This window comes from Aeromonas sp. 600886, from assembly GCF_049174935.1.
In the GTDB taxonomy this organism is placed as follows: domain Bacteria; phylum Pseudomonadota; class Gammaproteobacteria; order Enterobacterales; family Aeromonadaceae; genus Aeromonas; species Aeromonas veronii_A.
On record NZ_JAAKUB010000017.1, the window covers coordinates 1 to 56,858 of the forward strand.

Below are 56,858 nucleotides of genomic sequence, written 5' to 3' on the forward strand. Positions count from 1 at the left end.
AGAAGGATTCGAACCTTCGAAGGCAGAGCCGTCAGATTTACAGTCTGATCCCTTTGGCCGCTCGGGAACCCCTCCACAAGTGCGAGGCGCATACTAACAGATCTTCCGGTTTTGTGAACCCCCAAGCAGGATTTTTCCATTAAAAGAATTGGATTTGTGGCCGATAACCAGTGAAATCGCCATTTTCGAGAGTTATCTCATGCTGCCCAGTTCAATCCGTAATCACCTGCTCGTCGATGAGGGCCAGTTGGGGCAGCGCCTCAACCGTGACCTGCAGCATGGGGATCGGGCGGATTTCCGGTTGCATCTGGCCCTGCTGACCGACGCGGTGGAGGAGCAGCCCTGGTTTGATGCCAAACCGGCGGCGACTTCCCAGAGCCGTGACTGGCGTATGCACTTTGACCTGAGACCGGCAGAGGTGCTGGTGGCTGAAGGAGCTGGGAGTGACTGCAGTGCCATCAATGAGCGGTTGCAAAAGGGGGGAAGCATGGTGGATGTGCGGCTCTGGCTGGCGCTGCAAACGCCGCCGCTGGCGGTCAAGCAATCCTTGCTGGATGAGGCTGTCTACGACAACCTGTCACCGCTGGCGCGGGAGCGGTTGCAAGGAAAGCTGGCCGATGTGCCGAGGCAGGAGGATCCGCTGGTATTGCTGCCGATCCTCGATCGTTTGCAAGAGGGGGTGGATACCCGGTTGCACTGGCTCAGTTGATGGCGCCTGTTCACTGGTGTAACGCGATGCTTGTCGGAAAATCACAGGCAACAAAAAGGCGGGTAACCCCGCCTTTATGCTCTTTGGAATTTTTAGCCTTGCGGCATGCTATCAAGCGTCAGCTTCATCCGGTTGCGGCTGTTCTTTGAGCGCGGCATTGGCGCGACGGGCAATCGGCTTTTCGGTGTGACGGTTGAGTTGGCGCTCCAGTTTTTGCCCCAGTTCGTTGATGGCGGCGTAGAGATCCTCATGCTCTGCCTGGGCAAACAGTTTGCCGTTGGGGATGCCAGCACTGGCTTCGACAGTGAACATCAGACGCTCTTTGGAAACAATCACATGGGGTGTGATGAGAGGCACCTGAAGACGTTCGAGCTTTTCAAAACGGGATTCGATGCGCTCGCGGATAGCCGGGGTGATGTCGATGATTTTGCTGGTAATTTCGATTTTCATATTGGCCCCCTTCGGGTCGTCTTGCTTGTGTCTTCACCTTCAGATTACTCATTGGTAAAGATTGAAATGTGATCCATGTCACATAACATTCCCTTGGCTATTCAGCAACTTATAAATTGTGATCTTTTCCGGTTTCGTGCCAAAAACAGCTTGAGCTCCATGAAACTGGCAGGCAGTATGACGGGAATAGGATCGTTTCTGTCCCTTCTTGGCAGCACTTCGTGTCGACCTCATGTCCGGTTTCCACTGCTTGATATCGCATGTTTGTACTCTTCCCTCGCAACCTCTGATCTCATGAGCGGATGCAGGGGGCGTTGCTATGCCTGATTGGACATCAAACGTGGTTGGTTGTTGTGTTGGAGTGGTAAATGAAGCAGCAGGCCACGCAAGTCATGTGGGTTTTCGATCGGCAACATGATCAGTGGAGTCTCTCTGATCAGGAGGCCTACCAGCAGTGGCAAGGGGAGGGCAATCATCCCTGGGCCGCTCGCCTGTTACCGGAAGATGAGGCAGGCTTTGCCGACTTTCTTGTCCGGCTTCATGAATCACATCTGCCTGAGCAGTTCATCGGTCATCTGAAAGATGATCAGGGGCAGCTCAACCATGTGCTCTGGAGCGGCCAGTTTGTGCCCACCCAGCAGATCTGCTGTGGCTGGCTGGCCCCTCTTGATACCGCCAACAGTGCGGTCTCCTCCCTCAATCTCTCTTTGCCGTTGCTGCAAACCACCCTGCTCACCCAGTTGGCGCAGGCGCTCTCTGCCCGCACCGGGCTCGATTTCTTCAATACCCTGGTCAGCCAGTTGGCCCATATCCTCAAGGTGGATGCGGTCTGGGTGGGTGAGTTGTGCGGTGCCGACCGGGTCAAAGTGCTGGCCGCCGACGGGCTGGCGCAGAAGGATTATCCGCTGGCGGGATCCCCCTGTCAGGAGCTCTACAAGCAAGGGGCCATCTGTTTCGAGGTGATCGACCAGTCGCAGGAGTATCAACCCTGGCTGGCGGCCGGGCAGACTTACTACGGTCAGCCGCTGTTTGATGCCAGAGGCCAACTTCTGGGCCATCTGGCGCTGCTCTATTCGGCTCCGGCAGATACCAGCAACCTCACCTCGGTACTCAATACCTTTTCGGTACGGATGGTGGCCGAGCTGGAGCGCCTGCAATCAGATGCCCAGATGCGCCTCTCTGCCGTTGCATTCGAGACCCACGAAGGGATCATCATCACGGATCCGGGGTTCAAGATCCTGCGGGTCAACAACGCCTTCAGCCAGATCACCGGCTTTGACAGCCAGTCGGTGCTGGGCCTGCATCTGGAAGAGGATCTCTGGCCAAATCTGGGTGGGCTCGGTTACGAGCTCAATACCCTCAGCCGCTGGCAGGGGGAGACCCAGCGTCGCCATGTCGATGGTCACACCTATCCCCAGTGGGAGATAGTGACGCCGGTGCAGGACGAGAAGGGGGTGATCAGCCACTTTGTCATCTGCTTCGAGGATATCTCCGAGCGCAAGGCGGCCGAGCGACGCATTCAGGATCTCGCCTATTACGACGAGCTGACCGGATTGCCCAATCGCCGTCAGCTCCACGAGACTCTGGTGCAGACCTTCAACGAGGCGACCCGCGATGGCTTGATTGGCGCCCTGCTCTTTATCGATCTCGATCACTTCAAGACCATCAACGACTCCCTCGGCCACGCCACCGGTGACTGGCTGCTCAAGGAGGTCGCCGCCCGTCTCAAACGGTTGGTGCGACAGGGGGATTGTCTGGCCCGCCTCGGTGGTGACGAGTTTGTTCTGTTGCTGCCATCGCTCTCGGCCAGCCCGCCCCAGGCTGAGATGCAGGCCGATATCATTGCCGAACGGCTTATCACCGAGATTGCCGCTCCTTATACCTATGTGGGGCAAGTGCTGCACATCGGCGCCAGCGTTGGTATTACCCTGTTTCCGGATCGGGAGCAGGGGGTCGATGATCTGCTCAAGCAGGCAGATACCGCCATGTATCAGGCCAAGTCCGCTGGCCGCAAGACCCGTCGCTTCTTCGATGCCTCGATGCAGCAGCAGGCGGATCGCCGTCTGCTCATTCACAACGAATTGCGTAACGCCCTCAGCCAGCAAGAGCTGACCCTCTACTATCAGCCCCAGCATATGGTCGATGGCGGCGATATCATCGGTGTCGAGGCGCTCATTCGCTGGCAGCCGGCCGGTCGCTCGCTGGTCTCACCGGCCGAGTTTATTCCCATCGCCGAGGAGACGGACCTGATTGTCGATATCGGCAACTGGGTGTTGCACGAGGCGTGCGCCCAGTATGTGCTGTGGGAGGAGAACGGCATCCACATTCCGCAGATCTCGGTCAACGTCAGTGCCAAGCAGTTCCATGCCACCGACTTTGTCGAGCGGATCCACGATGTGCTGGCGCAAACCGGCATGGATCCGGCCTGCCTCAATCTGGAGATCACCGAGTCCGTGGTGCTGGGTCATGCCGAGGACACCATCAGCAAGATGACCGAGCTCAAGGAGCTCGGCATCAGCTTTGCCATCGACGATTTTGGCGCCGGTTACTCCTCTCTGAGCTACCTCAAGCGGCTGCCTGCCGATGAGCTCAAGATCGACCGCTCCTTCATCCAGGACATCCCGAAAGATGGCGACAACATGGCCATCGTCGAGGCGGTGATCGCCATGGCGCGCCATATGGGCTTTAACGTCACGGCGGAAGGGGTGGAATCCCGTCAGCAACTGGAGTTTCTCAAGGCGCAGGGGTGCAGTTTTTATCAGGGCTATCTCGCCTCCAAGCCGCTGCCGGTGCCCTATCTGGAGAAATATGTACAGCGGCTGACCAGACCGGAGCAACTGCGTGAAATGCAGCTGAGCGAGGCAGAAAAATAGTCCCTGCTCCCCGCTGTAGCGCTGCCCGGCAACGGGTAGAATGAGAGGCAGTAGACCCACCGCCACCGGGCGGTGTATTGCCCTCAATGGAGATGTTCAGTGAAAGCTGTATGGGGAATTGTTTTGTCGGCGCTGTTTGTGCCGACCCTGATGGCGCAGACTGCCGACCAGACGCTCTACCGTCAGGCGTATGACGCCGTACGGGCCAATGATCAGGCCCGTTTCCAGCAAATTCGTGCCCGTTTGACCCATTACCCCCTGCTCCCTTACCTCGATTACTATCAGCTCGCCTTTCGTCCGGGGGCGGCGGATTACAACGATGTGACCCGCTTTATCCGCCAGCATGGAGATACCCCCCAGTCCAACAGGCTGGAGCGCAGTTATCTGACCTATCTGGCCCAGAGCCAGCAGTGGTCGCAGTTCCTGCGCTTCTATCCGGCCAAGCCGAGCTCCACCGATCTGCTCTGCATGCACTATCAGGCGCTCTATTACACCGGCAAGCCGAAAGAGGCGTTGCAGGGGGCGGGCAAGATCTGGATGAGCGGCCAATCGCGCCCCGATGCCTGCTCACCGCTGTTCCAGCTGTGGCAGGCATCCGGTCAGCGAACCCAGGAGAAGATCTGGCAGCGGATGACGCTGGCGTTCGAGGCGGAAAACCCCAATCTGATCCGCCACCTTGGCGCGACCCTGGGTAGCGGCTTGCAGAGCTATGGCGATCAGATGGTGACCCTGTTCGAGCAGCCAGCCAAGGCGATGAACCCGGCCTATTTCAGCAGCAATCCCTATTCCCGCAAGCTGCTCTCCCTCGGTTTGACCCGCTATGCTAATCAGGAGCCGGAGTCGGTGCTGCGCCAGCTTGCGCTGTTTCGCAGCCGTTTCGGCCTGACCCAGGCCGAGGTGAAACCGGTAGAGCGTGCCATTGCCCGCCGCCTGCTGCTGGATCGCTCCATTGCCCAGCGCAGCTGGGTCGACAGCACGGTGAAAAAGCTGGCGGATCCCGACATCACCGAGCTTCGGGCGCGACTGGCCATCTGGGAGCAGGATTGGCGTGGCCTCTCCGGCTGGGTGAAGATGATGCCGATGGCCCGTCAGAAAGAGGATCGCTGGCGCTACTGGATGGCGCGCTCCCTTGAGGTGCAGGGGCAGCAAAAACCGGCGCGGGATCTCTATCTGGAGACTGCCAACCTGCGCGGTTTCTACGGTTTCATGGCCGCCCAGCGCACCGGGGTGCCTTATCGCATCAAGAACCAGAGCGTCAAGCATGTACCGGACTGGCGCACGGCCAGTCAGCGCTGGCCCTTCCTGTTGCGGGTACGCGAGCTGCTGTCGATGAACGAGATTGCGGCGGCCCGCTCGGAGTGGATCCACAACATGGATCGCAATCCGGTGGCCCAGCGCATCGAGTTTGGTCATATCGCCCTCAATCAGGGCTGGCACGAGTTGGCCATTCTCGCCAGCATTCGCGCCGAAGCGTGGGATGCCCTGGACCTGCGCTTCCCGCTGCCGCTCAAGCGCACCTTCTCCCAGATGGCGCAAGAGCGCACCATGAACACCAGCCTGCTCTATGCCATCTCCCGTCAGGAGAGTGCCCTCTATCCGCTGGCCCAGTCGCCGGTGGGGGCGCGCGGTCTGATGCAGTTGATGCCTGCTACTGCCAAAGAGACTGCCGGCAAGCTGGGGGTGCCCTATCGCAACGAGCAGCAACTGTTTGATCCGACGATGAATATTCGTCTGGGGAGCGCCTATCTCAAGCGCTTGCTGGATGTCTATGACGGCAACCGGATCCTGGCGGCGGCCGCCTACAACGCCGGGCCGGGACGGGTAAAACGCTGGCGAGAGCAGAGTGACAACAAGCCGATGGACGTGTGGGTCGAGAGTATTCCCTACAAGGAGACCCGCAACTACGTGCAAAACGTGTTGTCGTTCGATCTCATTTATCAGCACAAGCTGCAGCAGCCGCTGCGCTTCATGTCAGAGCGGGAGCTCAATCACGCCTATTGAGTCGGGGGCCGCCAGCCGGCCCCTGTTTTCAAATTTCCCTGCTGCCGGGTATCATCGGGTAAGGTTTTGTTACCAAAGGAAACATGCCTGGTGACCTGGCTCCGGGAATTGCATCAGGCCGCAGGGTATACTCGGGCGTCGGCACCGACAGGTTCCCCCACAATAAAGGAATGGATAGTGGCAACGATTAAAGACGTTTCTCAGCTGGCAAATGTGTCTATCTCCACCGTGTCGCGTGTTATCAACAACACGGCACAGGTAGCACCGGAAAAGCGTGAGGCCGTACTGGCGGCCATGAAGGAACTGAATTTTCGACCCAACAGTTTTGCCCAGGCACTGGTCAGCAAGCGTTCCAACTGCATTGGCGTGCTGGTTGGCGACCTCTGCGGCGGCCCCTTCTTTGCCCAGATGATGCGTGGCATCGAAACCATGGTCGATCAGGCCAACAAGTTCACCATCGTCATGTCTGGCAACCACGATATCGCGCGCGAGCGTCACGCCATTCAGGCGCTGCTGCAGCGCCAGTGCGATGCGCTGATCCTCCACAGCAAGGCGCTCCCGGACGAGGAGCTGAGCGAGCTGGCGGCAGGCTCTACCCCCATCGTGTTTATCAACCGTCAGGTGCCGGGCTTTGAGGATCGCTGCGTCTGGCTCGATAACCAGGCGGGGATCACCACCGCGTGCCAGCACTTGCTGGATGCCGGTCATCGTAACATCGCCTTTATCACCTCCGATGATGAAGAGTTTGTCGATGGTCAGCAGCGGATGGCCGGTTACACCCAGACCCTGGCCAGAGCCGGGATCGCCTTTGATCCTGCTCTCGTCAGCCGCGCCTATGCCGACGAAAATGGCGGCTATGTGGCGATGAGCGAACTGCTGGCGCGCGGTGTCGAGTTCACCGCCGTGCTCGGTTTCAATGACGGCATGGTGGCCGGCGCCATCTCTTGCCTGCTGGAGCGGGGTTACAAGATCCCGCAGCAGGTCTCGGTGGTGGGGTTCGACGATATCCCCTACGCCCGCTACATCTATCCCAAGCTCACCACGGTGCGCTACCCCATCGAGGAGATGGGCAGCCGCGCTGCCGAGCTGGCGCTGCGTCTGCTCGATCACAAGCCGGTGGACGGCCTGGCGCTCAAATTTGAAGCCCAGCTGGTTGAGCGTGAGTCAGTCGCCTGACGAGCGTCAGATAGTGAACAACAGTGTGGCCCCATTGGGGCCACACTCTTTTCTGCGTTATCTGAATAATCCGCTATTTATCCCGCCAGGGCGACCCGCTGCTGACGGCGCGCCTCCACCCCTTCTGCCACCATATCGAGCAGTTGCCTTGTCTGTTCCCAGCCGATGCAGCTATCGGTGATCGACTGGCCGTAGCGCAGCGGTTTGCTGCCAATCTCCTGACGCCCTTCGCAAATAAAACTTTCCACCATGATGGCGGCGATGGCATGGCTACCAGCACCCAGCTGGTCGGCAATGTCACGGGCAACCAGCAGCTGGTGGGCATGTTGTTTCTGGCTGTTGCCGTGGCTGCAATCGATCATCAGCTGGGGTGAGAGATGCTGCTGGCGCAGCAAGTCGCCAGCCTCTGCCACATGACAGCTCTGATAGTTGGGCTGGCGGCCACCGCGCAGGATCAGGTGGCAGTCGGGGTTGCCATGGCTGCGCACCAGTGCCAGCTGGCCATCACCGGAAGGCTGGGTATAGAGGTGGGCCGCCCGGCTGGCGAGGATCGCCTCGACTGCGATCCGGATATTGCCATCGGTGCCGTTTTTAAAACCGATGGGGCAGGGAAGGGCCGAGGCCAGCTGGCGGTGGAGCTGGGATTCGGTGGTGCGGGCACCGATGGCGCCCCAGCTGATGAGATCCCCCAGATAGAGCATGCTGGTGAGATCGAGAAATTCGGTGGCACAGGCGAGCCCTTCCTGTCCAAGTGCCAACAGTAACTCCCGGGCCTGGGTTAGTCCCTTTTCCAGTTGATCGCTGCCATCGAGGTCGGGATCGAAGATAAATCCTTTCCAGCCGAGCGTCGTGCGCGGCTTTTCGAAATAGGTGCGCATCACCAGTTGCAGCTGCTCCCCGTATTGGCCCTGCAGTTCAGCGAGCCGGCCACCATAGTCGCGGGCGGCTGCCGGATCGTGAATGGAGCAGGGGCCGATCACCAGCAGCAGGCGATCATCCTCTCCCTGCAGAATATGGCAGGCTTGCTGGCGGCTGCGAGCGATCTGGCGAGCGAGCCGTGCCGGACAGGGTCTTGCCTTTAACATCTCGTCAGGGGTGGGCAGGGTGGCAAGGGGTGAAGCATTCAGAAGTGAGGTGAACATGAGCGATCCTGATGACAAATGGAAATCTGCATGCTCTTTGCTGTCCAGTGGGGATCTTCCCCTTATTCTCTTGGTTAACAGAGCGCGGGCATGGGCCCGCGCTCTGTTATATCGGCCTTGGCTACCTTAGAAGCGGGCTGAGCCGCTGACGTAGTAGCTGCGACCCGGTTCGACGTTCTGGAAGACGGTGTCTTTCTCTTGCAGGCGCACGTCGGTCAGGTTGTTGATCCCCAGTCGCAGGTCAAAGTTCTCGGTGACCTTGAAGCCGGTGCCGAGATCGAAGGTCTGATAGCTGGGCAGCTTGTGCAGTACGACAACCTTGTTGACGGTCTGCTCGGCAAACTGGGTGCCTGTGTAGGTGGTGCCGACAAAGGCATTTACCCGCTCGGTGGCCTGCCAGGTGATCTTGGCATTGGCCTTGTGCTCAGGCCGCTCGGGCAGTGCCTGACCCTGATCGCCTTCAGCCTTGAGGTAGGTGTAGTTGGCGCCGAGGTTGATATCGTCGGTCAGATCGAGCTTGCCGGTCAGTTCCAGCCCCTTGGTGGTGGCTTTCTCCAGGTTGTACCAGGTGCGGTCAGTGGAGTTCGGCAACTGCTTGAAGGTGAGCATGTCGTCGATGTCGGAGTAGAACAGGGTGGCGCTGGTCTCCCAGATCCCTTCTCCTGCGATGACTCCCAGCTCGTAGTTGGTGCTGGTTTCCGGCTTGACCTTGTCGCTGCCATAGATGCGGCAGCTGCCGCCGCAGCTCTCGATGCTGTAGCCGTTGGAGTACTGGTGTGGTGCCGGAGCCTTGAAGGCCTGGCTGACCCCGCCCTTGACGGTCACCACATCGTTCATCTCATAGACCAGATAGCCGCGCGGGGTGAAGTGGCTGCCGTAGATCTCGTGGTGATCGTAACGGCCGCCCAGCGTGAAGGTCAGGCTGTCGGTCAGGCCGATCTCGTCCTGAGCGAACAGCGCCTCCTGGGAGTGACTCTCCTTGCCGCCGATATCCTTGTAGCTCACCGCATCCACCAGCTCCCGATCCAGATATTCACCACCCAGGGTCAGGTAGTGGTTGGCCAGCGCCAGGTTGGTATAGCCCTTGAGGGTCAAGGTGTTCTCTTCCAGCTCCCGCTGCTGTGGGGCAGAGTAGCTGGTGTTGAAGTCGTCGATCTGGGAGGTCTCGTAGTTGGCCATGACGGTGGTGTCACCCCAGCTCCAGTTCCCCTTGTGGGTCAGACCAAACAGGTTGCGATCGTTTTGCTGCTGGCGGCTGTGCACCTTGTTGCCGGTTTTGCGGAAGATATCGAGAGGCCGCTCATCCTGGTTGTAGAGGTAATCCAGTTCGAAGCGCTGCTGCTCATCCACCAGCCAGCTGAGGGTAGAGGCGAAGTTGCGGGTCTGTTTGGCTTCGATAAGGGGGATGTCGTCAGCAGCTTCGGTGGGGGTCCAGGCTTGACGGTCATAAACCTCGCCGTTCATCTGGATCAGCAGGTTGTCGGTCAGCGGGCCGGTAAAGCCCAGGTTGGTTCTGTGCTGATCGCCGCCATCCTTGCCTTCGATGGCCTTGAAGTCGGCATCGGCCGCCCCTTGCCAGGTTTTGCCCGGCTGTTTGGTGATGATGTTGATGACACCACCGATGGCATCGGAGCCGTAAAGTGCCGACATGGGGCCACGGATCACCTCGACCCGCTGGATCATGCCAAGGGGCACGGGAGTGTTGTCGAAGTTGCCGCCGCGCCACAGGGCATTGGAGGAGGAGAGGCGTTTGCCATCCACCAGCACTAGGGTGTACTTGCCGGACATGCCGCGAATGCCGATATCGCTGCGGCCATTGGTGTCGGTCTCGGCCTGGATGCCTACTTCGTGGCGCAGCAGGTCGGCAAGGTCATTGACCGGTGCGGCCTTGATCTGCTCGGCACTGATAACCGAGATGGAGGCGGGGGCCGAGCGGGTATTGTGCGCCGTGGTGGTGACGGTGATCACCTCATCGGCTTGAGGGGTGTTGCTGGCGGCGATGGCTTGCTGGGTCAGCAGAGTGACGATGGTGGTGGCCAGCAGGCTGGGAGCAATAAAACGGGAGGTTGAGGATTTCATTATTTACATCTTCCATAATATTCAAATGATAAGCGTTATCATTATCAAGTTGAATTTGCTCCGATCGCAACTCTTTTTTATCGGCGAAGCTCAGTTTCGTTCGTCACCCTCTTTTGACTAAAAAGAAGTTAATGAAATTGATTCTCATTTGTATTGATCGCTTTGTCGCTCCTTGTTAGGATGCCGTTCACCCTGATATCTGGTGAGTCAAATGACTCACATTAAGTCGTATCAGGCAGTGATTCATTCCAAGGAGTAGCACCGTCATGTGTGACCATGCACTGGAAGGAGAGTGGCCCGCAGCAACTGCCGGGCTGGATAAAGTGTGCTGTTTTGCCAGCGGTGACAGGGTGCTGGTCGCTTCCGGTATCCACGACAGTTTTACCGGCATCCCACCGGAGAAGCTGCTCGCCCATCTGCGTCAGTTGCGCCAGCAGGGGATGGCCAATCCCATCGCCATCGGCGCCATCCCGTTTGATACCCAATCCCCCTGGCATCTGGTGATCCCGGCGCAATCACAGTGGGTCAAACGGGATGCGTTGTTACCCGCCCGCTGTTGCCAGCTCCATGGCGAGGTGAGCGAAGTGACCGGCTCTGCCCACTATCAGGGGGCGGTACGGGCAGCGTTGCAGCAGTTCAGCGAGGGGCAACTCGAGAAGGTGGTACTGTCGCGCGCCATTGATGTGAAGAGCGCAGAGCAGACCTCCCCCGCACACGCCTATGGCTCTCTGTTGGCCCAGAATCCGGGCGCCTATGTGTTCCAGATCCCGCTGCCGGAGGGGGAGACCCTGCTTGGCGCCAGCCCCGAGCTGCTGATATCGCGCAGCGAGATGGCGGTGGTGAGCAATCCGCTGGCGGGTTCCCGTCCGCGCCACGCTTTTCCTGATCAACCGGCGGCCAGTGCCGAACTGCTGGGTGCCCAGAAGGATCGCTATGAACATGCGCTGGTGGCCGATGCGGTCGCTGAGGCCCTCGCTCCCTTCTGCCGCGAGCTGGACGTCCCCATTGAGCCTCAGGTGATCGCCACTCCTACCATGTGGCACCTCTCGACCCGCATTGCTGGGCGGCTCCATGAACCCTCTCCCGTGCTGGCTCTGGCGCTGGCGCTGCACCCGACACCGGCGGTATGCGGCACGCCGCTCTCGGCAGCACGTCAGGCCATCGCCCGGCTCGAGGGGTACGATCGCCGCTTCTACTGTGGCGCCGTCGGTTGGATGGATGCCGATGGCAATGGTGAGTGGGTGGTCACCATCCGCTGTGGTGTGCTGGCTGGCCGGCAACTGCGGCTCTATGCCGGCGCCGGGGTGGTGGTGGGCTCTTCGCCGGAAGCGGAGTGGCAGGAGACCGCCGCCAAGCTTGGCACCATGCTGCGGGCGTTTGGCCTCGAGAGCCGGGAGCCGGAGGTAACCGCATGAAGCCGTTGGTGCCCTTTACCCCCTGGCCCGCCGAGCTGGCTGCCCACTACCGGGCACAAGGGTGGTGGCGCGGACAACCGCTCACCGCCCTGCTCGATGAATCTGCCGAACGGTATCCCGAGCGCACGGCCCTGATCTGCGGCGAGCGAACCCTCAGTTATGGCCAGTTAAAGCGTGAGGTTGATGCGCTGGCGGCGCGGCTGGCGGCGCGCGGGCTGGGCCACGGCGATACAGCGCTGGTGCAGTTGCCCAACTGCGCCGAGTTCTATATCTGCTGGTTTGCCCTGATCCGCTGCGGCGTAGTGGCGGTGCATGCCCTCTACAGCCATCAGCGGCGTGAGCTGGTGGCCTTTGCCCGCCAGATTGAGCCCGCCTTGCTGGTACTCAGCCCCTCCCATCCCGGCTTTGCCGGTGAAGCGGGGAGCCTCGCGGCCCTTGATGAGCTGGTATCTCCTTCCTGCCAGACACAGCTGTTCGAGCAGGCTGAAGGGGGTGATCTTCAGTCTGGATTTGCATGGCGTCGGCCTGAATTGATGGCTAGTACTGATGGTTCTGTGCAGGTGGCTGCTGCGCCAACACCTGCACCGACTCCGGCCGATCAGGTCGCCTTTTTCCAGCTCTCCGGCGGCAGCACCGGCACCCCCAAACTGATCCCCCGTACCCATGATGATTATGGCTACAGCGTGCGCCAGAGCGTGGCGGTGTGTGGTTGGGATGAGCGGGTGATCTATCTCTGCGCCCTGCCGGCGCCCCACAACTTTCCCCTGAGCTCCCCCGGCGCACTCGGAGTGTTTTATGCCGGTGGCTGCGTGGTGCTGGCAAAGGATCCCTCTGCTGCAACCTGTCTGCCGCTGGTGCAGCGCCATCAGGTCAACTGGGCGGCACTGGTGCCACCGGCTCTGGCGCTCTGGCTGGAGGCAGCCAGCCACTATCCGCAGACCTCCCTGGAGTGTGTGCAGGTGGGAGGGGCGCGCCTCAGCCCGGCTCATGCCGATACGGTGGCGAGCAGCCTTGGCTGCCGCTTGCAGCAGGTGTTCGGCATGGCCGAGGGGCTGGTCAACTACACCCGCATCGAGGATGACCAGTGGCACATCGTCAATACCCAGGGCCGTCCAATGAGCCCGGGTGACGAGGTGGAGGTGCGAGGCAGCGACGGGCGCCCCTTGCCCGATGGCGAGTGCGGCGAGCTCTGGACGCGTGGCCCCTACACCTTTCGCGGCTACTTCAAGGCTGATGCCCACAATCAGCGTGCCTTCGACCGGGACGGTTTCTACTGCACCGGCGATCTGGTCTGCCGCTTGCCCGGTGGCCATCTGATGGTGGTGGGACGCAACAAGGATCAGATCAACCGGGGCGGAGAGAAGATCGACGCCCTCGAGATTGAAGAGCTGTTGCTGACCCACCCGGAGGTGCGGCAGGCAGCGCTGGTCGCCATGCCTGATCCCATGCTCGGGGAGCGCAGCTGCGCCTTTTTGATGTGCCGCGAGCCCCTCAATTTGCCCCGCTTGCGCCGTTTCCTGCGCGAGCAGGGGGTGGCCGATTACAAACTGCCCGATCGCCTGGTGCTGGTGGAGCAACTGCCCCACACCCCGGTCGGCAAGATAGACAAACAGACGCTGCGCGAGCAGCTCGCCAAGGAGTGTGCATGACCATTCAATCCCTCGCCGCCTATCCGCTGCCTACCGCCGAGGAGCTGCCCACCGGGCGGGTGAACTGGCCCTTCGAACCGGGCCGCGCAGCCTTGCTGGTCCACGATATGCAGCACTATTTCGTCGACTTCTACGGGCCGGACAATCCGCTGATCAATCAGGTCATCGACCATATCGCCACCCTGATCCGTCAGGCGCGAGCTCTTGGCATGCCGGTGGTCTATACCGCCCAGCCCGCCGAGCAGAGTCAGGCCGATCGGGCGCTGCTCAACGACATGTGGGGGCCCGGGTTGACCCAGGCGCCGGAGCGCCAACCAATCGTTCCGGCGCTGGCACCCGAGCCGCAGGATACGGTGCTGACCAAGTGGCGCTACAGCGCTTTTTGCCGTTCACCGCTGGCCGAGCTGATGGCCGAATGGGGGCGGGATCAGCTGGTGATCTGCGGCATCTACGGCCATATCGGGGTGATGCAGACGGCGGTCGATGCCTTTATGCGCGATATTCGCCCCTTCCTGGTGGCTGATGCCATCGCCGACTTTTCCCGCGAAGATCATCTGCTGGCGCTCTCCTACGTCAGCCGCAATGCAGGTCGGGTGATTACCGTGGCCGAGGTGATGGCGGCCAGCAAACGCCCCCTGACTCGGGAGTCGCTGCGTGCTCAGGTGTTGGCGCGGCTACCCGCCGAGATGCAGCATGAGCAGCCCACCGAGGATGACAACCTGCTCGACTATGGTCTCGATTCGCTGGCTGTGATGGGGCTGGTGGAGGAGTGGCGCCAGCAGGGAGTGGTGGTGGAGCTGGCCGAGCTGGCCCGCACGCCGACCCTGGCCCATTGGTGGGCGCTCCTCTCCCGTCAGCTGAATGTCAGTCAGGACACGGCTTATCAGGTCAACGAAGAGCACGTCAGCGAACCGGAGTGCACCCCATGAGCGAGTGGCAAGGCAGAACCGTCTGGGTAACCGGTGCGGCACAGGGAATTGGCCATGCGGTGGCGCGCACCTTTGCCGAGGCAGGGGCCAGCGTGGTGGCGTTCGATTTGCAACTGGTCGAGGCGCTGCCCGGCAACGTGAAGGGAGTGGTGATCGATGTCAGCGACAGCGAGGCCGTGACCCGCTGCTGCGAACAGCTGCTGGACGAAGGGCTGGGGCCCGATGTGCTGGTCAATGTCGCTGGCGTACTGGCGACCGGCAGGATCGATGAGGTGGATGACGCTCTTTTGCAGCGCACCTTCGCCATCAACACTTTCGCCCCCTTCTACCTGATGCGGGCCCTGACCCCCTGGTTTCAGAGACGGCGCAGGGGCGCCATCGTCAATGTCTCCTCCAATGCCGGTCGGGTGCCACGAGTGGGGATGGGCATCTATGGCGCCTCCAAGGCGGCGCTGACCAGCCTCACCCAAACGGCGGGGTTGGAGCTTGCTCCCTACGGCGTGCGCTGCAATCTGGTGTCGCCGGGCTCGACCCGCACCCCCATGCTGTACGGCATGTGGCAGGAGGGGGAGGCGGCGCAGCAGGAAGGAGAGCTGCGTACCATCGCGGGCCTGCCCGGGCAGTTCAAGCTGGGGATCCCTCTTGGCAAGCTCGGGACACCCGACGAGGTGGCTGCCTGCGTGCTGTTTCTCGCCTCCGATGCCGCCAGCCATATCACCCTGCAGGATCTGGTGGTCGATGGCGGTGCCACCCTGGGGGTCTAGCCCGCGCGCTGCCGATCTGGCAGGCGTGACACTCTCTTTATGGAGGAGGCCAGGCCTCCTCGCTTTTCAGCCATGCGGGCAGGAGCAAGCCGCTGCCCGCTCGATGTTTGCGCAAGGACATTCCCATGGAACAGACAATGGCGATGCGCGCCACCCACCAGCGTGGTGAGCACCCGCGCTGGCCACTTACCATCGCTCAGGCGGGCATCTGGTTTGCCCAGCAAAAATACCCGCAGAGCCCTGCCTGCAATACCGGCGAGTACTGGCTGCTGGAGGGGGCGCTGGCTCCCCATCACTTCACCCGCGCGGTGCGCCAGACCATCGACGAGATCCCCGGTCTGCACTGCGCCTTTGTGGCCACCGCCGATGGCCCGCAAATGGTGGCCAACCCCGCCTGCTGGCAGCTTGCAGAGCGGGATCTGCGCAGCGAAGCCGACCCGCTCGCGGCCGCGCAGGCCGAGATGCGTGCGCAGCTGGCCGTTCCCTTCAATCTGGCCGGGGGGCCGCTGTTTGCCACTACCCTCTATCACCTTGGCGAGGGGCGGTGGGCCTGGTTTATCGCCGTGCACCATATCGCCATCGACGGCTTTGGCCTGAGTTTGCTCTGCCAGCGGGTGGTGAGCTGGTATGAGGCGCTTTGTGCGGGCGAACAGCCTGCCCCCTGCCGTTATGCGACTCAGCAGGAGTTGTTGGCCGAGGAGGCGGCCTATCAGGATTCGCCTCGCGCCGCGCGGGATCGCGATTTCTTCGTGCAGCAGCTGGCCGGGGTGGAGAACCCCGCGTCGCTCTCCCGCCGTCCGGCGCAAGGGCCAGGTCCCACTTATCGTTTCGAACAGCGGCTGGCAGGCCGCCAGTGGCAGGCATTGGTGGCACGGGCGAGTCGCTCGGCCTGTCACCCCTACAGCTTGCTGCTGGCGGCAGTGGCCAGCTATGTGCAGCGAATGAGCGGCGCTGGCGAGGTGGTGCTGGGTATTCCGCTGATGGGGCGGCTGGGCTCAGCGGCGGCCGATACTCCCTGCATGAAGGTCAATGTGGTGCCCCTGCGCATTGAGCTGAGCGGCACCAGCCGGGTAGGAGAGTTGCTGGCACAGGTCGAGCGGCAATTTGCCGCCCTGCGCCGCCATCAGGGCTGCCGTCAGGAGTGGTTGCAACAGCGTCAGCCGGGCCAGCCGCTGTTTGGCCCTCAGGTCAATCTGATGCCCTTTGCCCGAACCCTCAGCTTTGGTGAAGGACACAACCAGGTTCGTGGCGAGGTGCAGGTGCTGGCGGCGGGGCCGGTGGAGGAGTGCGCCTTCTACTTTGCCGAGGAGGCAGGCGCGATGACCCTGACCCTCGAAGCACATCAGGGGCGCTTCAGCCAACAGGAGAGTGAACGTCATCTGGCCCGGCTGCTGGCCTATCTGGCCGCCTGGAGTGAGGCGGATGACGAGGCCGAAGCGGTGCGTTTGCCGCTACTGCTGCCCTGTGAGCAGGCTGAGCTGGCGCGCTGGAACCAGACCGACTATCCGTTGCCGACTACCACCCTGAGTGCACTGCTGGCCGAGGGGCTAGCGGCGGCAGATCAGAGCGCCATCGCGCTGGAGTGTGGCGCCGAGCGCTGGAGTGTGGCCGAGCTGCGCCAGCGAACCCGCCAGTTGGCCAGCTATCTGGCGGGAAGGGGCGTGGGCCCCGGTTGTCGGGTGGCGGTAGTGATCCCGCGCTCTCCCGAGCTTATTCTCGCCCAGCAGGCCATCATGGCGGTGGGAGCGGTCTACGTGCCCGTTGATCCGGACTACCCGGCGGAGCGGATCGGCTACATTCTCGCCAGCAGCAATCCTGCGCTGGTGCTGACCAGCCATACGCTTCAGATGTCGCTCGATGTGGCCGTACCACTTGTCTGCCTCGATGCCCCCGGTGTGGCAGAGCAGCTGGCGGCAGTAGAGTTGGCAACGACAGCACCTTGTGATCTGCCAGCCCCCGGGCCAGAAGATGCGGCCTATATCATCTACACATCCGGTTCGACCGGTCGGCCCAAAGGGGTAGTGGTGAGCCATGGCGCCATCGTCAACCGGCTGCTCTGGATGCAGCACATGTATCCCATCGGTCCGGCGGATCGGGTGCTGCAAAAGACCCCGGCCGGTTTCGATGTCTCCATCTGGGAGTTTTTTTGGCCCTTTATGACAGGGGCGCGGCTGGTGCTCGCCAAACCGGGCGGCCACAAGGATCCCGCCTATCTTGCCGAGCTGATTGAGCAGGCCGGGATCACCACCTTGCACTTTGTCCCCTCCATGCTGCAGATCTTCGTCGCACAAGCCGAGCCTGCGCGTTGCCGCGCCCTGCGCCAGGTCTTCTGCTCCGGCGAGGCGCTGCCCGCCGATCTGGTGCAACGCTGGTATGGAACATTTTCAGCCCCCCTGCACAACCTCTATGGCCCGACCGAAGCGGCGGTGGATGTCACCTGGTATCCCTGCCGAGCAGACGAGGCTGTGACCAGCGTGCCCATCGGCTATCCGGTCTGGAATACCAGCATCCACATTCTCGACCCCTGGTTGCAGCCGGTGCCCCCCGGTGTGGCGGGGGAGCTCTGGATCGGCGGCGTGCAGGTGGCGGAGGGCTACTTTGGCCAGCCCGAGCTCACCTCCGAGCGCTTTATTGCCAACCCCTTCGGGGCGGGACGGCTCTATCGCAGCGGCGATCTGGCCGCCTGGCGCGAGGATGGCGCCATCGAGTATCTGGGGCGCCTCGATTTTCAGGTGAAGATCCGTGGTCAACGCATCGAACTGGAGGAGATAGAGCAGGTGCTGATGCGCCATCCCCGGGTGGCGCAAGCGGTGGTGCTGGCCCCCGAATTTGCCCCCGGCGATCGCCGTCTGGTGGCCTACGTGGTGGCCGCAGATAGCAGAGAGTTGACGTTGGCCGAGTTGGCACCCGCCCTTGGCGCCGCGCTGCCCGACTACATGGTGCCGGGACTGTTGGTTACTCTGGCCGAGCTGCCGCTCACCCCCAATGGCAAGCTGGATCGCAAGGGGCTGCCGCTGCCCGATATGGCGTCGGCGGTGGGTCAGTCACTACCGAAAACCCTGCTGGAGGAGCGGCTCTGTCGCCTCTTCGCCGAGGTACTTGCGCTGGCGCGGGTCGGCGCCGACGATAATTTCTTTGCCCTCGGAGGCCACTCGCTGCTGGCGGCGCAGCTGGTGGTGCGCATTGAAGAGTCGACCGGACAGGCGCTCACTCTGGCCAGCCTGTTCGAAGCGCCGAGCCCCGCCCAGCTGGCGCGCCGTCTTGGCGGCGAACGGGAGGCAATGCCCATGCTGTTGCCCCTGCGGGCGCCCGGTGCGCAGGCGGGTACATCAGGCCCCACCCTCTTTTGCGTCCACCCCGCAGGGGGGCTCGGCTGGTGTTATGCGCCGCTGGTGCCCCATCTGCCGGCCGACATGGCCGTCTATGCCCTGCAGGCGCGGGCGCTCTGCCAGCCGGATGCCCCGCTGCCTGCCAGCTTCGACGAGCTGGCTCTCGACTATGTGACCGAGCTGCGTCGTCAGCAGAGTGAGGGGCCCTACTGGCTGCTCGGCTGGTCCCTCGGGGGTATGCTGGTGCACCGGATGGCCGCCATGTTGCAAGAGCAGGGACAGGAGGTGGCCATGGTGCTGCTGCTCGACGCCTACCCCTGCCAGCAGTGGCAAACCCAGCCGTTGCCCGACGAGCAGCGGATGCTCGATGCGTTGCTGCGGATGGGGGGGATTGCGGTTGCGGACGATGCGCTCGATTCCCTCACCCGCGACGAGGTGGTGGCACGGCTGGGGGCAGAGGGGAGTGCGTTGGCCATGCTCGACGAGCAGGTGGTGAGCGCCATGATTGAGCTGGTGGGCCACAACAACCGGCTGATCCGCCAGCCGGTCGACTACTGCTACCACGGGGAGGTGATCTTTATCGAGGCGTCGGCCTCCCGCCAGCCCTGGCTGGATGGACGCGGTTGGGAGCCGCTGACAGAAGGCAAAATCCGCTATGAGCGCTTCCCCTGCCTGCATCAGGAGATGGTGCATCCCGACTGGCTGGCAAAGATCGGCGCTTTTATTTGTGAGCGGGCCGATGGGGTCGGGCAACAGCCGCACATCCGGCAGGAGGGGGGCGCATGACCCCGGTTGCCGCTATCCGGGAAGCCTTGCTGGCGGGCAAGCTGGTAGGGCTGGGAGAGCCGCACTGGCACCCGGATTTTATCCGGCGCCAGCACGCCTGGCTCTGCGATCCTGCGCTCTGGGGAGTCATGACCGATCTGGTACTGGAGTGCGGCAACCGCCGCTATCAGGGGTTGCTCGATGCCTGGCTGGCGGGTGAGGAGAGCTGGCAGGGGGAGCCGCTGACGCTGGCACGGCTCTATCCGGTCTGGCTCGACTCCTGTGCTTTTCCCGCCTGGATGGCCCCCGAGTTTCCGGCCCTATTCGCGGCCCTGCGCCAGAGCAATCTGGCGCGCCCCGAACATGTGCGGCTGCGGGTGCATCTCTGCGAGCCCTTATTCGAGTGGCAGGAGATGAGCTCGGAGCGCTGGCAGCAACACAACAGGGGGCGGGATCAGGCGCTGGCCGACTATCTTCTAACACTTCCCCCGCGCGGCGTGGTGGTGCTGGCAGGGGCGCGCCATCTGCTCAAAGCCGCAGGGGATCCTCATTTTGCGCAGCCGACGCTGGGCCAGTTGCTGGAGGTGGCTCGGCCGGGCTGGCTGCATGTTCTTCACCCCTGGCCAATGGCTGATGAGAAGGGAGATGAGGAAGAAGAGCGGGTGTGCGAGCTGGTCGGGATCGCGACTGCCGACCTCTATCCCCACTGGCCGGCGTATCCGCCGCTGGAAACTCTTATCGACAGGTTGGTGCGCGTGGCTGACCGGGGACGGGAGATGCGAATTTGCCCCACCTTGCTGGCCGAGCCCTGGCGTAGCCGCTTGTTGAGTCGCGCTCACTTGCTGCCAGTTGGCATGGCCCGCCAGCTGCAACAGTGGCTGGCGTAACTGCTGGTTGGCGTAACCGCTGGCTTGAGTAACAGAAGGGGGAGCAAGGCTCCCCTTTTCAATATTTGGCATCCTGCATTCAGCGCTGCAAAGTTGCACCATTTACGGCATACGTTGCCACTCATCGCCGAAAATTCAGCTCCTTCGCTACTTTAAAGAAGTTTCTACTGGTCTTACCTGAGTAAATCTCTTTGCTTTTTATTTAACAAGGTATTTACATCTAGGTGTCACCAGCATCGGTGACGTCTACAACGGCAAGGAGCCAGTTATGACCCATGTCGACATCCCTTTCCTTCGTTACCTCGATGCGGAAGGGTGCCCGGTCGCCACCTTACCGACCTGGCTGGACAAGGCGATACTGCACACTTTCTACCGCAATATGGTGATGGTGCGCAGCTATGACAAAAAAGCGATTGCGCTGCAACGAACCGGCAAACTCGGTACTTTTCCCTCCCATCTCGGCGCAGAAGCCGTGGGGATTGGCATCGGTCTGGCCATGCAGCCGCAGGATGTCTACGTCCCCTACTATCGGGACATGCCCACCCTCTATGTGCGGGGCGTGCCGATGGAGAAGAACCTGCAATATTGGGGTGGTGACGAGCGGGGCAGTTATTTTCTCAAACCTGATGGGAGTCCCTCTGAAGATCTCCCCATCTGCGTCCCCATCGCCACCCAGATCACCCATGCCTGCGGCATTGCGTCTGCCTTCAAACTGCGTAATCAACAGCGCGTCGCCGTGGTCACCATCGGCGATGGCGGTACCTCCAAGGGGGATTTTCTGGAGGGGCTGAACTGCGCAGGGGTATGGCACCTGCCGATGGTCATCATCGTCAACAACAACCAGTGGGCGATCTCGGTGCCACGCAAGCTGCAATCGAGCGCCCCAACGCTGGCCCAAAAGGGGATTGGTGCCGGGGTGCGCAGCCTGCAGGTGGATGGCAACGATGTGGTGGCGGTTTACGATGCTGCCCGCAGTGCCGTCGAACGGGCCCGCAGCGGCAAGGGGCCGACTTTGATCGAGGCGGTCAGTTATCGCCTCGGCGATCACACCACGGCCGACGATGCCACTCGCTATCGCGATGGGGCCGAGGTCGAGGCCGCCTGGGCCAAGGAGCCGGTCAAGCGGCTGCGCCAGTTTATGCATAGCAAAGGCTGGTGGGATGAAGAGCAGGAGCAGAGCCTGCTGGCGGAGGCTACCCGAGAGGTAGAGCAGGCGGTCGCCCGTTATGAGACGATGGCGCCCCAGCCGCCGGAGGCGATGCTCGATTATCACTATGCCAGCCTGCCCGCCGAACTCATGCCCCAGCGCGAGCGAGTGATTGCCAAGGGGATGAAGCAGGAGGTTGGCCATGAGTGAGATCAGTTTGCTGGAAGCGGTCAACATGGCCCTTCACTACGAGATGGAGCATGACCCGGATGTGGTGGTGCTCGGCGAGGATGTCGGGGTCAACGGCGGGGTGTTTCGCGCCACCGTGGGCCTGCGCGACAAGTTCGGTTTCAAGCGGGTGATCGACACGCCGCTGGCCGAGGGGCTGATCGCCGGGGTGGCGGTCGGCATGGCGACCCAGGGGCTCAAGCCGGTGGCTGAGTTCCAGTTTCAAGGCTTCATCTTCCCCGGGATGGAGCAGATCATCTGTCAGGCGGCGCGGATGCGAAACCGCACCCGTGGCCGCCTCTCCTGTCCCCTCGTCTATCGCTCCCCCTATGGCGCAGGCATCCATTCGCCGGAGCATCACAGCGAGAGTGTCGAGGCGCTGTTTGCCCATATCCCTGGGCTACGGGTAGTGATCCCCTCCAGCCCGAGACGCGCCTATGGCCTGCTGCTCTCGGCCATCCGAGATCCGGATCCCGTGATGTTTTTTGAACCGGACCGCATCTATCGCTCGATGAAATCCGAGGTGGTGGATGACGGTGTCGGCCTGCCGCTGGATGTCTGCTTCACCCTGCGCCCGGGCCGGGATATCACGGTAGTGGCCTGGGGGGCCTGCATTCAGGAGGTGATGCGGGCGGCGAACCTGCTGGCCGAGCAGGATATCCAGTGCGAGGTGCTGGATCTGGCCACCATCAAGCCGCTGGATATGGAGACCATCCTCACTTCGGTGCGCAAGACCGGCCGCTTGCTGGTGGTGCATGAAGCGTGTGGCAGCTTCGGAGTCGGGGCCGAAATTGTGGCGCGGGTGACCGAGCAGGCACTCCCCAGCCTCAAGGCGCCGCCCAAACGGCTGACCGGGGTGGATGCCGCCGTTCCCTACTATCGCAACGAAGCGTATTACCTCATCACCGAGCAGGATATCGCCGATGCCGCTCACCAGCTGATGGAGAACCAGTGGCTATGAAATTTTTCAAATTACCGGATCTGGGTGAAGGGTTGGCCGAAGCCGAGATCGTCGAATGGAAGGTGAGTGCCGGTGATACCGTTGCGGTCGATCAGGTGCTCTTGTCGGTGGAAACGGCCAAGGCGCTGGTGGATGTGCCTTCTCCGGTGGCCGGGGTGATTGCCCGTCTCTGCGGCGCCGAAGGGGATATCCTCCATATCGGTGCGCCGCTGGTGGAGTTCGAGGGTGGCGAAGATGATGGCACCGTGGTGGGCAAGGTGAGCGCCCATCAGCAACATATCGAGGATCACTTCGTGGTGGGGGCCATTGCCCCGGGGGGATCGCTGGTGCAAGCGATGCCTGCCGTGCGCCTGCTGGCGCAGAAGCTGGGTCTGGAAATCGACCGGATCAAGGGAAGTGGCAGCGGCTGCATGGTGACCGAGCTGGATGTGCAGCAGGCATTCGAGGTCCAGCAAAGCAGTGGCAACGAATTCCTCAAAGGGTCACGGCGGGCCATGGCCAAGGCGATGGAGCTCTCTCATCAGACTGTGGTGCCGGTCAGCATCACCGATGAGGTGGATTTGCGTCACTGGCGCCCTGATGAGGATGTGACGGTGCGCCTTATCAAGGCCATTGGCGTGGCGTGCCGCGCCGAGCCCTCGATGAATGCCTGGTTTGATGGCGACACCCTGTCACGGCGGCTGTTCAAAGAGGTCAATGTGGCCATCGCGGTGGATTCAAAGCATGGCCTTTATGTGCCGGTGATGGAGAATGTGGCCGAGCGGGAGGGGGCGGATATCCGGCTGGGCCTGGATCGGATGATCGCCGATGTGAAGGCGCGCGCCGTGCCGCGCGAGATGTTGCAGGGGGCGACCATTACGCTCACCAACTTCGGTGCCATCGCAGGCCGCTATGCTAGCCCCATCGTCACGCCGCCGCAGGTGGCCATCATAGGGGCTGGCAAACTGTTCGAAAAAGTGGTGTTCATCCATGGTGAAGCGCGTCCCGTCAGGGCATTGCCGCTGTCGATGACATTTGACCACAGAGCCTGTACTGGCGGGGAGGCGGCTCGTTTTCTCAGAGCGCTGGTCGAAGCGTTGGAAGCAGCCACCTTATAACGGTTTGTGCCCTGTCATTGGCAGGGCACAAATTTGTTTGCGTAATCTACAAAGCCACGTATAATCCAAACCAGCTTGAAAGGGCGATAGTTATGTCAATGAATACGATGTTTCACATCTTGTCCTGTTGTTCATAAGTTAATCCCGTTTTTTGAGCTTTACCCGCTGAAAAGCATAAGTAATTATTTTGAATACAGGTTTAAAAGATATGTCTAACATGATCACCGGTACCGTTAAGTTTTTCAACGAAACCAAAGGTTTTGGCTTCATCCAGCAAGAAAACGGCCCGGACGTTTTCGTTCACTTCAGCGCCATTCAAGGTAACGGTTTCCGTACCCTGGCTGAAGGTCAGCGCGTACAGTTCTCTGTGACCCAAGGTCAGAAAGGCCCGCAGGCTGAGAACGTAACCGCTCTGTAATTCTTACAGAATTTAAGAAAGCCGTGGTACCTCTGGTGCCACGGCTTTTTGTTTATCTGGCTTCTGCTACTGACTCTCATGTGCTGAATCATGCTGCTATCGCTCTTGCTTGCTGCCACCTTGACTCCGACTTCAGATACGCCGGTACCGGTTCAATCCGCGATGGAAGCGCAGGTGATCTGCCAGCAATTTGTCCAGATCCGGATGGGCACTGCACAGTAACCTGATGAGGTGAATGCGCGACTGGTCCCTGAAAGGGAGGGGGAGTGGCTGGTGGATGGTAAAGTAAAAGGACCCGAAGGTCCTTTGCTGTTTGCCTGTCATCTTCACCAAGGGGAGCGCTGGGAGCTACTCAACTTTTCACTTTGGGCACCACAGCCGGTCAAAGCGGTTTGAGTGCAACCAGCAGATGTTGCAGGTGTTCAACCATGGTCATGCCAAACGGGGTGAGATAGCCGCCATCTTCTGCGCTGATGAGCCCCTGTTGGTGCAGACGGGCTGCCGCCTGGCACAACTCTTCAGACATATCGCTGCGTAATTTAATCCCTAGGCTCATGTTGGCCGGATCAAAGCATGCCAGTATTTTCAAATCGTTCACGAATTCGTTAGAAACCTGGTCGATCCCAATCATGGATTTACTCCTTACGCTAAAGATGTATGCAAACTAGCATCCCCGGATCCACTTTAGTGGGCGCTGGCTCAAATTATTGATCTTTGGCTGGATGCTGCGTTTCAAATGCTGTTTTTTTCGGCGTAATCAGATGGTTGGCTGACAGCTTCGCCAAGGGCCGAGCCGGACCAAACGTGGTAGGATAGGGGAATTCTTTATATCGGACGGTCCATTGGCGGCTGTTCGCCCAGTCCAAGGTATTGCTCATGGTCAAGATCACGCTGGTATCCCTGCTGCATTCACACACCGCCACTTTCCCTGTTTACCCAGTCTCCTTGCTGACCTCCTTGTTGGAGGGCCATGAGGGAGAGGTGTGGCTACCTGCCCGCAAGGGGGGCGACATTACCCATCTTCGCAAACATGCTAAAGGGGCTCGCGCCCGCGAGCTGGCAAATCTCGATGCCGGTTGGTGCGATTTTATATCTGGTCAGGAAGGGGCGACTGCGGAGCTGGATGCGCTGGCCAACTACGACACCGAGATGATGGACAACTTGCAGATGTACTGGCATAGCGCGGGCAAGATCAACAGCCCGATCACAGATAATTTGTTCGAACTTCGTCGCGAAGTGGTGGATGAGGCCCATGGCGAAAAGCTTGCCGCTCTCTGGGAGCAACAACAACAGCAGCGATTTGAGCAGTTGATGAAAAGTGCGGCTGACGGTCGGGATCAACTCTGTTTCGTCGAAGTAGAGTCTGCCTACTGGCTGCGACAGAAGTTGAGCGAGCAACCTGATGTAGAGCTGATCACCCCGACCTTTTAATCAGGTCTGGAAGGTGGGTGAGACGTTTTATTCGCCGCCCTGCTCTATCCTTATGAGCGTTGCTGTTTCCCCGACGGGAGTCAGGAGGCGGCAAGCTGGACAAGCTGACCACAAGATGTGAACATGGCGCCCTTTATCGAGAGAGAGACTTGGCCAATGAGCTATGAACTGAGCGACACCGAGCGCAATGCCGCGCTGCAACTGAACGCTGACTACCGTTACGATCACTTCATCAGCAAGCTGGTCGAGCATGAAGAGCTGTTCGTCCTCACTGACGAGCATGGCGTCATGATGCTGACCACCGACGATGAAGATTGCATCCCGGTATGGCCGCACCCGGAGTACGCCAAGGCGTGGGCCGAAGGCGAGTGGGCCGATTGCAAACCACAGTCCATCACCCTCAAGGTGTGGCTGGAGCGGTGGATTGACGGCATGGAGCAGGACGAGCTGTGTGTTGCCGTGTTCCCGACCCCGGATCAGGAAGGCATCGTACTGGAGCCGGCTGACGTGGCTGACGCCATTGCCGAGAAGCAGGCCAAACGCGGCTGATCACCGAGCTATTCGCAACACCGGTTGCCAACAAAGACCCCGCTATCTGGCGGGGTCTTTGTTTTAGGTCTGTTTGCCAAACGAGTTGTGGCTATCAGGGCTGGCGATAGATGGTGTCGATGATGGGCTCGGCCGGGAAAGTCTTGCCACTCTTGATGGCTGCCCTGGTCTCGGATTTTAGCTCTTCATCGATCCACAGCAGACCGCCATAGCTGTAACCGCTGTTGTCGCCACCGAGTGGCCAATAGAGCTGCTCGCTCTTGGGCGTTGCTGGTACTTTTGGCAGTTTGACCCAGCGCCATGCCCCTTCCCGGATGTAGGGCACCTGATATGCAGGCACGAAGCTGGCCAGCTCATAGAGCCGCTGCTGGATCTGCCGTGACAGGGCCGCTTTTTTGGCAAAGTCGAACTCCTTGTCATACTGCTCCACCAAGGCTGTGATGGCGTCGTCATCGATGTTCATGATGTTGTTGGTCTGGGGCTTGTTGGCGTTGACCTTGTGGAAGAACTCCCAATAGGCGGGATAGCGGCTACCCGCCCAGGCCATCCAGGCGCTCTGGTGCTTTTTCTCCAGCATCGATTTGAAACCGGCCGATGCATCCATCAGGTTGAGCTCCAGATTAAGCCCCGCCTTTTTGGCCTCTTCCCGCAGCAGTGTGAGCCGCTGGGCGTGCTCTGCGGTGGTGTAGGTGATGGCGAGGGTCAGTGACTGCCCCTTGTCGTTTTGCAAAATCCCCTGCGGCCCCACTTTGTTAAAGCCTGCCTTGGCAAAGTATTCCCGTGCCAGTTGGGGATCGAACGGACGGGCCTTGATCTCGCTGTTGGTAAACTCCCCCTGACCTGAGCCATAGCTGTTGAGGCGTTGGTAATCCCCCCGCAGTAGGGTAGCGAGCATTCTGTCGAAATTGAGGGCATGCTGGATGCCGAGGCGAACATCGAGATTGCGCAGCAGCGGATCGGCGGTGTTGAGATAGAGCCCCATCGGCGGTTGCGGGGTCTGGTTGTAGAACCAGCGCCGCTCGATATACCCCTTCTCGAACTCGGCGGTGTTGGTCTTGTCGTGCCACCAGTTGGGGATCACCAGCGGGAAGCTGTCGAGATCGCCGCGCAGGAAGTGCTGCCAGGCGATGTTCAGAGCCCTGAGCACCTTGATCTCGATCCGCGCAGGATTGAAGCGATGCTGGAAGTAGCGCTCGTCATCCCCCCACCAGTTTTCAATCCGCTTGAAGGTGACCGATTTGCCCTTTTTCACCTGATCGATCTGATAGGGACCGGTGACCGGCAACACCTTCCAGTTGTACTCCTTGACCCAGTTGGCGGTGAGCTTGATGGCGTGGCTCGGCTCCGGGCTGATGGGCAGCGATTCGAGCAGATCCTGGCGGCTCTTTTCGGTGCCGCTGGTGATGGCCAGGGTGTGATCATCAAACTTGGTTATGTCTGCTATCTGGGTGCTGTAGTAGTTGTTGTACCAGGGGTCGTTGATCTCCTTGCTGCGCATCATCTTGAGGGTAAAGAGCCAGTCATCGGCGGTGACCGGTTGGCCATCTGACCAGCGTGCCTTGGGATTGATGCGAAAATAGAGGGTCTTGTTGTCGGCGCCGAAGGCCCACTCGTTTGCCAGCATCGGCATGGGGTTGCCGGTGACGGGATGAGTGCTCAGCAGTGGCAGGTTGGTTTCCCGCACGTAACCGGCAAAGCCGCCGTTGGAGTCGGGGCCATATTTGCGCAGGGTCAGGGGGAAGCTGGTCATAAAGGTGCGAAAGGTGCCGCCGCGCTTGGCGGCCGGATCGGCATAGAGAGGATCCTGGTTGTTGCTCTCCCACTTCAAGTCAGCGGGCAGCGTGGCACTCCAGCCAAACGGGCTCCAGCACAGGGTCAGGGTGATGGCGGTGGCGCGAATGATAGGGGAGAGTCGGCGCTCCCCGGCGATGATGGTCGATGGCATGTCCTTGCTCTCCTGAAGTCTGCTTCCTGCAGATCACACACTGGTGATGTCAGTCCCGATGGGGACTGGCTCATCATGGAAATTTTATCCTGTCAGGTCAATGAAATAGCGTAAATGGGCAGGCGCTCATCATGTCGCTCTCTGTAGTTTGAACCAGCGCAGTCGGCTACCCAGCAGATGGACCACAAAGCCGAGCAGCACCAGAGCTGAGCCCAGCCACTGCAAGGGTGTTGGATGTTCATCGAGCAGCAGCGCTGCCGTGACCATGCCGACACAGGGGATCAGCAGGGAGAGCGGTGCCACCTGCGCCACCGGATAGCGCATCAGCAGTCGTCCCCACAGGCCGTAACCCAGCCAGGTCGCGACATACGAGAGATAGAGCACGCACAGCAATCCCTGCCAGCTGAAGTCGCGCAGGCTGCTGGCCATCAGCTCCGGCCCTTCGAACAGCCAGGAGAGGGCGAAAAATGGCAGGATGGGCACCAGACCGCCCCAGGCGATCAGGCTCGGCAGCGTGGTCTGGTAGCGCAGACCAATCTGGCGATTGATGACGTTGCCAAGGCCCCAACAGGCGGCGGCACACAGCGTCAGGACAAACCCTAACAGGGTCAGGTTGCCTTCACCGTGAGTGGCGATGAGATAGAGGCCGAATCCCGCCAAGGGCAGCGCCACCCAGTGGTGGGATTGCCAGCGCTCCCCCAGCCAGATCATTGCAAAAAGCAGGGTGAATACCACCTGGGATTGCAGCACCAGCGAGGCCATACCTGCGGGCATGCCGAATTTCATGGCACTGAACAAAAATGCGAATTGACCGAGGCTGATGGCGCCGCCATAGGCCAGCAGCCAGCGCCAGGGCATGGCGGGTTTGGGTACCAGCAAGATGGCGGGGAAGACCACGCCGATAAAGCGCAGCGCACCCAGCAGCAGTGGGGGGCTCCCCTCCAGCCCCCACTTGATGGCCACGAAGTTAAGCCCCCAGCAGAGGATGACCAGAGCGGCCAAAAACTTGTCTTTGGTGTGCATGCGGTGTCCTTCGGTCTGTGGCCTCTGCCATGAGAGGCCAAAAGAGGACGAGCATACCCCCGCCAGGGTGGGCGCCGTCAAGCCGACCGGCGGGGGAGCAACCCGGCAACGGGGGCCAGGTGCGATTCAGGCAGAGACGCAGTGCACTGTGATGCCGCGTGCGGCCAGGGTGGCCCGCATGGGGGCGGGCAGGGCATCATCGGTAACCAGCACGTTGATCTGGCCCGGCGCGCCAAGCTGACTCGGGTGGATGGCGCCAAATTTGCTGCTGTCGGTGATCACCACATTGGTCATCCCCTTGGCCAGCACGCTGTTGACCACGTCGGCCCGCATCATGTCGCGGCCGGTGAAACCCATCTCGGGATGAAAGCCATCCACCCCGATAAAGGCCTTGGAGAAGTGCACCTGCTCGATGCAGAGGCGAGTGAGCGGCCCTACCACGCTCTCGCTCTGATGCTGGAACAGCCCGCCGAGCAGCACCACCTGAGCCGGGGTGTCTTTGAGCAGATGGGCGATATAGCTGCTGATGGTGATAATGGTGACCCGTTTGTGCAGGGCCAGATGGCGCGCCAGCATGGCGTTGGCGCTGCCCCCTTCGATAAAGACCGTTTCGCCATCTTTCACTAGCTGGGCGGCCCGCTCGGCGAGGCGCTCCTTGAGCAGGTAATTGATATTCATCCGGGCATCCGGGTCATCGGTCTCCAGCGCCATGGCCGAGCCGTGTACCCGTCTGAGCAGTCCCTGCTTCTCCAGCGCGGTGAGGTCGTTGCGCACCGTCACCTCAGACACGCCGGTGTGTCGGGAGAGTTCACTCACGCTCATCTTGCGAGCCTGATGGACCAGAGTGAGGATCAGTTGGTGGCGTGGATTCATGGTGCGCTCACATAGAAGGTGTTGGATAGCGGCAAGCCACCCATGGGGTGGCTTGCCAATCATATGACGTCACAGGCGCCATGGGGAGCGCCCCGTCAGAGACTGTGCTCGGTGCGGGCGATGATATCATCTTGCGCATCCGGGGATAAGGCGGTGAAGAAGGCCGAATAGCCCGCCACCCGTACCACCAGATCCCGGTATTGATCCGGATTGGCCTTGGCCGCCAGCAGGGTCTCGCGCGAGACGATGTTGTACTGCACGTGCCATCCCTTGTGCACCTCGAAGAAGGTGCGCAGCAGGCTCATCAGTTTGGCCTTGTCCCGCTCGTTCTCAAGGCTCGCAGGGCTCAGCTTCTGGTTGAGCAGCACCCCGCCGAGGATGGCCGCCGTGGGCAGCTTACCGATGGAGTTGAACACCGCCGTCGGGCCGAGACGATCAGAACCCGAGGAGGGGCTGGCCCCTTCCGCCAGCGGCGTGCGGGCATGGCGACCATCCGGGGTGGCCATGGTGGCGGCACCGAACGGCACGTTGGCGGAGATGGAGGAGGTGCCCGCATAGTAGGTACCGCCGATGGGGCCGCGGCCGAAGCGGGTGTTGTGCAGCCCCTTGAGCTCGTCGATGTAGCTCTGGTAAGCCTTTACCAGCAGCATGTCTACCTCATCCAGATCGTTGCCATATTTGGGGGCGGCATTGGTGAGGCGCTGGCGCAGCTGCTCCCCCGCCAGTCCTGAAAAATCTTGCTCGAGTGCTTCGGCCAGCTCTTGCTGATCCACTATCCCCTGTTCGAACACCAGTTTCTTTAGGGCAGCCAGGCTGTTACCAAGGTTGGCGATCCCCACCTGCAGACCTGAGACCCAGTCATAGACGGCGCCCCCCTCCTTGATGGTCTTGCCGCGTTCGATGCAGTCATCCACCAACGTGCTGCAGAGGATGTCATGGGCTTGAGCCTCCAGCACGCTGTCGACCACGCAGTCGATCTCGATGGATTTGCGGGTGAAGTAGCGCACCTGCTCATCCCAACGGGCCATCACCTCGTCAAAGTTGCCAAAGGTCCCTTCCCGCAGCGACTGGGATTGGGGCAGGAAGACCTTGCCGGTGGTGGCATCGCGGCCACCATCAAGGGAGGCCAGCAGGATGCGGGCGAAGTTGATAAAGCTCATGCCGGTGCAGCGGTAGCCCCACTTGCCGGGCACGGCGGTCTCGATGCAGCCGATGGCGGCGTAGTGGTGGGCATCCTCCACGCTCACCCCGAGCTTGATGAACTCGGGGATCACCACCTCGTCGTTGTTGAAGGCGGGCATGCCAAAGCCGCAGCGGATCACTTGAATGCAGGCGTCGAGGAAATCCTCGCTCATCCCGGCGTGGTAGCGCACCGAGAGGTTGGGCTGGGTGGAGCGCAGCTGGCCACAGGACTCCAGAATCGCGTAGGAGAGGCCATTGACCGCGTCATGGGCTGCACCATCCCGCCAGTTCTGGCCGCCGATGGTGACGTTCTGATAGAGCGGGCTGCCGGCGGATGCCTTGGAGTGGGTGCCGGAGCGGATCTTGTTCACCTCCAGCAACTTGAGCCAGCACCCTTGCAGCAGCTCGATGGCGCGCGTCCGAGGCAGGGATTCCGACAATTCCACCTCGCGGCGATACCAGGGGTAGAGGTACTGATCCATCCGGCCAAACGACACCGAGTGACCGTTGGATTCGATCTGCAGGATGAGCTGGATAAAGTAGCAGAGCTGCAGCGCCTGCCAGAAGGTCTCGGGGGGCTGGTGGGCGATGTGGGCGCAGTTGAGCGCGATGGTCTCAAGCTCGTTTCGGCGCTCGGGGCGAGATTCTTGTGCTGCCATATCATGGGCAAGTGCGGCGTAGCGCGAGATGTGAGCGCTGACCGCATCCAGAGTGATGGCGACGGCGTGCAGGAACTGCTCGCGCAGCAGATCGGCCCAATCCGCCAAATCCAGCCGACTGCGGCGCTCGGCCACCTTGGCCTTGAAGCCATCGAGCCCCAGCGTGAGCAGCTCCTCATAGTTGACCGCGAGGTGGGCATCCCCCGAGGTCATGTTGCCCTCGGCCTTGATGATGCCGCTCTCCAGCAGCGCTTTCTGCTCGTCGGTAAAGAGGCCGAAGCAGCGATCCTGCACCGTCTGGCCGCGCCAGAAGGGGGTGAGGGCGTGGATGATCGCCTTGTCGGTTTCGCTGACTGCAAAACCGGCGCCGGGGCGATCTGCCAGCTCGTCGACCTCCTTCTCAATCCAGCTCACCGTGTATTCGGGAAAGAGCGGCGCCGCCCGTACCTGACTGGCCTGATTGCCGACGATCAGCTCGTCGTGCTTGATCCAGATGGTGCGTTCCTTGAGGTGATGGGCCAGAGCCAGGGCGCGGCGCACCGGCAGCGGCCGGGCGAGATGAGTCTGATAGGCCTCGGTATAGTGGCGGGCCCGCTCGGTACAGACCGGTGGCTGAACGATGTGGATCAGGCTCTCTTTGTGGGCGCGGATCCGCGGGCTCAGGGTATTGAGGTCGAGCTGGGTCATGATCTTATCCTCTGGTCACAGGGGTCAGCCCCTGACGTTGGGCGTATGCGTGGGCAAAGTGGAGTAAATCGGGGTCGTCAAACGGTGTCTCAGGCGCCTGATAGGGCAGATCCAGCAGGGCATATTTGCCCATCCCCAGCGTGTGGTAGGGGAGGAAGTGGATCTCCTGCACCGTGCCGAGGCTGGCAGCAGTGTCGGTGATGGCTTCGATCGATGCGTGGTCGGCATTGAAGCCGGGAATGAGTGGCACCCGGATCTGCATCGGCACGCCGCGCTCGGCGAGGCGCTTGAGGTTCGCGATGGGCAACTCCACCTTGCCGCGGGTCCAGTGGAAGAAACGTTCTTTATCCACGTGTTTGAGGTCCGCCAGCAGCAGATCCAGTGAGGGAAGGCTTTGCTCAATCTGGTGCCAGGGCACATGCAGGCAGCTCTCGACCGCGGTGTGCAGCCCTTCGGCCTTGCAGCGGGCCAGCAGGTTGGCAGCAAATTCGGGCTGCATAAACGGTTCGCCACCTGAGAGGGTGACGCCACCGCCGCTGCGCTCGAAGAAGGGGCGATCCCGCAAGATGGTGTCCATCAGGGTATCCAGGGTTTCATCGCGGCCGCACACCTGCAGCGCTTCGCTTGGGCAGAGGCCGCGCAGCCGTTCCATATCATCGGCCTTGAGGGCAGAACGGCTGAGCTGGATGCCCTCGCTGTCACGCAAGATTGCCGGACAAGCCTGGCTGCAGAGCTGGCATCCCTCGATGCACTGGCGCCGGTCGAGTAGTATGTCCGGCTTGGGAGAGCGGCTTTCCGGGTTTTGACACCAGCGACAGGCCAGCGAGCACCCCTTGAGAAACACCAGGGTGCGAATGCCGGGGCCATCGTGAGTTGAATATCGTTGCAGGTCGAAAATCATACCGCCTCCTTTTGTATTTGCATTCTATTTACTTTCATTCGAAAGTTGATTTGATTTCGATCAAGCTGTTTGCAGATGTTTTCTCGCTAGAATGGCGATATATTGAACATCCCGTTAAGGAGTTAGAGATGGAGCTGTATCTCGATACCGCCGATGTGGCGGCAGTGCGTCGCTGGTCACGGATCCTGCCGTTGGCCGGTGTCACCACCAATCCTTCCATTACCGCCGCCGGGGGATTGCCGCTCTGTGAGCTGCTGCCCGCCTTGCGCGATGTGCTGGGGCCCAAGGCGCGCCTGTTTGCCCAGGTGATGGCCAAAACCGAAACCGAGATGGTGCGCGAGGCGTTCGCTCTGCGTGAGCTGGACCCGGATCTGGTGATCAAAATCCCGGTATGCGCAGAGGGGCTGGCGGCCATCAAGAGCCTGACCGCCAACGGTGTGCCGACTTTGGGCACCGCTGTCTATACCCCGCTGCAGGGTTGGCTGGCGGCGGTGGCGGGGGCAGAGTACGTGGCGCCCTACGTCAACCGGCTGGATGCCCAGGGGGGTGACGGCATCGCCACCGTGCAGGAGCTGCAACAGCTGCTTGCGCTGCACGCGCCGAACAGCAAGGTGCTGGCGGCATCGTTCCGTACCCCGCGCCAGGCGCTCGACTGCCTGCTGGTGGGTTGCCAGTCCATCACTCTGCCGCTCGATGTGGCGGAGCAGCTGATGAACGTGCCAGCGGTGGATGCGGCGCTGGTGAAGTTCGATCAGGATTGGCAGCGCGCTTTCGGTCGCTGATTGCCTGATTGCAGTGACAGATGGGGGAGGGTGAGGAGACGCAGGAGGGGATTGGGATTGACCGACTAGACTTGTAATAGGCAGTCAGATGCGCTGGCTGCCTTGCGATCTACCGGAGGTATCCCATGAGCGACCATCTGCTGCTCCCCCATGGTGAAGATCTGCGACGTGCGGTGCGCTGGCTCAGTGAGCACCACCAGTACGATATCGCCGCCATCGAAGAGGCCAGCCTGCGTTTCGATCTCTCGCCGTTGGATGAGGAGTTTCTGATCCGGCACTGGCTCGATAGCCAGCGCCAGTCGTGAGGACAGAGTTAGAAGAAGTTGGTGAGGTTGATGCCAAACTCTTTGGGGTCGACCGTGCACTCGATGCTCTCCTTCACACTCGATCTGGCCAGATCCAGCCACTGCACATCGAGGTAGTGGCGCTGGGAAGCGTGATAGATCACCTTGACCACCGGCTTGAGCGGCTGCTGCTCGTTGCGCTGCATCACGATGGCCAACCGCTGGTTTGAAAGCTGTACCAGCGTTCCCACCGGATAGACCCCCATGCACTTGATGAACTTGGTGACCAGTTCGGCATCGAAGTGCTGGTTGACTCCCTTTAGCAGAATGCGAAAGGCCTGGGTGGGTTGCATGCCAGCCTTGTAGACTCTGTCGGCAGTTACTGCGTCATAGACATCGACAACACCGCTCATGCGGGTATAGAGGGAGAGTTCATCCCCCTTCAGCCGCTGCGGGTAGCCAGTACCATCGAGCCGCTCGTGGTGGTTGGCGGCTACTTCCAGCATGGTTGGGGTGATGCCGGGGGTATTGCGGAGAATGTCGTAGCTATGCACCACATGCTGGCGCATGATGGCAAACTCCTCGTCGGTCAGCTTGCCCGGTTTGTTGAGCACCTCGTCCGGCGTCATGATCTTGCCCACGTCGTGCAACAGCCCTCCCAGAGTCAACTCCTTGAGCACGCTGCGCTCCAGCCCCAGATAACGGCCGAAGTTGGCCAGCAGGATGGCCACGTTCATGGAGTGCTCCATCAGATAGGCATCCTTGGCACGAATACGGGCCAGGCAGAGCATGGCATCGCCATGGGTGAACATGGTGTCCACCATCTCCTCGGCGACTTCGGCGAGCGGAGTGATGTCGATGGGCTCACCCGCTTTGAGGTGGCGAATGAACTTGCCTTGCAGCTCGCGCGCTTCCTGATAGAGGCGGCGGATTTTAAGCTCCCGTCCTTCGCCGTTGGCACTGGCCCGGCGCCCTACCTGGGCGCTGTTGGCATTGAGATCGGGGGAGGTAACGGCGTCACTCTCGGTACTGCCCAGCTTGCTGCGGGCCAGATCGATGCGTACCGTGAGCACCCCCTGACGCACCAGATTGGCAATTTGCGCCACGCTGGTCACCAAGCCCATCTGGGCGATCTCCATCCCACCTGTCTGGCTGGCGATAGCAATGACATACATGCCGGGTTTCAGCTGGTTGACGGGAATGACGGGATAGGATGCTTGAGACTTCATGAGGGCTTCCTGACTCTTATTATTATGAGTATCGTGCGGATGGATCACACCGGAGAAGTGTAACATCGGATGACCAGTTCGTCATAATTGGCAACCCCTTAACAGTGGCGTTGTCGCCCCCGCCCGATATAATGACGCCCCTTTACTTGTTGGACTCCGAGGTTGTGAATGCGGCTTGATAAATTTCTGTGCGATTGTTCCGATTTGACCCGCTCGCTGGCAGGCAAACTGATCCGTCAGGGCGAGGTCATGGTGGATGGTATTGTGGTCAAGCAGCCCGCCTTCCATATCAATGAGCAGAGCCAGATCGAGTTTGACGGCGTGCTGCTGACGCTGGAGCAGCGCAACCGCTATTTCATGCTGCACAAGCCGGAAGGGTATGTCTGCTCCAACGAGGATCCGGATCACCCGACCGTCTTCTTCCTGATGGATGAACCGGCGATGGGCAAGCTGCACGTAGTGGGTCGCCTCGACCTCGATACCACGGGTCTGGTGCTGGTGACCGATGACGGTCAATGGTCCCACCGCATCACCTCGCCGCGCCACGAGTGTGCCAAGACCTATCACGTCTGGCTGGCCGATCCGGTGAGCCCGGATGCAATCGAGCTGTTCGCCGAAGGGGTCTACCTGCGTAACGAGACCGATAAAACCCGTCCTGCCCAGCTGGAAATTCTCGGCGAGTGCGAGGCCCGCCTGACCATCCACGAAGGCAAGTACCATCAGGTCAAGCGGATGTTTGCCTCCATCGGCAACAAGGTCGTTGGCTTGCATCGCGAGCGGGTGGGCGGTTTGACGCTGGATGAAGATCTGGCACCCGGTGAATACCGCGAGCTGACCGCTGAGGAGATTGCCCTGTTCTGATCAGGGGGGGCCGGGTGTCAGTGAGTGCTGAAACCCAGCACCAGCGCGGTGCCCAGGGTGGCAATCAGTGCCCCCGCCCAGGCGGCAATGGATGGCCGCTCCCCCGAGTGCCACCACAACAGCGGCAGCAGCAGTACCGGTGTGGTAGAGGAGAGAATGGCCACCATGCCCACCTCGCCCTGCCGCAGCGCCATCAGGATCAGCGTCATCCCCAGCCCCATCGCCAGAAAACCGTTGGTGGCAATCATGGCGAGGATCTGGCGATTGACCGGTTTGAGCGGCATGGCCAGCGGCAAGCGCCCAAGCCGCAGGACGCAGTGGGCCAGCAGGGCACTGCCCATTCGGATACCCGATGCACTCACCGCATCCACCTCACCACTCATCATCACCGGCTTGGCGATGATGGCCCCCACGCTCTGACACAGTGCCGCCGTCAGGCCAAGGCCAATCCCCAGCGCCAGATTGCCACGGATCTGCTCCCACTCGTTGCTGCTACTGCGTCTGCCAAACAGGATCGCCAGCATCACGCCAGCAAAGACCAGCATGGCCCCCAGCAGTCGCCAGCCTGTCAGCTGTTCATTAAAGAGCCACAGCCCAAGCAGGGCGGAAAAGAGCGCATGGCAGGAAAAAAGCAGGGCACTGCGTCTTGGCCCCAACCGGTTCATGCAGGCAAACAGCGCCGTATCGCCCACGAAGATGCCGATCAGTCCCGAGATGGCGAGCAGGGGCAGGGCGCTTGCGGTGAGGGTTTGCCAGCCACCGGTGAGCAGACTCATGGTGCCGAGCATCAGGCTGACCAGAAACATGCGCCAGCGGCTGTAGGCAAATGCGCCGAGATGACGGGCCGGTTTGACCGAAATTAGCGCTGCAATTGCCCATAAACTGGCCGACGCGAGGGCCAGCCACTCATAACCCATAAAAACTCCTGAAAAAATTAACCCGAAAGACTCCATCTCCCGGGCAAGCCCGATACAATACGGGGCGTTTTCGGGGATAACAAGAGCGGCATCAGGCATTCATCAGGCGCGCCGTCGGCCTTCCCCTCCTGCAGTGGTTTTATTCGAGGTTTTGTCATGAGGTATGGTTTTTTCCCCAAGCTGGCGCAACGCTGGCTCTCCCCGCTATTGCTTGCCGTGCTGGCAGGGCCCCTGGCCCATGCCACCACCGTTGAGCAGCAGCCTCTGCTTGCCGAGCGGCAAACTCTGGTAAAGGGCAACGGTGCCGAGCCGGAGTCGCTGGACCCGGCACTGGTGCGATCCGGTTTTCCGGGGGAGGCGGTACTGGTCGATCTGTTTGAAGGGCTGGTCAGCGATGACGGGCAGGGGCATATCGTCCCTGCTCAGGCACAGCGTTGGGAGGTGAGTGAAGATGGGCTGGAGTGGCGATTCTTCCTGCGCCCTCAACTGAAATGGTCCAATGGCGAGCCGCTGGTGGCCGCTGATTTCGTCTATGCATGGCGCCGTCTGCTCGATCCGGCCATCAACTCCCCTTCTGCCGGATTGCTGCTGGCCACGGGGATCAACAATGCGCAATCCATCTATGCCGGCGCGCTGGAGCTCGGCAATCTGGGCATTGAAGCGCAAAGCGATCAGATCCTGAAAATCACCCTGGAGCGGCCGGCTCCCTATTTCCTGCAGCTCATCAGTCAGCGCCCCTTTGTGCCAGTCAACCAGAAGGCGATAGCCAAATTTGGCAAACAATGGACCGAGCCCGGCAAGCTGGTGAGCAATGGTGCTTACCGGCTGGCAAGCTGGACGCCAAACGAGCAGATCGAAGCCGAGCGCAATATCCACTACTGGGATGACCTTCACACCCGTATCGGACGGGTCACCTATCTGCCTATCACTTCGCAACATGCCGAACGGCTGCGCTATGAGGCTGGTGAAATACAGCTTACCAACAAGGTCTCCCTCGGCTATTACCAGAAGATGAAGCGCGAGTCTCCGGAGCGGCTCTGGGGCTTGCCGCTGTTTGGCACCTATCTCTATGCGTTCAATTTGAAGCGACCCGAACTGCAGGATGTGCGGGTGCGTCAGGCGCTCTCCATGGCGGTTGATCGACAGCAGCTCATTGGATCAGTGAGCGGGCAGGATGAACAGGCAGCATGGTCGCTGTTGCCGGAGATGCCGGGTTACCCCCGGGTGATATTGCCTGTGGCGCTTGAAGATATGCCAACCCGCCAGGCCAACGCGGCAGCGTTGTTGTCAGCGGCCGGGTATAACAGTGCCAATCCACTCAAGCTGAGCATTACCTACAACAGCGCAGAAACCCACAAGCAGATGGCGATGGCCATTGCCGCCATGTGGCAGAAGCTGGGGGTACAGGTCACCCTCAACAGTCTGGAGTGGGGTGCCTATCAGGTGGCCAAGGATAGCGGTGATTTCCAGGTGGCCAGAAGCTTCCTGTTTGGCGATTACGTGGAGCCGTCTGCCATGTTGGGCAGCTTCCGTTGTCAGGATCTGCGCAACGAGAGCGGCTACTGCAATCCCGACTTTGATCTGTTGCTGGAGCAGGCTGCCAATACGCTGGACAGCGCGAGCCGGGTTGAACTCTACCGGCATGCCGAACAGTTGCTGCTTGAGGAGGCGCCGATCCTCCCCGTGTATCATTACAATCAGATGAGACTGGTCGATCCCACCCTGCGGGGACTGCCCAGCCAGAATTTGAAAGGGACGATTGCCACCAAGGATCTCTATTTCAGCCCGCAGTGAGGAGCATTTCATGAAACTTGCCATCATTTCCGACATCCACGGCAGCATCATTGCGCTGGAGCGGGTGCTGACCCAACTTGAGCCCTGGCAGCCGGATCACTATCTGCTGCTCGGCGATCTGCTCAACCATGGCCCGCGCAATCCTCTGCCGGAAGGGTATAACCCGGCTGCGGTGGCCGATCGGCTCAACGAGTTGGCACCGCAGATCATCGCGGTGCGGGGCAATTGTGATTCCGAAGTGGATCAGATGCTGTTGCGCTTTCCCATCACCGCCCCCTATAACCAGTTGCTGGTCGATGAGCGGCGCTGGTTTGCCAGCCATGGCCATCTTTATCGCCCGGACGAGGTACAACTGCCGGAGGGTAGTCTGTTCCTGAGCGGTCACACCCATGTACCTGTGCTGGAGTGGCAGGGGGAGCGGATATTGATGAACCCGGGGTCGATCTGTTTCCCGCGCGGTGAGCTGCCGGCCAGTTACGGGTGCTATGAGGACGGGGTACTGCGTGTCAATGCGTGTGAGGACGGGCGAGAGTTGTTGCGACTGGTGCTTTAAAACGGAGAGCAAAAATGCAAGGCCTGATAAGAGATGTCAGGCCTTGATACCGTAGGAGCGGGTGCCAGAGCGAGTGTTGCCCTTGGCGTCATAGGTCAGGCTGTTGCGATCGCGCAGCTGACTCAGAAAGGTTGCCAGACGACGGTTGGAGACGATGCTCAATTCAAGCAATCGACCGTTGATATCATTTTGTGCCTGGCAGGCATCCAGTTTTGCACGAAGCTGCGCCATCTCGTCGGGATAGGCTGCCAGCTGCAGTGCCAGTTCCGGCATCTCTGCCAGTGTCTTGTCCAGAGTTTCTATCGCAGTAAGCAACTGCTGTTTGCGCTCGGTCAGTGCGGGCAGGGCCAGTGCCTGATGCTGTTCGAGCAAGCTGAACTCCTCTTCCAGAATGCCTTGCATCTGGCTGAGGTAATCATCTTGGGTGTGCAGTAACGAAGGTAAATCCATCATCCCAGAACTTTGTCCAGATTGGCCTCGAAACTGAACATCTTCTTGGCCACAGCGTCGCTGTTAACCTGATATTCGCCACTCGCGACGGCTTTTTTCAGCCGTTCGACCTTGCTCTCATTGCCGGTCGAGGCGGTATTGAGGTTTTGCTGCATCTTTTGCAATTGTTGCGCCTCACTGGTCAAGGAGACGGAGTCCAGCTTGACAGTGGTCGCTTTGTTTTCGGGCGATGAGGTGACTGACTTGCTGCCTGTCCCTTGGCTATTAGCGGTATTTTGCAACCGATTATTCGCCAAGTTGTTGATATTGTTGATGGCCATTTTAGTTACCTTCGTCTGCTTTAAGATTTGCTTACCTGTTTATCGGTGCGGCAGGTCAAAACTTTAGAAAAAAAATTGTCAGGCTCCGGATATCAAAAAGTGACTGATGCGGCACCGACTGCTGTGACTTTACCTTCCACCGTTTTGCCGGAGCGAATATTGACGAGTTTGATGATCTCTCCGAAACTGCCATCTTGCAAGGCTCGGGCCATGGTTTTGATCTGGAAGTTGCTGTTTTCGGCTGTCAGGGTGACCTGATCCCCTTTACATATCACGCAAACCTGGCTCAAGCGGATGGGCTGTCCCGGTTTGATCTCCCGCTTGCTGCGTACCCCAATCAAAGGGGCCGGGTTGGTCAGATAGTCACCACGGATCAGGGTTTGATCCTGAAACGCCACTACCAGCTTGCTTTCATTCAGCAGATCCCCTTTGGCAATGGGGTCGGTGACAGTAACAAAGGGTTTTTGAATACTGACCCTTACCGGTAAGTAGACATCCCAGGGTTTTTCTTCCTCACACTTCATGTAAACAGTTGTATTACGACGAATTTCCATTTTTGCTGGCAAGCTAATGGTCAACAGATCATCGCAACGGGTTAGCGGGAGTCTCTCATCAAGGGTCGCGGCAGTGACCTCTGCTCTGGCATCCAGCGGCAAATCGAGTTGACCATAAACGAACTCTTGTGCCTGCTCTCTCAGATAGGTTGTGACATCCGAGGCATGGCTCGAGGATATGCTGCCAAAAAAGAGGCTGATGAGTAAAAGTCGGTTAATCATTTTCGCTCGTCGGTCGATAAGTTGTTCACGCATATCACCATATTTAACTATGATTGCTTCAGAATCTGTTTGTTGTCACATCGATAGTCTGACGCAATCCATCACGCATGCATGATTAATGCCAAGCGTTTTTAGGGAGTGTTTATGGCCAGTATCCTGGACTCGGTCAACCAACGTACCCAGCTAGTGGGGCAAAACCGGCTGGAATTGTTGTTGTTTCGTCTCAATGGACGTCAAAGATTTGGCATCAACGTATTCAAAGTGCGTGAAGTGTTGCAGTGCCCCCCCTTGACCGTGATGCCCAAGTTGAACTCCTGTATTCGCGGAGTGGCTCATATTCGTGGCCAGACTATCTCGGTCATCGATCTCAGCATGGCAATGGGCAAGCGCCCCATTGAAGATTTGAGCAAGTGCTTCATTATCATCTCCGAGTACAACCGCTCCATTCAGGGTTTTTTGGTGCACTCGGTCGAGCGCATCATCAATATGAACTGGGAATCTATCCTTCCTCCCCCCAAGGGGGCTGGTCGCATCAACTATATGACGGCGGTTACCGAGGTTGATGGCGAGTTGGTCGAGATCCTCGACGTTGAACGTATTCTCAACGAAATATCTCCGGTTTCTACTGAGGTCAGCCAGGAGCTGGTGGAGGCCAGTGTCGAGCATCCGACCTTGGGACGTCCCGTATTGGTTGCTGACGACTCTTCGGTTGCGCGCAAACAGGTACAGCGTGCGCTGGAGGCGATCGGAGTTGAATGCGTGCTGGCAAAAGATGGCCGCGAAGCATTGAACATGCTGCTGGAGATGACCAAAAATGGCCCTATCAAGGATCAGATTGCGCTGGTGATTTCCGATATCGAAATGCCCGAGATGGATGGCTATACATTCACTGCCGAGATCCGGAATAATCCCAATCTCAAAGATTTGCATGTTATTCTGCATACCTCGCTCAGTGGTGTATTTAACCAGGCTATGGTGCAAAAAGTTGGTGCAAACAACTTTATTGCCAAGTTCCAGCCTGATGAATTGGCCAAAGCCGTACAAAACGCACTCTAATTTAAAGAAGAACAGCTGCATGAAGACACTTTCGGATGACTTATACAAACAGTTCAGCAACTTTCTTGCGGTTCAGAGCGGGATCGTGCTGGGTGATAACAAACAGTATCTGGTGAAGAGCCGTCTTTCACCTTTGATGGCACAGTTTGGCATCGAGAGTCTGTCTGAACTGGTCACCCGTGCAATGAGTGTACGAGAGCGTGACCTGAAAATGGCGGTTGTTGATGCGATGACCACTAACGAGACCCTCTGGTTTCGTGATACATATCCGTTCCAGCTGCTGACCGACAAGATTTTTCCTGAATTGGGCAAAAGTGGTCGCCCTGTCAAGATTTGGTCTGCTGCCTCATCTTCGGGACAGGAGCCATATTCTATCGCCATGACGGCGCTGGAGCAGCAGATGAAGAAGCCGGGTACCTTGCCCGGTGGAGTGCAGATTGTCGGGACAGACATATCGACTACCATGCTGAATCAGTGCAAGGAAGGGGTATATGACAGTCTGGCTTTGGCACGCGGATTGTCGCCAGAGCGCAAGAAGATGTTTTTTGAGCCCTATGGTGACAACAAAATGCGGGTGGTAGAGCGAGTCAGAAAATTGACCACCTTCCGGCCGCTCAATCTGCTGGAGAGTTATAGTCTGCTCGGTAAATTTGACATCATTTTTTGCCGTAACGTGCTTATCTACTTTGCACCGGAAGTGAAGTCAAAAATCCTCAACCAGTTTGCATCCAGCCTCAATCCTGGTGGATACCTGATGCTGGGAGCGTCGGAATCGCTGGCGGGTTTGACTGACCGATTCGAGATGATTCGGTGCAATCCCGGAATTGTTTACAAGGTCAAATAACGTTGCAGCCCATGGTATTCAATGAGTTGTGATTGGTGACATTGTTATAAGAGAAGGAGGCACAGTGCCTCCTTCTCTCTTTATGACTCCATTCTTATAGCTCCATTCGTGATGGCATTGCACCATGTTCCTATCTATCGCGCAGCAGATCCTTGCACTCCGTTTAAAGGCTTTTATAGCTAGGCTCGACGGCCCGCAGCATTTTGAAAATCGTCTGGCACATCTCTTGCAGGCAAAATATACCAAGCAGGAGGTGTGCTATGGCTTTTTCATTCGACAAGGCATTTGGTATCCATCAATACACGCTGGGTGTTCGCGCCAAGCGTGCCGAGGTGTTGTCCAGCAATATTGCCAATGCGGACACGCCAGGTTTCAAAGCAAGGGATATCAACTTTGCACAGGCATTGCAGGATGCCCAGCATAAACAGGGTTTTGGCCTGGTAACAACCAGTGAAAAGCACTTTGCCTTGAATATGGATGCCCCCGGTACTGTTCAATACCGCAATCCGTTGCAGCCTGATACGGGTGATGGCAACACGGTGGATGTGCAGCAGGAACGGAGCGAGTTCTTGCGCAACAGTCTGGAGTACCAAACCTCCCTGGAATTTATGAATCGCAAGATCAGTGGCCTGCTTAAAGCCCTGAAAGGAGAGCAGTGATGAGTTTGTTCAAGGTCTTTGATATTGCCGGCTCGGCCATGAGTGCGCAGTCCGTGCGCCTCAATACGGTTGCCAGCAACATGGCCAACGCGGACAGCGTAAGCTCCAGCGTGGAAAACACTTACCACGCCAGGCGGCCAGTTTTTGCCGCTCAGCTCGATCAGGCCATGTCAGACAAGCAGGGATCGGTCGGCGTTGAGGTGAAGGGCATTGTCGAGAGCAAGGCTCCACTGCTCAAGGAGTACAACCCCAACCATCCGATGGCGGACAAGGATGGCTTTATCTTCAAACCGAACGTCAACATGGTTGAAGAGATGGCTGACATGATCAATGCCTCGCGCAGCTACCAGACCAATGTACAGGTTGCAGATTCGGCCAAGAAGATGCTGCAGCAGACGCTCCAGCTTGGCAAATCCTGATAGGAGGGATGCAACATGGTCGACACCACAAACAGTGTGAACGGCATTGGCCGTACCACGACCCAGACCACAGGCACCACAACGACGCCGAAGAAAGAGCTGGATCAGGCTTCGTTTATGAAACTGCTGACCATGCAACTATCATATCAGGATCCCTTCAAGCCGGTGGACAATGCCCAGATGCTCTCCCAGATGGCTTCCATGTCTACCTCGGAGGGGATCAGCAGTCTGTCTACCCAGATGGGCAAGCTCAATGAGCAGATGATCTCCAGCCAGGCTCTGCAAGCATCTTCTCTGGTTGGCCAGAATGTACTCTTGCCCAGCAATGTGGGCTATCTGGACAAGGAGGGCCCTGTTTCCGGTGTCGTTCAGGTTGGCACGACCAATCAATACGCGGGTGTCAAGATTATCGTTGAAGACGAGGCGGGTCAGGTCATCAAGGAATTTAGCCTGGAAGGAGAACAGAAGGGCAATGTGGAGATCGCCTGGGATGGCACTGACAAGGCGGGCAACCGGGTCAAGCCAGGCAAATACGTGATCAAGGCCAGTGGCAGTGTGGATGGCAAGGCAGAAACTATTCCCACATACGCTTATGGAAAGGTCGACAGCGTTGCCCTGGGGAATGCAACAAATCCCACAATGCTTAATTTGAAGGGACTGGGGAGCACCCTGCTGAGTTCCGTCCTGCAAATATCAGGCACCAATCCAAACCAGACGGCTACTCCGTCAAAAACCACGTCGACAGCATCGATCTAAGGAGCTGGATATGTCATTTAACAATGCCTTGAGCGGTGTCAACGCGGCACAAAAAGACTTGAACGTCACCGCTAACAACATTGCGAACGTCAATACAATGGGCTTTAAAGAGTCCCGTGCCGAGTTTGCGGATGTCTACGCCAACTCCATCTTTGTCAATGCCAAGACTCAGGTCGGTAACGGTGTGGCGACCGGTGCTGTTGCCCAGCAGTTCCATCAGGGTGCGCTGCAATTTACCAATAACGCGCTGGATTTGGCCATTCAGGGGAACGGCTTCTTTGTCACCTCTGATGGTTTGACCAACCTGGATCGCACTTACACCCGTGCCGGTGCATTCAAGCTCAATGAAAACAGCTATATGGTCAACAATCAGGGCCACTATCTGCAAGGCTACGAGATCAATGCCGATGGCACACCCAAGGCGGTCAGTATCAATGCGACCAAGCCGATCCAGATCCCTGATCGGGCGGGTGAGCCGATCAAAACCAGCAAGATTGATGCAAGTTTCAACTTGCCTTCCACCGCATCGCCCCTGCCTGCAGGTAATGGTGCGGGGGATGCCTCCACCTTTGACCCTAAGGATTCCAAAACCTACTCCTCATCCACCTCAGTGGTGATTTATGACTCGCTCGGTGAACCTCACACTATCACCCAGTATTTTGTCAAAGAGGCAGATCCAGCAGACCTGACCAAGCCAGCCAGCCCGACAGCTTGGCGCATGTATCTTTATCAAGGTGACAAGCCGGTCGATATCGTCGGAGGGGTGACGCCAACAATGGCCACAGGGTTGAATCCTGCACCTGCCGGTGCCCGAATTACCTTTGGTGCCGATGGTAAAATGATTACTCCGACCACACCGGCAAACATCCAAACGGAGCAGTTGGGTGCAGCAGGAGCGGGGATTATTACCAATGGTGCGGATCCTACCCAGCAGGTAGATATCACTTTCGGCACTGTGACCCAATATGCCTCACCGTTTGAAGTCAACAAGTTGTCACAGGATGGTTCCACTGTCGGCCGTTTGACCAAGGTCGAGATCACGCCGGATGGGATTGTCTCTGCAACCTACAGCAATGCCACCACCATCAAGGTAGCCATGGTGGCCATGGCCAAATTTGCCAACTCGCAAGGGCTGACCCAGGTGGGTGATACTTCCTGGCGGCAATCCCTGCTCTCCGGCGATGCTTTGCCGGGAACGCCCAATTCAGGCACCTTCGGTACCATCAAATCGTCGGCGCTGGAGCAATCCAACGTAGATTTGACCTCCGAACTGGTTGATCTGATCACTGCCCAGCGTAACTTCCAGGCGAACTCCCGCTCTCTGGAGGTCAACAGTTCGCTGCAGCAGACCATCTTGCAGATCCGTTAATTCCTCTCAGGCGACGGGGCACCTTGGGTGCCCCGTTTTTTTATCGTTCTCTACTGTCGAATGGCGTGGCATTCCCCTTCTGTTGGCATCCAAATTGCAGTTCTGCTGCCAGAGTCATCTGTTTGACGGAGAATCCCATGGATCACCTGCTTTATATCGCCATGTCCGGGGCCAAAGAGAACATGAACAGCCTGGCTGTTCGCGGTAATAACCTCGCCAATGCCAATACCACCGGCTTTAAATCCGATTTCGAGCAGGCCCGCAGCATGCAGGCCTTTGGTGAGGGGCTGCCCAGTCGGGTATTTGCCATGACGGAACGTCCCGGCCAAAACCTGCAGCATGGCATGTTGATGACCACGGGGAGGGATCTTGATGTGGCGGTGGATGGTCCCGGCTGGATTGCGGTGCAAGATCCGAAGGGGGGGGAGGCCTATACCCGTATGGGAAATCTGCAGGTCAATGCGACTGGCAACCTGCAGACCTCTACCGGCTTGAACGTCGTGGATGACGGTGGTCAACCCATCGTGCTGCCAATGCCGATGGAGAAGCTGGAGATTAACCGGGATGGCACCATCAGTGGCCGTCCTGAAGGGGCCGCCGCGAATTTGTCGGAAGATTTTCAGCGGATCAAACTGGTTAACCCGGCCGCCGATGCGGTAGAGAAGGGCCAGGATGGGCTTTTTCGGCGCAAAGATGGCCAGAATGAGCCTGCCTCTGCCAACGTTGGCCTGATCGCCGGCTCCCTGGAGGGGAGCAATGTCAATGTGGTGGATGAGATGACCAACCTGATCCGGTTACAACGACAGTTTGAAACCCAGGTCAAGATGATGAAAACGGCCGAAGAGAATGACGAGGCCCAAACCCAGTTGCTGCGTATCAGCTAATCAAGGAGTTACCTATGAATCCTGCACTCTGGATCAGCAAGACCGGGTTGGATGCTCAGCAGACCAATATTTCGGTCACCTCGAACAACCTGGCGAACGCCAGCACCGTTGGTTTCAAGAAATCGCGGGCCATTTTCGAGGATCTGCTCTATCAAAACATCAATCAGCCCGGCGGCCGTTCGTCGGCGGATACCGAGTTGCCCTCCGGCTTAATGCTTGGCGCGGGCGCCAAGGTGGTGGCTACCCAGAAAAACCACAGTCAGGGCAACGTACAGACTACGGATAATTCGCTGGATCTGATGATCAGTGGCCGTGGCTACTTTGAAATTCAATTGCCCGACGGCAGCCTGGCCTATACCCGTAATGGGCAATTCACCCTTAACAGTGAAGGCACCATAGTGACGCCGGGTAACGGTTATCCCCTGCAGCCAGAAATCCAGATCCCGGAAAATGCCCAGAGTGTCACTGTCGGCACTGATGGTCAGGTCTCGGTACAGTTGAAGGGAGATGGTGCTTCTCAAGTGGTCGGACAGATCACCCTGTCAGACTTTGTCAATGCCAGTGGTCTGCAGCCGATGGGTGAGAACATGTTTCTGGAAACCCAGTCCAGCGGTGCAGCCATTCAGGGAACTGCCGGGGCGGATGGCATGGGGGTCTTGAAGCAAGGGATGCTGGAAAGCTCCAACGTTAACGTCACCGAAGAGCTGGTGAATCTGATCCAGGCTCAGCGGGTCTACGAGATGAACTCTAAAGTCCTCTCTGCGGTGGATGGCATGATGTCCTTCCTGATCCAGCGGACCTAATGGGGAGAGCCATGATGAAAAGCGTATGGATGCTGGGGTTGCTGGTGTTGGGGGGGTGTAGCAGTACTCCCAATACACCCAGGCCTGATGACCCCGAGTTTTCCCCCGTATACGGGGAGTCGGAGCCAGTCTCGGTGAGACCGACGGGTGCTATTTTTCAGCCGGATCAGGTTAATGGCATCTATTCGGATATCAAGGCGCACAAGGTGGGTGACATCATCACCATCGAGCTGGCCGAGTCCACTTCCGCCTCGAAGAAGGCAAATACCCAGAGTGGCAAGGATAACAAGTTCAATCTGGATCCGGTGACGCTGGGGGGCGTGCCTGTCACTGCCAGCCCCTATGATCTCTCCGCATCCATCGCTCAAAACAGTGCCTTCAAGGGGCAGGCCAAGGCGGATCAGAGCAACAGCCTGCAAGGCAATATTTCGGTCAGTGTGGCCAAGGTACTGCCCAATGGCAATCTGCTGGTACGGGGCGAGAAGTGGATCATGCTCAACAATGGCAATGAGTATATCCGTATCACAGGTCTGATTAGACCGGAGGATGTCACCTCGGATAACAGCGTGTCATCCCAGAAAGTGGCGAATGCCCGTATCTACTATGGTGGTACCGGCGATCTTGCCAATACCCAGGAACAGGGATGGCTTACCAGCTTTTTCAATGGTCCCTGGTGGCCGCTCTAGGAGATGTTATGAAGTCACTCCGTTTGGTTACTCTGCTCTGCTGTCTGCTGCCTTTGGGGATGGCTAATGCCGCCCGGATAAAGGACATCAGCTCGGTAGAGGGGGTGCGTAGCAACCAGTTGATCGGTTACGGTCTGGTCGTGGGTCTGCCAGGTACCGGCGAGAAGAACAACGCCTTTACCGAGCAGACCTTCCGCACCATGCTCAACAACTTCGGCATCAAGGTCCCGGACAACATCAAACCCAAGATCAAGGATGTGGCGCCGGTGGCGATCCATGCGGATTTGCCGCCGTTTGCCAAGCCGGGCCAGACTATCGACGTCACTGTCTCTGCCATCGGTGAGGCCAAGAGCCTGCGCGGTGGTACGCTGCTGCAGAGTTTCCTGAAAGGGCTGGATGGGCGGGTCTATGCAGTCGCACAGGGCAGCCTGGTGGTAGGCGGGCTGGGTGCCGAGGGGGCTGATGGCTCCAAGGTGGTGGTCAATACTCCGACCGTCGGCCGGATTGCCAATGGTGCAACCGTAGAGCGAGAGGTGCCCAACTCATTTAGTCAGGGAGATACGATTACCTTCAACCTCAACCGCCCCGACTTTACGACTGCGCGTCGGCTGGCTGACGTAGTCAACGATCTGGTGGGGCCCAATACCGCTCAGGCTCTGGATGCCACCTCGGTCAAGGTCTATGCCCCGCGTGATCCGGGCCAGCGAGTCTCCTATCTGGCGACTATCGAGAACCTGGAGGTGGACCCGGCCAACGAGGCGGCCAAGATCATCGTCAACTCCCGCACCGGCACCATCGTTATCGGCAGTCAGGTGAAGCTCAAACCGGCGGCCATCAGCCACGGAGGCCTGACGGTGACCATAGCCGAAAACCAGCAGGTCTCTCAACCCAACCCGCTGGCAGGGGGCGAGACCACGGTCACCAACAACTCGACCATCAATGTCCAGCAGGAGCCGGGGCGGATGTTCAAGTTTGATACCGGTGCGACTCTGGACGATCTGGTCCGAGCGGTCAATCAGGTCGGGGTCGCCCCCGGTGATTTGATGGCTATCCTTGAGGCGCTGCAGCAGGCAGGTGCCATCGAGGGGCAACTGGTCATATTGTAACTGGCGGCAAGTGATTGCCACGGGTGGCAATGAGGTAAGCAAAATGGCGGAGTTTGACACCAACAGCGGCATGAATCTCGGGGTGGTGCAGGATATCAAGAACCTGGATCGTCTGCGCCAGATGAGCCACAGCAAAGAGGGACAGGCCGAGGCACTGCAGGGGGCTGCGCGCCAGTTCGAGTCAATCTTTACCCAGATGTTGTTTCAGAGCATGCGTCAGGCCAACGGGGTGTTGACTCAGGACAACCCGATGAACAGCAGCTATACCCAGTTCTATGAAGGGATGCTGGATGAACAGCGAGTGGCAGACATGTCCAGCAAGGGGGGGCTTGGATTGGCTGATATGGTGGCTAGGCAGCTCTCACCGGCGACATTTGTCCATCAGGATGGCCGGGTGCTCAAGATGCCGCAACGGACGGAACGGGTCTATAAACCCTACGAGCCACCCAAGACGGCTGCCACTGATTTGATCTCGGCATCAAAAGTTGGCAAAGATTTTGCTGAAAAAGAGATGACCGAGGGGGTCAAGGAGAGCCACGCACTCACTATGCCCCGTCGACCGCACCGCAGCATTCCGCCCATGGGACGCATGGCCAGCGAAGAGGGCAGTGCCGCCAGTAGTGGGGGCAAAGAGTTCGATACGCCGGAAGAGTTCGTTAATCGCCTGATGCCGCTGGCCAAGAAAGCGGCCGACAAGTTGGGGTTAAGCCCGGCGGTACTGGTCGCTCAGGCGGCATTGGAGAGCGGCTGGGGCAAACGGGTGATCAAGGATGGTGAAGGGCAGATGACCCATAACCTGTTTGGCATCAAGGCCGATCCTCGCTGGGAAGGGCCCAAGGCGGTAGTCAGCACCCTGGAATATGAAGAGGGAGTGGCGTCCCGCCAGAAAGCGGCGTTTCGTTCCTATGGCTCGTTTGAAGAGAGCTTCAACGACTATGTGGACTTTCTCACCTCCGGTTCCCGCTACAAGGGGGCCCTGGCCAGAGTGGACAGTCCGGATCGCTACTTCGAGGCGCTGCAACAGGCGGGTTATGCCACCGACCCGCACTATGCCAGAAAACTGAAACAGGTATTGCGCAGTGATGCCATTGCCCGATACAACGAGATGGAGCTGTAACATATGGCAAGCGATCTGCTTGGAATTGGTACATCGGGCGTGCTGGCACAGCAGCGCCTACTGCAGAGCACCAGTAACAATATCGTAAACGTCAATAGCCAGGGCTATGTGCGTGAGCGTACGCTGGTGTATACCAATGCCATCGGTCTTGGCACAGGTGACATCAGGACCGAGCGGGTAATCAACAGCTATATGCAGGGAGAAGTGCGTCGCGATACCTCTGCCTTTTACGCATCCCTGACTCATTACGAGCAGCTGGCCGGCGTGGATCGCCTGCTGGGAGACACCAGCAATAGCGTAGGGGAGACCATCACCTCTTATTTCAAGTCCTTTCATTCGGCAAATGAATCACCCGCCGAGATCGGTGGCCGCAAGGTAGTGATGACGGAGCTGAGCGGTATGGTGAACCGCTTTCACACACTCTCGGCCCAGCTCGACAAGCAGAGCGATACCCTCAACACCCGTATTGAAGATGAGACCAAGCAGGTCAACAGTCTGCTCACCAGCATCAATGATCTCAACCAGGCGATCATCCGTACTCAGGGGTCTCCCGAAGAGAACCTGATGCTGTTTGATCAGCGTGACGAGGCGATCAGGCAGCTCTCCGAGAAGATGGATATTCGTACCGTAACCCAGGCTAACGGCAGCGTATTGGTCAATATGAGCACTGGTCATTCGCTGATCCTGGATGGGGGCGTTGCCCAGTTCAAGGTGGTGGCGGGCGATCCCGATTCCCGTGATCAGGAGTTGCAGCTGACTCTTGGCGACAATCAGGCTCTCATCGATCACGATACCTTCGGGGGGGCCATGGGAGGGCTGTTCAAGGCGCGTACCGACCTGGAGCCGACCAAGCGTGAACTGGGCCAGCTGGCCGTTGCGATGGCGGATGCCATGAACCAGCAAAACCGTCTCGGGATGGATCTGGACAACGAGTTGGGCAGCGATATTTTCACCCTGCCAACCAGCAAGGGATTGCCTTATGGCGACAACACAGGGTCGGTCGGAGCGAATGTCAGCTTTGTACCCGGCAAAGGAAGCTCTGTAACCCCCTTCGACTATGAAGTGCGCTTTAGCAGTGCGAGCGGATATGAAGTGTTCTCGCTGGACAAATCTGGTAATCGCACCTCTGTGGCGACGGGCACCACGCCGCCAGCAACGTTTGAACTGGCTGGCCACGGGATCTCGATCGATCTCACCGGTACGCCAGCGGCAGGAGACAAGCTGCTGCTGCAACCAACCAAGGGGGCTGCTGCCGGGCTGGCTCAGCAGATCAACCGGCCGGAAGACCTGGCCTTGGCTGCACCTCTCAAAGTACAGAAGACTACCAACAACATCGGCAGTGCAGACATCAAGCTCGATGGCATCTTCAATACCGGAACGGGTTCCGGTTTTGGTACCAACAGCCTGGATCCCGCCGCTCCCCAGATCGTCAAGATCGGCAATAACGGCAATTATGAGGTGTATGCCGGTGATGGCACTACCTTGATCGGTGTCGCGCCGGCAGCCAGCAAAGGGCAGAATTTGATGGCCTCGATAGTAAACCCCTTTCCGGGTGGGCCTGCGGTCTACAGCAACCCGAAACAGAGCCCGGGCTACGAGTTCAGCATTACCGGCACGGTAGAACAAACCGACAGCTTTCAGCTTAGTTACAACACCAATGGTTTTGCTGATAACAGCAATGGTCTGGCAATGGCTGAGTTGCAGAACAAGGATCTGGTACGCAAAAGCACCAATGGTGGTACCACCAACGACAAGATGACCTTTAACCAGGCTTACTCCGGGTTGGTGATGGAAGTGGGTAACAATACCAGTCAGGCAAAAACCCTGCTCAAGGCTAATGAATCCAAGCTGATCCAGAGTACCGGGATCTACGAGAGCGTCTCCGGGGTCAATCTGGAGGAGGAAGCGGCCAATCTGATCCGTTTCCAGCAATCTTACGCGGCATCCGCGCAGGTGGTCAGTACGGCCAAAACCATCTTCGATACACTGCTTTCGTCCGTGAGGTAACGTCATGCGCATCACTACAAACATGATCTACGATCGGAATCTTTACTCCCTCACCAATACCAACGAGCGACTGGACAAGGCCTATCAGCAGCTGCAAACCGGCAACAAGTTTCAGAGCGCCGGTGAGGATCCGGCAGGCATGAGCCAGAAGATGGCGCTGACCAAAGAGATTGAACTGTTTAAACAGTACGGGGTGAATGGCAGTTTGCTGCAGAACAGTCTGGGGCATGAAGAGACGGTATTGGACTCTCTCAATACTGCGATGCTCAGTGCCCAGACCCTGATCCAGAAATCCAATAATGGTGCCATTAGCCTGGATGACCGAAAGGCCATTGCCAGCGAACTGGAAGGGTTGCAGCAGCAAATGTTTGACCTGATGAACAGCAAGAACTCATCGGGTGAATTTATTTTCGGGGGCAATCAGAGCAAGACCCAGCCCTATGTGAAAGATGCCAACGGTAAATACATTTATCAGGGAGATCCTGGCCAGCGAAATATTCAGGTATCGCCCACAGTGCAAATTGCTGCCAATGACTCCGGACAGGATCTGTTTGAAATCGTAGCAACCAGAAGAACCGCCAGTGCCACCAGTGCGAATATCAAGGTAGGGGTCGGGGATCAGGGGGATTTTGATAATTTCTATAAATCCAGTTACGACCCGGCACTGCCCAGCAACACCTACACAGTCTCCACCACAATTGGCCCGCCCGATACCTATGATATCAAGGATGCGGGTGGCAATACCCTGCAGACAGGTAATTACACTCCCGGTACCAAAATACCGTTCAATGGTCTCGAACTGACACTGGATCAGCCTGCAGGTGGTGCAGCACAGCAGTTTGCTCTCAATCCTCCCAAGAATGACAACGTGTTGAACGGGATGTCAGACTTCATTACGGCTCTGCGTGATCCCAATATTTCAGCCGAGAGTTTTGAGCAAAAAGTGGCCGATGCCACCGTTCATATGAAAAATGCCCGTTTGAACATTGATCATGGGCTGGGTGAACTGGGTGGCCGGATGAACAGTCTGGAGCAGGTGATGGGTTCCAACGAGGGGTTGAGCACCCTCAATGCCGAGGCGAGAGCCAAGGTGTCGGAAGTCGATCTCTATGAGGTAATTTCAGCCCTGTCAAAAGAGGATGCGGCATTGAGTGCCTCGCAGCTCTCGTTCAGCAAAATAAGTCGTCTGACGCTATTTGACTATATTCGCTAAGAAAAGGCCCCTATGGGGCCTTTTTGCTATGCATCCCCGGCAGAGTTCCCCTGATATGTTCCGACAATTGTAACAAGCTGTTGCCATACCCTGTTTCCTGGTTGAGGCGGGGTTGACCTCCCTGCGGGATTGGATAATCATGCCGCCCGCACAACAGAGGGTTGTGCATATTATTTGCAGCATCTCGTTAGGCGAGGCTCCTGTATAAACACAGGCCACTGATCTCACGACGTCCAGAGACGCCCAAGATCAGGACAGTTTTCATCGGATTAAGGTGTAAACCCAAGTGGCTTCCGGCATGCCGGATACGTTATGCAGTGCTAAAGCTGGTACGTGGGGATGATGACACGCCGAACGGCGTCATTTCCTGCCTATTACTCGTCAATCAAATTGCTGTTTTCTTTCAGACAGCGAACGGTCTCCGCTCGCGCTCAGGCTTGCCTGAAATCACATGAGGTTCTTTGTGATGAAGAAAACACACACCATTCTCAACCGTCATCAACTGCTCGATCTCGCCAGCCTGCAAGGCTGGCTGGAACACAATCTGGATCCGGTTCAGCGCGCCGATCAGCTGCTGACCCTGCGTCCGGAAGAGCTCAACTGCATCTTTGACACCTTGCCTGCGTCAGAAGGGGCAGAACTGATCGCTTCTCTCTCCGCAGAGAGTGCCGGTCGCCTTTTGCTGCGGCTGCATGGCAGCATCGTCAGCGTGTTGCAGGAGGCTATTCCCCGTCGCGAAATGGTGGCTATCCTGCGCAAACTGAGTCGTCAGGATCGCACCATGTTGCTGGCTCGCTTCCCGACCCAGGCGCAGGCCATCTACTACTCACTGCTGGATTGGCCGCCTGAGTCCGTCGGGGCCAATATGCGCCACGAGTATCTGGCAGTGAGCGAACAGGATTCCGTCGGCAAGGCCAAGCAGCTGATCCACGATGCCTGGGACAATGCCCAGCTGTTCCGCCACATCTATGTGGTCAACGTGGATGGCCGTCTACAGGGGAGTATCTCGCTCAAGAGCTTGCTGATTGCTGACCCCGAGGCCAGTGTCGCTAACCTGATGGACCGGGAGACGGTGCGGATCAACGCTCGGGCTGATCAGGAGCTGGCGGCGCGCCTGCTGATCGACCGCGACCTGTCGGTATTGCCGGTCGAGGATCAGGGGAGACTGGTCGGTATTTTCCACGTCGATGATGCCGCCGACATTCTGGAGCTTGAATCCACCGAGGATGCCGAGATGCAGGGTGGCTCATCACCGCTCGATACCCCTTACTTGCAGGCGACGCCCTGGCAACTGTGGCGCAAACGGGTGGGCTGGCTGCTTATCCTGTTCGTGGCGGAAGCTTACACCGGCACAGTGTTGCGGGCATTCGAGGAGCAGCTGGAAGCCGCCATCGCGCTGGCCTTCTTCATTCCACTCCTGATCGGTACTGGCGGTAACAGCGGCACCCAGATCACCACCACCATAGTACGAGCCATGGCGGTCGGGGAGGTGAGTCTGCGCAATCTCGGCACAGTGCTGAAAAAGGAGCTCTCCACCGGTCTGCTCATCTCGGGGGCCATTGCCATGGCGGCCTGGGTGCGGGCATGGAGTCTTGGCGTCGGTCCCCAGATTGGCATGGTGGTGACCTTTACCATCATCGCCATCGTGCTCTGGAGTGCCACGGTCGCGTCCATTATTCCCATGGTGCTGCGTCGTTTCCGCATCGATCCGGCGGTGGTCTCTGCACCCTTCATCGCGACGCTGGTGGATGGTACCGGCCTTATCATCTACTTCGAGATGGCCAAGTGGTTGTTGCCCGAGTTGCAGTAACAGGGAGATTGAGATGCAAAAGGCAGCCAGTGGGCTGCCTTTTGCATTTATCTTTCCGGTTTAGCCGAGCTGGAACAGCAGTGGCCAGCCCTGCTCCTGACAGTAGCGGTGTTCCTTCTCCAGATTCTGCATCAGGAGACGGTTCTCCTCGCACCAGTCGATCGGCAGGGTCACGACCAGCTGATCCCCTTGCACTGCGACTTTCCACTCAGGCAGCAGGTTGTCCTGACGCTTGTGGTGAGCGGCGACTGCGAGGCGCAGGATGCGGATGCAGCGCAGCACCGTTTGCATGTCGTGGTTGGGCAGGGGAGGCAGCTCGGAGAGCTTGAGCCCCTTGCGCTGGAAGCGTACCAGCGCTGCCAGCAGGGCCTGATCGTCCTGGTTGAAGCCAGGCAGGTCTGTGTGTTGCAGGATATAGGCGGAGTGGCGATGAATGCCGCTGTAGTTGATGGCTAGGCCGATTTCGTGCAGCCGCGCTGCCCAGCCGAGGATGGCGCGATAGGGCTCAATCTCCATCTGCCAGGGCTCTTGCAGGGCATCAAACAGGGTCAGCACGCTCTGCTCAACCCGGGCTGCTTGTTTGCGGTCCATCCGGTAGTGGGTGCCGAGCGCCTGCGCGGTACGCTCGCGAATATCGTGGTGCTGCAAGCGTTCCTCGAATTCATAAAGCAACCCTTCACGCAGGGCACCATCGGAGTAGTCGAGCCGCTCTATGGGCAGCGAGGTAAACAGCCCGAGCAGGATGGCGACCGCAGCGGCAAACACCTCCTGACGCTCCTCGGTAAGCCCGACCAGTTTGAGGTTATCCACTCGCTTGCGCTCAATCATCAGCGCCTTGAGCCGCTCCAGCCCCTCCAGCGTGATGCTGCCGTCAGTCAGCCCTTCGCCTTGCAG

The 56,858-nt window shown here is 59.0% G+C and carries 51 protein-coding genes, 1 pseudogene and 1 riboswitch (1 of these 53 running past the window's edge); of the genes and pseudogenes, 36 read left to right on the forward strand and 16 right to left on the reverse strand.

What is annotated here, in order from left to right:
* Positions 1-199 precede the first annotated feature (199 nt).
* Positions 200-709: a VC2046/SO_2500 family protein gene (locus tag G5179_RS13645; protein WP_421258549.1), complete on the forward strand. Its 510-nt coding sequence runs from the start codon at positions 200-202 to the stop codon at positions 707-709.
* Between the two features lie 111 nt (positions 710-820).
* Here the strand turns inward: G5179_RS13645 and hpf are convergent, their stop codons facing one another.
* The gene (hpf, locus tag G5179_RS13650) at positions 821-1,159 is read right to left on the reverse strand and encodes a ribosome hibernation-promoting factor, HPF/YfiA family (RefSeq protein WP_005334257.1); all 339 of its coding nucleotides are present in this window, start codon (positions 1,157-1,159) and stop codon (positions 821-823) included.
* A gap of 368 nt (positions 1,160-1,527) precedes the next feature.
* Here hpf and G5179_RS13655 point away from each other — a divergent pair, with 368 nt between their 5' ends.
* From G5179_RS13655 to G5179_RS13665, 3 genes are all read left to right on the forward strand, one after another.
* On the forward strand, positions 1,528-4,032 hold the full coding sequence (locus tag G5179_RS13655; RefSeq protein ID WP_421258550.1) for a putative bifunctional diguanylate cyclase/phosphodiesterase: 2,505 nt from the start codon (positions 1,528-1,530) through the stop codon (positions 4,030-4,032).
* A gap of 99 nt (positions 4,033-4,131) precedes the next feature.
* On the forward strand, positions 4,132-6,033 hold the full coding sequence (locus tag G5179_RS13660; protein ID WP_040066126.1) for a transglycosylase SLT domain-containing protein: 1,902 nt from the start codon (positions 4,132-4,134) through the stop codon (positions 6,031-6,033).
* 177 nt (positions 6,034-6,210) lie between these two features.
* Complete coding sequence (locus tag G5179_RS13665) at positions 6,211-7,209, forward strand: LacI family DNA-binding transcriptional regulator (RefSeq protein WP_069527099.1); 999 nt, start codon at positions 6,211-6,213, stop codon at positions 7,207-7,209.
* Positions 7,210-7,286: 77 nt separating this feature from the next.
* Here G5179_RS13665 and G5179_RS13670 read toward each other — a convergent pair whose 3' ends face one another.
* Both G5179_RS13670 and G5179_RS13675 read right to left on the reverse strand, forming a co-directional pair.
* Positions 7,287-8,351, reverse strand: coding sequence for a 3-deoxy-7-phosphoheptulonate synthase (locus G5179_RS13670; RefSeq protein ID WP_421173099.1), 1,065 nt, complete (start codon positions 8,349-8,351; stop codon positions 7,287-7,289).
* A gap of 126 nt (positions 8,352-8,477) precedes the next feature.
* Positions 8,478-10,430 (reverse strand): TonB-dependent receptor domain-containing protein, encoded by a 1,953-nt coding sequence (locus tag G5179_RS13675; protein ID WP_421173098.1) that lies wholly within the window; start codon positions 10,428-10,430, stop codon positions 8,478-8,480.
* Positions 10,431-10,696: 266 nt separating this feature from the next.
* Here G5179_RS13675 and G5179_RS13680 point away from each other — a divergent pair, with 266 nt between their 5' ends.
* The 11 genes and pseudogenes from G5179_RS13680 (at position 10,697) to G5179_RS13730 (ending at position 24,415) form a co-directional block, all read left to right on the forward strand.
* A complete protein-coding gene (locus tag G5179_RS13680; RefSeq protein ID WP_236293803.1) occupies positions 10,697-11,845 on the forward strand; it encodes an isochorismate synthase in 1,149 nt (382 codons plus the stop codon).
* Entirely contained in the window at positions 11,842-13,494 is a 1,653-nt protein-coding gene (locus G5179_RS13685) for a (2,3-dihydroxybenzoyl)adenylate synthase (protein WP_421258551.1), read from the forward strand. The genes G5179_RS13680 and G5179_RS13685 overlap by 4 nt, the downstream gene beginning before the upstream one ends.
* Positions 13,491-14,423 (forward strand): isochorismatase family protein, encoded by a 933-nt coding sequence (locus G5179_RS13690; protein ID WP_204379577.1) that lies wholly within the window; start codon positions 13,491-13,493, stop codon positions 14,421-14,423. The genes G5179_RS13685 and G5179_RS13690 overlap by 4 nt, the downstream gene beginning before the upstream one ends.
* On the forward strand, positions 14,420-15,187 hold the full coding sequence (gene dhbA / locus G5179_RS13695) for a 2,3-dihydro-2,3-dihydroxybenzoate dehydrogenase (RefSeq protein WP_317113709.1): 768 nt from the start codon (positions 14,420-14,422) through the stop codon (positions 15,185-15,187). The genes G5179_RS13690 and dhbA overlap by 4 nt, the downstream gene beginning before the upstream one ends.
* Positions 15,188-15,312: 125 nt before the next feature.
* Positions 15,313-19,302, forward strand: coding sequence for an amino acid adenylation domain-containing protein (locus G5179_RS13700; RefSeq protein WP_421258552.1), 3,990 nt, complete (start codon positions 15,313-15,315; stop codon positions 19,300-19,302).
* Positions 19,299-20,168 carry a hypothetical protein gene (locus G5179_RS13705; protein ID WP_421258553.1) on the forward strand — a complete coding sequence of 290 codons (870 nt, stop codon included), beginning with the start codon at positions 19,299-19,301 and terminating at the stop codon, positions 20,166-20,168. The genes G5179_RS13700 and G5179_RS13705 overlap by 4 nt, the downstream gene beginning before the upstream one ends.
* 268 nt (positions 20,169-20,436) lie before the next feature.
* Entirely contained in the window at positions 20,437-21,525 is a 1,089-nt protein-coding gene (pdhA, locus tag G5179_RS13710) for a pyruvate dehydrogenase (acetyl-transferring) E1 component subunit alpha (protein WP_203116217.1), read from the forward strand.
* The gene (locus tag G5179_RS13715; RefSeq protein ID WP_021231077.1) at positions 21,518-22,504 is read left to right on the forward strand and encodes an alpha-ketoacid dehydrogenase subunit beta; all 987 of its coding nucleotides are present in this window, start codon (positions 21,518-21,520) and stop codon (positions 22,502-22,504) included. Before pdhA ends, G5179_RS13715 begins: the two co-directional genes overlap by 8 nt.
* On the forward strand, positions 22,501-23,601 hold the full coding sequence (locus tag G5179_RS13720; protein ID WP_421258554.1) for a dihydrolipoamide acetyltransferase family protein: 1,101 nt from the start codon (positions 22,501-22,503) through the stop codon (positions 23,599-23,601). The genes G5179_RS13715 and G5179_RS13720 overlap by 4 nt, the downstream gene beginning before the upstream one ends.
* Before the next feature lie 208 nt (positions 23,602-23,809).
* On the forward strand, positions 23,810-24,019 hold the full coding sequence (locus G5179_RS13725) for a cold-shock protein (protein WP_005302803.1): 210 nt from the start codon (positions 23,810-23,812) through the stop codon (positions 24,017-24,019).
* A gap of 90 nt (positions 24,020-24,109) precedes the next feature.
* A pseudogene (locus tag G5179_RS13730) lies at positions 24,110-24,415 on the forward strand (hypothetical protein).
* On the opposite strand, the gene G5179_RS13735 reads toward G5179_RS13730, so the two are convergent.
* Together G5179_RS13735 and G5179_RS13740 are read right to left on the reverse strand one after the other, a co-directional pair.
* Complete coding sequence (locus tag G5179_RS13735) at positions 24,402-24,650, reverse strand: TIGR02647 family protein (RefSeq protein WP_005334209.1); 249 nt, start codon at positions 24,648-24,650, stop codon at positions 24,402-24,404. The pseudogene G5179_RS13730 and the gene G5179_RS13735 sit on opposite strands and share 14 nt — an antisense overlap.
* Before the next feature lie 73 nt (positions 24,651-24,723).
* On the reverse strand, positions 24,724-24,897 hold the full coding sequence (locus tag G5179_RS13740) for a hypothetical protein (protein WP_227340851.1): 174 nt from the start codon (positions 24,895-24,897) through the stop codon (positions 24,724-24,726).
* On the opposite strand from G5179_RS13740, the gene G5179_RS13745 reads away from it, so the two are divergent.
* The gene (locus G5179_RS13745) at positions 24,896-25,450 is read left to right on the forward strand and encodes a hypothetical protein (RefSeq protein ID WP_227340850.1); all 555 of its coding nucleotides are present in this window, start codon (positions 24,896-24,898) and stop codon (positions 25,448-25,450) included. The two genes, G5179_RS13740 and G5179_RS13745, sit on opposite strands and share 2 nt — an antisense overlap.
* Positions 25,451-25,606: 156 nt before the next feature.
* Positions 25,607-25,999 carry a DUF2750 domain-containing protein gene (locus G5179_RS13750; RefSeq protein ID WP_227340849.1) on the forward strand — a complete coding sequence of 131 codons (393 nt, stop codon included), beginning with the start codon at positions 25,607-25,609 and terminating at the stop codon, positions 25,997-25,999.
* Positions 26,000-26,093: 94 nt separating this feature from the next.
* On the opposite strand, the gene G5179_RS13755 is transcribed toward G5179_RS13750, so the two are convergent.
* The 5 genes from G5179_RS13755 to G5179_RS13775 form a co-directional block, all read right to left on the reverse strand.
* On the reverse strand, positions 26,094-27,944 hold the full coding sequence (locus G5179_RS13755) for an extracellular solute-binding protein (RefSeq protein ID WP_421258555.1): 1,851 nt from the start codon (positions 27,942-27,944) through the stop codon (positions 26,094-26,096).
* Positions 27,945-28,073: 129 nt separating this feature from the next.
* Positions 28,074-28,967 carry an EamA family transporter gene (locus G5179_RS13760; RefSeq protein WP_421258556.1) on the reverse strand — a complete coding sequence of 298 codons (894 nt, stop codon included), beginning with the start codon at positions 28,965-28,967 and terminating at the stop codon, positions 28,074-28,076.
* A 126-nt stretch (positions 28,968-29,093) separates the two neighbouring features.
* A complete protein-coding gene (locus G5179_RS13765) occupies positions 29,094-29,840 on the reverse strand; it encodes a DNA-binding transcriptional regulator YciT (RefSeq protein ID WP_266133771.1) in 747 nt (248 codons plus the stop codon).
* Between the two features lie 95 nt (positions 29,841-29,935).
* Complete coding sequence (locus tag G5179_RS13770) at positions 29,936-32,368, reverse strand: formate C-acetyltransferase/glycerol dehydratase family glycyl radical enzyme (protein ID WP_421258557.1); 2,433 nt, start codon at positions 32,366-32,368, stop codon at positions 29,936-29,938.
* Between the two features lie 4 nt (positions 32,369-32,372).
* The gene (locus tag G5179_RS13775) at positions 32,373-33,269 is read right to left on the reverse strand and encodes a glycyl-radical enzyme activating protein (RefSeq protein WP_216954122.1); all 897 of its coding nucleotides are present in this window, start codon (positions 33,267-33,269) and stop codon (positions 32,373-32,375) included.
* A 128-nt stretch (positions 33,270-33,397) separates the two neighbouring features.
* On the opposite strand from G5179_RS13775, the gene fsa reads away from it, so the two are divergent.
* Complete coding sequence (fsa, locus tag G5179_RS13780) at positions 33,398-34,051, forward strand: fructose-6-phosphate aldolase (RefSeq protein WP_421173088.1); 654 nt, start codon at positions 33,398-33,400, stop codon at positions 34,049-34,051.
* 125 nt (positions 34,052-34,176) lie between these two features.
* A complete protein-coding gene (locus G5179_RS13785) occupies positions 34,177-34,356 on the forward strand; it encodes a hypothetical protein (protein WP_216954119.1) in 180 nt (59 codons plus the stop codon).
* Between the two features lie 8 nt (positions 34,357-34,364).
* Here G5179_RS13785 and G5179_RS13790 read toward each other — a convergent pair whose 3' ends face one another.
* Complete coding sequence (locus G5179_RS13790; RefSeq protein WP_421231558.1) at positions 34,365-35,564, reverse strand: HD-GYP domain-containing protein; 1,200 nt, start codon at positions 35,562-35,564, stop codon at positions 34,365-34,367.
* A 168-nt stretch (positions 35,565-35,732) separates the two neighbouring features.
* Between G5179_RS13790 and rsuA the strand changes: the two genes are divergently transcribed.
* A complete protein-coding gene (gene rsuA, locus G5179_RS13795) occupies positions 35,733-36,425 on the forward strand; it encodes a 16S rRNA pseudouridine(516) synthase RsuA (protein ID WP_108542280.1) in 693 nt (230 codons plus the stop codon).
* A gap of 17 nt (positions 36,426-36,442) precedes the next feature.
* Here rsuA and G5179_RS13800 read toward each other — a convergent pair whose 3' ends face one another.
* On the reverse strand, positions 36,443-37,342 hold the full coding sequence (locus G5179_RS13800) for a DMT family transporter (RefSeq protein ID WP_421258558.1): 900 nt from the start codon (positions 37,340-37,342) through the stop codon (positions 36,443-36,445).
* 156 nt (positions 37,343-37,498) lie between these two features.
* On the opposite strand from G5179_RS13800, the gene G5179_RS13805 reads away from it, so the two are divergent.
* Together G5179_RS13805 and yfcE are read left to right on the forward strand one after the other, a co-directional pair.
* Complete coding sequence (locus G5179_RS13805) at positions 37,499-39,136, forward strand: peptide ABC transporter substrate-binding protein (protein WP_421258559.1); 1,638 nt, start codon at positions 37,499-37,501, stop codon at positions 39,134-39,136.
* 10 nt (positions 39,137-39,146) lie between these two features.
* Positions 39,147-39,689 carry a phosphodiesterase gene (gene yfcE, locus G5179_RS13810; protein WP_181222189.1) on the forward strand — a complete coding sequence of 181 codons (543 nt, stop codon included), beginning with the start codon at positions 39,147-39,149 and terminating at the stop codon, positions 39,687-39,689.
* 36 nt (positions 39,690-39,725) lie between these two features.
* Here the strand turns inward: yfcE and G5179_RS13815 are convergent, their stop codons facing one another.
* The 3 genes from G5179_RS13815 to flgA form a co-directional block, all read right to left on the reverse strand.
* On the reverse strand, positions 39,726-40,142 hold the full coding sequence (locus G5179_RS13815) for a flagella synthesis protein FlgN (RefSeq protein WP_421258560.1): 417 nt from the start codon (positions 40,140-40,142) through the stop codon (positions 39,726-39,728).
* Positions 40,139-40,459, reverse strand: a complete 321-nt coding sequence (gene flgM / locus G5179_RS13820) for a flagellar biosynthesis anti-sigma factor FlgM (protein ID WP_005344518.1) — start codon at positions 40,457-40,459, stop codon at positions 40,139-40,141. Before flgM ends, G5179_RS13815 begins: the two co-directional genes overlap by 4 nt.
* A 92-nt stretch (positions 40,460-40,551) precedes the next feature.
* Positions 40,552-41,235 (reverse strand): flagellar basal body P-ring formation chaperone FlgA, encoded by a 684-nt coding sequence (gene flgA, locus G5179_RS13825; protein WP_216954405.1) that lies wholly within the window; start codon positions 41,233-41,235, stop codon positions 40,552-40,554.
* A 144-nt stretch (positions 41,236-41,379) separates the two neighbouring features.
* On the opposite strand from flgA, the gene G5179_RS13830 reads away from it, so the two are divergent.
* The 14 genes from G5179_RS13830 to mgtE all read left to right on the forward strand — a co-directional run bounded on the left by G5179_RS13830 (position 41,380) and on the right by mgtE (position 55,964).
* Entirely contained in the window at positions 41,380-42,291 is a 912-nt protein-coding gene (locus G5179_RS13830; RefSeq protein ID WP_005344523.1) for a chemotaxis protein CheV, read from the forward strand.
* A 19-nt stretch (positions 42,292-42,310) separates the two neighbouring features.
* Positions 42,311-43,135 carry a CheR family methyltransferase gene (locus G5179_RS13835; RefSeq protein WP_005344525.1) on the forward strand — a complete coding sequence of 275 codons (825 nt, stop codon included), beginning with the start codon at positions 42,311-42,313 and terminating at the stop codon, positions 43,133-43,135.
* Between the two features lie 260 nt (positions 43,136-43,395).
* Complete coding sequence (gene flgB, locus G5179_RS13840; protein ID WP_005344526.1) at positions 43,396-43,794, forward strand: flagellar basal body rod protein FlgB; 399 nt, start codon at positions 43,396-43,398, stop codon at positions 43,792-43,794.
* The gene (flgC, locus tag G5179_RS13845) at positions 43,794-44,213 is read left to right on the forward strand and encodes a flagellar basal body rod protein FlgC (RefSeq protein ID WP_005350658.1); all 420 of its coding nucleotides are present in this window, start codon (positions 43,794-43,796) and stop codon (positions 44,211-44,213) included. The genes flgB and flgC overlap by 1 nt, the downstream gene beginning before the upstream one ends.
* Before the next feature lie 15 nt (positions 44,214-44,228).
* Positions 44,229-44,969, forward strand: a complete 741-nt coding sequence (locus tag G5179_RS13850; protein ID WP_216954111.1) for a flagellar hook assembly protein FlgD — start codon at positions 44,229-44,231, stop codon at positions 44,967-44,969.
* A 10-nt stretch (positions 44,970-44,979) separates the two neighbouring features.
* Positions 44,980-46,338, forward strand: coding sequence for a flagellar hook protein FlgE (gene flgE, locus G5179_RS13855; protein WP_421173084.1), 1,359 nt, complete (start codon positions 44,980-44,982; stop codon positions 46,336-46,338).
* Positions 46,339-46,475: 137 nt separating this feature from the next.
* Entirely contained in the window at positions 46,476-47,222 is a 747-nt protein-coding gene (gene flgF / locus G5179_RS13860) for a flagellar basal-body rod protein FlgF (protein WP_005344530.1), read from the forward strand.
* 14 nt (positions 47,223-47,236) lie between these two features.
* A complete protein-coding gene (gene flgG, locus G5179_RS13865; protein ID WP_216954109.1) occupies positions 47,237-48,025 on the forward strand; it encodes a flagellar basal-body rod protein FlgG in 789 nt (262 codons plus the stop codon).
* 14 nt (positions 48,026-48,039) lie between these two features.
* On the forward strand, positions 48,040-48,711 hold the full coding sequence (flgH, locus tag G5179_RS13870; protein ID WP_216954403.1) for a flagellar basal body L-ring protein FlgH: 672 nt from the start codon (positions 48,040-48,042) through the stop codon (positions 48,709-48,711).
* A gap of 8 nt (positions 48,712-48,719) precedes the next feature.
* A complete protein-coding gene (locus tag G5179_RS13875; RefSeq protein WP_227340838.1) occupies positions 48,720-49,817 on the forward strand; it encodes a flagellar basal body P-ring protein FlgI in 1,098 nt (365 codons plus the stop codon).
* A gap of 43 nt (positions 49,818-49,860) precedes the next feature.
* A complete protein-coding gene (gene flgJ / locus G5179_RS13880) occupies positions 49,861-50,934 on the forward strand; it encodes a flagellar assembly peptidoglycan hydrolase FlgJ (RefSeq protein ID WP_216954107.1) in 1,074 nt (357 codons plus the stop codon).
* 3 nt (positions 50,935-50,937) lie between these two features.
* Positions 50,938-52,941, forward strand: coding sequence for a FlgK family flagellar hook-associated protein (locus G5179_RS13885; protein WP_421258561.1), 2,004 nt, complete (start codon positions 50,938-50,940; stop codon positions 52,939-52,941).
* A 4-nt stretch (positions 52,942-52,945) separates the two neighbouring features.
* Positions 52,946-54,154, forward strand: coding sequence for a flagellar hook-associated protein FlgL (gene flgL, locus G5179_RS13890; protein ID WP_421258562.1), 1,209 nt, complete (start codon positions 52,946-52,948; stop codon positions 54,152-54,154).
* Between the two features lie 176 nt (positions 54,155-54,330).
* Positions 54,331-54,500: riboswitch (M-box (ykoK) riboswitch) on the forward strand.
* Positions 54,501-54,620: 120 nt separating this feature from the next.
* Positions 54,621-55,964 carry a magnesium transporter gene (gene mgtE, locus G5179_RS13895; protein WP_421204981.1) on the forward strand — a complete coding sequence of 448 codons (1,344 nt, stop codon included), beginning with the start codon at positions 54,621-54,623 and terminating at the stop codon, positions 55,962-55,964.
* Positions 55,965-56,024: 60 nt separating this feature from the next.
* Here mgtE and ppx read toward each other — a convergent pair whose 3' ends face one another.
* Positions 56,025-56,858, reverse strand: the 3' portion of a protein-coding gene (ppx, locus tag G5179_RS13900; protein ID WP_421258563.1) for an exopolyphosphatase. The gene runs 657 nt beyond the window's last position; 834 of the gene's 1,491 nt are visible here — the last part of the coding sequence; the start codon falls outside the window, past its right edge — the gene reads right to left on this strand; it ends in the stop codon at positions 56,025-56,027.

What these genes read in the sequence shown, in the direction of transcription:
- G5179_RS13645 (WP_421258549.1), top strand. Translation starts at nt 200, where the DNA reads ATGCTGCCCAGTTCAATCCGTAATCACCTGCTCGTCGATGAGGGCCAG.
- hpf (WP_005334257.1), bottom strand. Translation starts at nt 1,159, where the DNA reads ATGAAAATCGAAATTACCAGCAAAATCATCGACATCACCCCGGCTATC.
- G5179_RS13655 (WP_421258550.1), top strand. Translation starts at nt 1,528, where the DNA reads ATGAAGCAGCAGGCCACGCAAGTCATGTGGGTTTTCGATCGGCAACAT.
- G5179_RS13670 (WP_421173099.1), bottom strand. Translation starts at nt 8,351, where the DNA reads ATGTTCACCTCACTTCTGAATGCTTCACCCCTTGCCACCCTGCCCACC.
- G5179_RS13675 (WP_421173098.1), bottom strand. Translation starts at nt 10,430, where the DNA reads ATGAAATCCTCAACCTCCCGTTTTATTGCTCCCAGCCTGCTGGCCACC.
- G5179_RS13680 (WP_236293803.1), top strand. Translation starts at nt 10,697, where the DNA reads ATGTGTGACCATGCACTGGAAGGAGAGTGGCCCGCAGCAACTGCCGGG.
- G5179_RS13685 (WP_421258551.1), top strand. Translation starts at nt 11,842, where the DNA reads ATGAAGCCGTTGGTGCCCTTTACCCCCTGGCCCGCCGAGCTGGCTGCC.
- G5179_RS13690 (WP_204379577.1), top strand. Translation starts at nt 13,491, where the DNA reads ATGACCATTCAATCCCTCGCCGCCTATCCGCTGCCTACCGCCGAGGAG.
- dhbA (WP_317113709.1), top strand. Translation starts at nt 14,420, where the DNA reads ATGAGCGAGTGGCAAGGCAGAACCGTCTGGGTAACCGGTGCGGCACAG.
- G5179_RS13700 (WP_421258552.1), top strand. Translation starts at nt 15,313, where the DNA reads ATGGAACAGACAATGGCGATGCGCGCCACCCACCAGCGTGGTGAGCAC.
- G5179_RS13705 (WP_421258553.1), top strand. Translation starts at nt 19,299, where the DNA reads ATGACCCCGGTTGCCGCTATCCGGGAAGCCTTGCTGGCGGGCAAGCTG.
- pdhA (WP_203116217.1), top strand. Translation starts at nt 20,437, where the DNA reads ATGACCCATGTCGACATCCCTTTCCTTCGTTACCTCGATGCGGAAGGG.
- G5179_RS13715 (WP_021231077.1), top strand. Translation starts at nt 21,518, where the DNA reads ATGAGTGAGATCAGTTTGCTGGAAGCGGTCAACATGGCCCTTCACTAC.
- G5179_RS13720 (WP_421258554.1), top strand. Translation starts at nt 22,501, where the DNA reads ATGAAATTTTTCAAATTACCGGATCTGGGTGAAGGGTTGGCCGAAGCC.
- G5179_RS13725 (WP_005302803.1), top strand. Translation starts at nt 23,810, where the DNA reads ATGTCTAACATGATCACCGGTACCGTTAAGTTTTTCAACGAAACCAAA.
- G5179_RS13735 (WP_005334209.1), bottom strand. Translation starts at nt 24,650, where the DNA reads ATGATTGGGATCGACCAGGTTTCTAACGAATTCGTGAACGATTTGAAA.
- G5179_RS13745 (WP_227340850.1), top strand. Translation starts at nt 24,896, where the DNA reads ATGGTCAAGATCACGCTGGTATCCCTGCTGCATTCACACACCGCCACT.
- G5179_RS13740 (WP_227340851.1), bottom strand. Translation starts at nt 24,897, where the DNA reads ATGAGCAATACCTTGGACTGGGCGAACAGCCGCCAATGGACCGTCCGA.
- G5179_RS13750 (WP_227340849.1), top strand. Translation starts at nt 25,607, where the DNA reads ATGAGCTATGAACTGAGCGACACCGAGCGCAATGCCGCGCTGCAACTG.
- G5179_RS13755 (WP_421258555.1), bottom strand. Translation starts at nt 27,944, where the DNA reads ATGCCATCGACCATCATCGCCGGGGAGCGCCGACTCTCCCCTATCATT.
- G5179_RS13760 (WP_421258556.1), bottom strand. Translation starts at nt 28,967, where the DNA reads ATGCACACCAAAGACAAGTTTTTGGCCGCTCTGGTCATCCTCTGCTGG.
- G5179_RS13765 (WP_266133771.1), bottom strand. Translation starts at nt 29,840, where the DNA reads ATGAATCCACGCCACCAACTGATCCTCACTCTGGTCCATCAGGCTCGC.
- G5179_RS13770 (WP_421258557.1), bottom strand. Translation starts at nt 32,368, where the DNA reads ATGACCCAGCTCGACCTCAATACCCTGAGCCCGCGGATCCGCGCCCAC.
- G5179_RS13775 (WP_216954122.1), bottom strand. Translation starts at nt 33,269, where the DNA reads ATGATTTTCGACCTGCAACGATATTCAACTCACGATGGCCCCGGCATT.
- fsa (WP_421173088.1), top strand. Translation starts at nt 33,398, where the DNA reads ATGGAGCTGTATCTCGATACCGCCGATGTGGCGGCAGTGCGTCGCTGG.
- G5179_RS13785 (WP_216954119.1), top strand. Translation starts at nt 34,177, where the DNA reads ATGAGCGACCATCTGCTGCTCCCCCATGGTGAAGATCTGCGACGTGCG.
- G5179_RS13790 (WP_421231558.1), bottom strand. Translation starts at nt 35,564, where the DNA reads ATGAAGTCTCAAGCATCCTATCCCGTCATTCCCGTCAACCAGCTGAAA.
- rsuA (WP_108542280.1), top strand. Translation starts at nt 35,733, where the DNA reads ATGCGGCTTGATAAATTTCTGTGCGATTGTTCCGATTTGACCCGCTCG.
- G5179_RS13800 (WP_421258558.1), bottom strand. Translation starts at nt 37,342, where the DNA reads ATGGGTTATGAGTGGCTGGCCCTCGCGTCGGCCAGTTTATGGGCAATT.
- G5179_RS13805 (WP_421258559.1), top strand. Translation starts at nt 37,499, where the DNA reads ATGAGGTATGGTTTTTTCCCCAAGCTGGCGCAACGCTGGCTCTCCCCG.
- yfcE (WP_181222189.1), top strand. Translation starts at nt 39,147, where the DNA reads ATGAAACTTGCCATCATTTCCGACATCCACGGCAGCATCATTGCGCTG.
- G5179_RS13815 (WP_421258560.1), bottom strand. Translation starts at nt 40,142, where the DNA reads ATGATGGATTTACCTTCGTTACTGCACACCCAAGATGATTACCTCAGC.
- flgM (WP_005344518.1), bottom strand. Translation starts at nt 40,459, where the DNA reads ATGGCCATCAACAATATCAACAACTTGGCGAATAATCGGTTGCAAAAT.
- flgA (WP_216954405.1), bottom strand. Translation starts at nt 41,235, where the DNA reads ATGATTAACCGACTTTTACTCATCAGCCTCTTTTTTGGCAGCATATCC.
- G5179_RS13830 (WP_005344523.1), top strand. Translation starts at nt 41,380, where the DNA reads ATGGCCAGTATCCTGGACTCGGTCAACCAACGTACCCAGCTAGTGGGG.
- G5179_RS13835 (WP_005344525.1), top strand. Translation starts at nt 42,311, where the DNA reads ATGAAGACACTTTCGGATGACTTATACAAACAGTTCAGCAACTTTCTT.
- flgB (WP_005344526.1), top strand. Translation starts at nt 43,396, where the DNA reads ATGGCTTTTTCATTCGACAAGGCATTTGGTATCCATCAATACACGCTG.
- flgC (WP_005350658.1), top strand. Translation starts at nt 43,794, where the DNA reads ATGAGTTTGTTCAAGGTCTTTGATATTGCCGGCTCGGCCATGAGTGCG.
- G5179_RS13850 (WP_216954111.1), top strand. Translation starts at nt 44,229, where the DNA reads ATGGTCGACACCACAAACAGTGTGAACGGCATTGGCCGTACCACGACC.
- flgE (WP_421173084.1), top strand. Translation starts at nt 44,980, where the DNA reads ATGTCATTTAACAATGCCTTGAGCGGTGTCAACGCGGCACAAAAAGAC.
- flgF (WP_005344530.1), top strand. Translation starts at nt 46,476, where the DNA reads ATGGATCACCTGCTTTATATCGCCATGTCCGGGGCCAAAGAGAACATG.
- flgG (WP_216954109.1), top strand. Translation starts at nt 47,237, where the DNA reads ATGAATCCTGCACTCTGGATCAGCAAGACCGGGTTGGATGCTCAGCAG.
- flgH (WP_216954403.1), top strand. Translation starts at nt 48,040, where the DNA reads ATGAAAAGCGTATGGATGCTGGGGTTGCTGGTGTTGGGGGGGTGTAGC.
- G5179_RS13875 (WP_227340838.1), top strand. Translation starts at nt 48,720, where the DNA reads ATGAAGTCACTCCGTTTGGTTACTCTGCTCTGCTGTCTGCTGCCTTTG.
- flgJ (WP_216954107.1), top strand. Translation starts at nt 49,861, where the DNA reads ATGGCGGAGTTTGACACCAACAGCGGCATGAATCTCGGGGTGGTGCAG.
- G5179_RS13885 (WP_421258561.1), top strand. Translation starts at nt 50,938, where the DNA reads ATGGCAAGCGATCTGCTTGGAATTGGTACATCGGGCGTGCTGGCACAG.
- flgL (WP_421258562.1), top strand. Translation starts at nt 52,946, where the DNA reads ATGCGCATCACTACAAACATGATCTACGATCGGAATCTTTACTCCCTC.
- mgtE (WP_421204981.1), top strand. Translation starts at nt 54,621, where the DNA reads ATGAAGAAAACACACACCATTCTCAACCGTCATCAACTGCTCGATCTC.